The organism is Occallatibacter sp. (assembly GCF_049582745.1).
Taxonomy (GTDB): Bacteria; Acidobacteriota; Terriglobia; order Terriglobales; family Acidobacteriaceae; genus Telmatobacter.
On sequence record NZ_JBAUUO010000177.1, the window covers coordinates 57,672 to 115,342 of the forward strand.

Consider the following 57,671-nt stretch of genomic DNA (forward strand, 5'->3'; position numbering starts at 1 on the left):
TCCGAGCGAGCCTAGACACACAATCCCGGTGCATCCATTCTTCTCCAGCCAGCGGGCATGGCGGTCGACGAAAAGCCAATCAATCTTGAGGCTTTCATCAAATGGAGTAGTCATGGCCGGCATTACGCCTTTCCATTTCATAGCGGCTCCTTTGCAGAATCGGAATGACTGCTGTGACGGTCAAATCTGGACGGCAAATAGGGGTCAAGAGGCGTGGGTAAGTGCCCGCCCGAGAGTGCTGCGGCTACTAATTCGCCCGTCGCGAGCGATGTGGTGATTCCTAATCCTTCATGCCCGCTTGCCAGCCACACGGTTTCGTCATCCACTGCGGGCCCAATCAATGGAAGCTTGTCCGGGGTAGCGGCGCGAAACCCGGTCCAGACACGTATGGCATTGAGGGAACCAATGGACGGTAGGTACGCGGTCGCTCTTTGCAACATGGCACTCAGGATCTCCTGGTCCACTTTCGCTGTCTCGTCTCCGTATTGACGCGAGGATCCAATGAGGACCTGGCCGGTTTTCCGCGGCTGTACATTGAATGCTACCGAATCTGATGCGACCGAATGAGCGCTCTTCAGATATCCGAGCTCAACTAATTGATGGCATACATAACCTGGATATCGATCGGTTATTACCAGGTGCCCTTTACGTTTCTTTACCGGAATTTCGCCGGTCAGCTCGGGAGCCCAGGCGCCTGTAGCATTGATGACGAAAGGAGCAGCTAGCTCCTGCCCATCGTTCAAAAGCACACGTCCGCTTCCCAATGCTGTAACGCCGCGTTGAAGCATCAAGGTGGCGCCAAGACTTTCCGCGAGATGAGCAAAATGACGGGCGACCGCCGGCGGATAGACCACGGCATCTTCGGGAACCAGCATTCCGCCCGCGAGACCTGGCCTGACATTCGGCTCGAGTTCCTCAATTTTCCGTGCGGTCAATAGTTGCGCCGGAACGTTGCGTTCGCGATAAAAACTCGCCTTCCGCTCAGCCTCGGCCATCTCCTCTTCATCCGCGGCAAGCCATAGTGTTCCCGGCATTTCATATTCGGCGCAGGGCGGAAGCCCCCGCGCGGTCTTCGACCATAACAACTGCGAATAACGAGTCAGTTCAAATTGTGCTTCGGAGTCGTCCATCACGACAATGTGACCCATACCTGCCGCCGTTGCGCCGCCTCCGAGCACGTCGCGTTCGACGAGAGTAACCTGCATTCCAATTCTCGCGCAAGCCGCCGCAGTGGCCGCTCCGACAATTCCACCGCCAACGATCACTGCATCGAAGCTAATTGGCTTCATGCGAGGATTCCGTTGCGGAACGGATCTTCGGGATCGAAGATCAGCGTGCTCTCCGCCATCACAAACGCGGAACCGGTGATCGAAGGGAGGATGGCCCCGTTTTGAATGCGAACATGTCCCTCGAAGACTGTGCCAAGGATTCCTTCCTGACGCCATGCGTCGCCCGGCGCAAGCTTTCCCGCAGCGATCAGGCAAGCCATCTTTGCGCTGGTGCCCGTTCCGCAAGGGGACCGGTCGTATGCCTTTCCTGGGCAGAGCACAAAGTTTCGACAATGGTTTGCGGTCTCGTGCGGCGCGGTGAAGAGTTCGATATGGTCAATTTCCGCACCATCGGCGCCCGTTATCCCACGCGCGGAAAGTTCTGCGCGAATCTTCCATGCGTGCTCAGTGAGATCATCGACATTCTTTAAGTCGAGCGGCAGCCCATCATGCTCGCAAAGAAAGAACCAGTTTCCGCCCCAGGCTACATCCCCAACGACTGTTCCGTAACCGGGCACGTGAACGTTGACCCCAACTCTATAGCGGTAAGCGGAAACATTTTCAACGGTGACACGATTTGATGAGAGGAGATCAATTTTTACCTTGCCGACTGGTGTCTGCAGAAAGTGAATCCCTGGCCGGATTCGGCCCAGATGGGCAAGCGTCACAGCGACACCTATGGTTCCATGACCGCACATTCCCAGGTAACCAACATTGTTGAAGAATACGACTGCAGCTATGCAGTCGGGCGTATCCGCCTCCAAAACCCATGCGCCGACCACCACATCGGATCCACGCGGCTCGCACAGAATGGCACGACGCATTCCATCATGATCGTGACGCAGCTTTGCCATCCTCTCCGTCAAAGATCCTCCGCCAAGGTCGGGCCCTCCAGAGAGGACGCAGCGCGTCGGCTCCCCCGCAGTGTGGGAGTCAATCACTTCGATCTTTCTGAATAAGCTCTGATTAGCGGTCATAGCTCTATCGAAGGCGTCTGCACGCTTCTTGCGCAGTATACAAAATGAGTTACAATCAACGTCTCTCTCGACGATGGCGCGATCCGATTCCGCACAAACCGAAAAGCCACAGGTTGATCTAACCGTCAACGGTCGTCTTGTCTCAGTTCCATCGGGCTCGAGCGTTGCGGCCGCGCTCTTGCAGGCAGGAATTGCATTGCGCGAGTCTCTATCCGGTGAGCCGCGCAGCGCATTTTGCGCGATGGGCATTTGTATGGAATGCTGCGCCACCGTGAACGCCATCCCGCACGTCCGCACCTGCCAAGTGGTCGCACGACACGGCATGGAAGTGGTCACGGGATGATGAGTTTTGACGTGGTAGTTGTCGGCGCGGGACCTGCAGGAATGTCCGCAGCGTCCGCGGCAGCGAAACATGGCGCCGAGGTTTGCCTCATTGACGATAACGCAAACCCCGGTGGTCAGATCTGGAGAAGCAACAATAATCACAGTGACCGTCGATTCGCTGCACTACAAGAAGCTCTCGAAGATTTCCGTGTCGTGTTGTGCAGAGAATCCGCTGTCGTAGCGCATCCCGCCTCGAATGTCCTGCGAATCGAAGCTTCCGTAGGATTCGATGATGTCCGGTATCGCCGACTCATTCTGGCCACGGGCGCCCGTGAGCGTTTTCTGCCGTTCCCTGGATGGACGTTGCAGGGCGTCATGGGAGTTGGCGGTCTTCAGGCGATGGTTAAGGCCGGATTGCCCGTCGAAGGTAAGCGCGTTGTGCTTTCGGGCAGTGGCCCCCTGCTGCTGGCCGTCGCCGCAGCCCTGGCCAGAAAGGGCGCGCGCATCCTTGGCATCTTCGAACAAGCATCTGCCGCGCGCGTCGCGAAATTCGGCGTGCAGCTTCTTCGCTTTCCCGGCAAACTTCGCGACGGGGCAGCCTATCGCGCGGCATCACGTCATGCCCCCTATCGAACAGGTGCCTGGGTCGTCGAAGCGTATGGTGATCGCTCATTGCGGTCAGTCGCCGTTTCGGTAAATGGAACAGTTCGCACAATCGAATGCGACTACCTTGGATGCGGATTCCATCTCGTGCCGAATCTCGAACTCCCGCGCCTGCTTCAGTGTCAGGTTCGATCCGGATATGTGGAAGTAAATGACACACAGGAGACGTCAGTTCACGGAGTTTATTGCGCTGGTGAGTCGACCGGGATAGGGGGCCTGGAAAAGGCCCTGTGCGAGGGTGAAATCGCCGGCCTGGTATGCGCCGGCCACTCAGGCGCACATCTTTTTAAAAGACGCGATCGCCATGCGCGATTCGCCGAGCAACTCGATCGAGCGTTTGCACCGAGGCCCGAGTTGAAGGATCCTGTGGCGCCGGAGACTCTTGTATGCCGCTGCGAAGATGTACAGCGCCACGCGCTCGATTCGATGCACTCATGGCGCGAAGCCAAGCTTCATACCCGTTGCGGAATGGGGCCGTGCCAGGGACGCATCTGCGGAACAGCGACGGAGTTTTTATTTGGCTGGAATTCAGAGCATGCTCGGCCGCCAGTCTTTCCTGCCCGCGTGTCCACAATCGCTTGTCCAGCAGAAGTCTCTTCAGATGTTTCTGTCCTTGGCGCGTAGATGAGTTTGGACCGCGGACGGATGACGAGAGTCGATCAATCAATGCCCTGGAGTAGACGGATCAACGGCATACAGTTTGACGCGAAAGATTCCAATTCGATGCGGGTCCATTGAAAGCTGACGGCCTTGGTTGCTCTGGTCTCCGTTCAAACGTCGCACCACGACCCAATCATTTGCACTGCGGCTCACTTCCTCGATACGCGCAATGCCGCTGATCTTGTTGTCCGTATCGGGATCCCGCGCAAATGAAATCGTTAAACCGCTCCCGGCAACATAGAACTCGTTCCGACCCGATTCAATCGCAATCATGGCCCCGTCATTGGTTGAAAGCGTTCGGGAAGGCCACGAACGAGAGAGCGCGCACTCCAACAGATAACCGCCAAGCGCCACGGTGCGGGTTGGCCTCGGACTGTCTTTATGAAGCACGAGCGCTCGAGTAGTTCCTGCAACCTGGCTCGCCAGCAGCAGGTCGCTCATTTGGCTTAGCACACCGTAAACTTCCGCAATACTCGGCCCAGAAGTGTCCTCAATCCTCGACGGTTGCGGGCTGTCAATCCCAAATGGAGAGAAGCCGAAGGCCTTCGCCTCTCCATATGCATAAAGCGCGTTATAGGGAGCGCTGCCCATACGCGCTTCCGGCACAAAAACCGCATTTCCCTTAAACCGGTAGCGGTCAATCCAGTCCTCGAAGTTGGGCCAGTAGATATCGGGAGAATAGAAGTCGATCGACGGCGCGGTAACACGATAGACCTCAAGAAAATAAGGGTGCGGTCCGCCGCTGGGATACTCGCCTGCGCGCTCACCCGGCGCGGGTAGCTGGCAATTTACATACATCGGCAATGGATACTCGCGCTTTCCCGCCTCCACCACGGCCTCAATGTACCGCGCGTAGTTCCATGCCATGAAGACCTCGTCCGATGCATCTCCAAAGACATCGCGCCAGGTCTTTCCTGCAGGGTTAAAGTGCGCTCGCAACTCAGGAGAAAAGGAGTCGCGCTTCTCTTGGAGCTCTTGCACCAGTTTCGCTGGAGCCGGACCTTCAAACAGCTTATTGGCCGCTGCAGACCGGTCGCGACCGCGGCCGAGATAGCCAACTTCATTCTCCACCTGCACCATCAGCACGGTCTGCCGGTCTTCGTCTTTCTCTTTCAGATGCTTCATCAATGATGAAAATGCAGCGCTATCGGCGCGAAGCGACTCAGCTCCCAGGGTAGAAAGAATCTCCAACTCATCGCCGGTCGATGATTCAGATCTTGGAAAGCGCTTCGTGTCCTGCTTAACCCAGTCCGGCGCGTAACTCGACACGCCATTCTTCCAACTGCCAAACCACAAAAGCACGAGGTGCAAATGCTGTTGTCGTGCCACATCGATCCAGCGATCCAGGATGCTGAAGTCGAAGGTGCCTTCATTGGGTTCGATTTGTTCCCATGCCACCGGCATCAAGACGGTGTTCACGTGCAATGCGGTGAGCCGGGGAAGGATGCCATCCGCTTGCGCTGCAGTACCCGCGGAGGAATTGCCAAGCTCTCCACCGAGAATCAAGAATGGCTTGCCATCGACGATGAGTTGACCGCCGTCGCCCGATTTGGAAATCCTGGGCAGTTCGGCAGAACCTGCCATCAGGGCGCCAGAAAGACATCCCGAGATCACTAAGACGAGTATCGCTTTGTGCATCAAGACTCCCAGTCCGTCTATCACTATCAGTTTGCCTTGCTAAACAAGCTGAGTGGAATCGCATCACCCATCGCCTTATACCCGGCTGGAGACGGATGCAGATGATCGCCACAGTCATATGCCGGCAGCAGACGATCCGGGTGCTCCGGGTCGCGAACAATGCCATCAAAGTCGATCACCGCGTCAAAGTTTCCGGGGGAGCGAATCCAGCGGTTCACTGCCTGCCGGTCGGCCTCGCTCAGCGGTCCGGGATGATAGTAATTCGATCCCGCATACGGAGTAATTGTCGCCCCGAATACGTGCAGTCCATGAGCATGGGCGCGTTCTGTAATCTGCTGGTACGCTTCGATCACCCGCCCCACGAGCGCATGATGTTGCTCTGCGCCCACCTCGCCAACACGCGCCAGTCCGCCAAGATCGTTCACTCCCTCAAATACAATCGCCCAACGTACGCCTGTCGGCGCGAGCACATCGCGATCGAAACGCGCCAGCGCATTGGGCCCAAGACCGTCAGAGAGAAGATGGTTCCCGCCAATCCCCTGGTTCGATACGCCGATGCTTTCGGTTGCGGGCGAACTTTGCAGTCTCGCTGCGAGCACGTCGGTCCAGCGATCGTTTCCGTTCGTCGTCGCTCCGTGCCCGTCGGTGATCGAATCGCCCAGTGCGACAACTGAAGCCGAGCCCGCCCCAGACTGGACGTCGATCTCGGATACCTGGTACCAGTGATCCACATGTTTGGGCTCAGTAAGTGTGGCTGCGCTCACCAGGTCTCCATGGACGTGATACGAAGTCGCCCGCGAGCCCGGGTGCCCAGTCTCACGTGCGGGTGGCGATTGCAAATGGAAGGTCACGTCCAAGTCGGAAAGCGGTGGCACTGCGTAATCCACCGGATCGGAGATCAACTCGGCACCCGGCGGAATAGTAGCTTCTGCACTTCCGGCAAATGTCAGCGGCCGATCACTTGAAAGTTCAATTGCCGATGAAGTCGGAGAAGGCGGCCGAGCAATATGCGCAGATGTGATACGAAGTGGCTCCGTACCGAACGCGTTGGAGAAGTGCACTCGGAGCGACGGACCGCCTACGGATAGATGAAAGATCTGTCGCAGGGTAGCGTCGGTCAGGTCTTCCGGTGAAAGCGCATTCTGTGGTTCTGGAATCTGCTGCGACGCACCCCAACTCGCAACCCAGACCGCTTGCTTCGATGCATGCTGGGGTTGCGACCAGGCCGCTATGCAACTCAAAAAGATGAACGGCCCGACCAGCGGGAAGAATCTCCGTGCTTGTTGCAAGACGAGAGGTTTAATATGGACCCCCAACTAAATCGCTTTGCGAAAACGTTCAAAGCATAACACTCTGGAGCATCTCCGTGACCGTCTTCAAACACCCTGCACTTATCTGCCTTCTCTCCGCGTTTTGCGGGATCGTCGCGAACCCTGCAATCGCCCAGACCGCCGCTCCGCCGCCCGTTACGTTTACGTCCGAGCAAGACCACCAGAACATGATGGAGCAGCTCGGTATCAAGGCACTCCGCCCGGGGCCAAGCGGCGATGAAAAAGCGCCCAATCACGCTAACTACGACGAGGCCAAGGCTAACCCATACCCCGATGTGCCTGATCCGTTATCGATGAACGACGGCCAGAAGGTGACGACTCCCGCGATGTGGTGGGAAAAACGCCGTCCTGAAATTGTTGAAATGTACTCGAAGTATGTCTATGGCCGGGTACCGAACAACGTTCCGCATGTAGCGTGGACAGTCAACGCAGTGGATCACGAGATGATTGGCTTCACCCCTGTCATCGCGAGAGATGTCGAAGGCGTTGTCGACAACTCCGCATATCCGGCCATCAGTGTTCACATCCACATGATGGTGGTATTGCCGGTTCGAGCCAAGGGGCCGGTGCCTGTTTTGATGATGTTTGGGCACGCCGCGTTTCCGAATCCAAATGAACCATCCGGTGGCGACATCGACAAGATCAATAAGGCATGGGAGTCCGTGCTCATCCAACGGGATCCATCGCTGAAGCAGGTCTTCGAACAGCACCCCGCCTGGCAGCCGGTTAAAGCCACGCCGTTCCAGTTCCCACCATTGAATGAAGATGGCGGTCTGCCCAACACGTGGCAACTGGTCGCAGCCGGTTGGGGATTTGTCCTTTTCGATCCAGCCAGCGTGCAGGCTGACGATGGAGCCGGCCTTACCCGCGGAATCATAGGGCTCGTCGATAAAGGACAGCCGCGGAAACCGGAAGAATGGGGTGCTCTTCGCGCCTGGGCATGGGGAGCCGGCCGTGGCCTCGACTATCTCGAAACCGATCCCGCAGTCGACGCAAAGCATGTCGGCATCGAGGGAGTTTCACGCTATGGCAAGGCCGCACTCGTCACAATGGCATTCGACCAAAGATTCGCGATGGTGCTGGTCGGTTCCTCCGGGAAAGGGGGAGCTACGCTATTGCGCCGCAATTTTGGCGAAGCAGTGGAGAGCCTGACCGGCGGCGAGTATTACTGGATGGCGGGCAACTTCATGAAATATGGCGCATCGGAAGCGACATTTGGAACCATGACACCCGGAGATATCCCCGTCGATTCGAACCAGCTGATCGCCCTTTGCGCTCCGCGCCTGACCTTTATCAGTTATGGAATTCCAGCGAAGGGCGACGCCAAATGGCTCGATCACGAAGGCAGCTTCATGGCTACCGTCGATGCAGGCCGCGTCTTTAATCTACTCGACGCTAAAGGTCTCGAAGTGGAAGGCGACTACCACACAGCCCAAATGCCTCCCGTAAACACCGGGCTTCTCAACGGACGGCTGGCATGGCGCCAGCACGATGGAGGCCACACAGACGCACCGAATATGAAGTACTTTATTGAATGGGCCGACAAGTGGATCGGCCATTCTCCGTCACAGTAGAGGAATGCGACTCGATGCTGGTGTGCGGCTCGAAAGCTACGAGCGCGATCGCACCCAAATATCCGGCGCGACGGCCGAACAAAGTCGGGCGCCGAGTCAACGGTCGACAAAATGTCTCAACCAGTTCCACCGCTGTGTTCACGTCTCCCTTTTGCGACGACTCTTTTGCTCTCTTAGCCAAGGCGCGGAGATTCGTGTTAATCTGCGAACTTCCACGCATGGATGAGTTGGAGAAAGGAACTCCTGCGGCAAGCGCAATGCGCCCAGGAGCTGATACTGCAGTGGAACAGATTCATGGCGGCATTCGGCATATTGATCTGACGCATGTTCAGCGAGCCTCAAGTGAAATGGCTCGAAGAATCAATCGTGACATTGTGCTCGAACTCATTCGAGAAAATCAGCCGGTCTCACGTGCCGACCTATCCCGAAGTTCCGGCCTGCAGCGCAGCACCGTATCGCAGATCGTCGAGCAGCTCATTCGCGAGAAATGGGTGCGCGAAGGTCCCATCGCGGTTTCGGCGCGTGGACGCCGCCCGACCATGCTTGGGCTGAACGAAGAACTCGGCGTGTTGGCGATAGACCTTCGTCCAAGCATGGCCACCGTTGCAGTTGTCGATTTGAACGGCAGGCTCTTGTCGCGATCCCAAGTGCCGATATCGTCCGATCCTGTTGCTGCGACTCGTCTTCTCATCGAATGCGCACAACGGGTTCGTAATGCTGTGCCGCGCCATTCAATCGAAGGTATCGGAATCAGCCTACCGGGCCGTGTCGATCCAGCAACGCAAAGGCTGATCTTTGCGCCGAATCTCCGCTGGCCAGACTTCGACCTCAAGAGCGCGATTGAATCGAAGATGCATCTGCCGGTAAAGATGGAGAATGCCGCGAACGCATGTCTGATTGCCGAGCTCACCTTCGGTCGGCTTGATGGAATTCGAAATATTGTCCTGGTGACGATATCCGAAGGCGTGGGAACCGGCATCTTCGCCAATGGCCATCTTATTACCGGAGACGGCGGCCGCGCCGGTGAGTTCGGGCATGCTCCGATTGACCCCAATGGGCCCCTCTGCGCCTGCGGGCGTTGCGGATGCTGGGAGGTGTTCGCTTCTTGTCGTGCTGCTCTCCGCTATTATCGCGAACTCCAGCAAGATTCGAACGGCACCACATTTCACGATTTGCTCCTGATGGCTGAAGATGGCAATTTGAAGGCCGCAGCAGCGCTGGACCGCCAGGCGCAGCAGATTGGACGTGGCTTCGGGCTCCTGATTGCCGGGCTCGCTCCCAGCATGATTCTGGTCGCAGGCGAAATTACGGGAGCATGGTCTCGCTTCGGCCCGATCATCGAACGTGAAGCTGCCGGATTTACGGTTGCTGGTTTGCCTCCCAAAATTCTTCCTGCACACGAAGGCGAAATAGCGCGCCTCCGCGGTGCGGCGGCTCTTGTATTCCAGCGCCACTGGCCCGTTCGCGAATCCGCTGACCTCCCCGAGACCGGACTGAAGAAAAAAACCCGTAAATCTTCAAGGAAGCGCTAGCAGGAGTCATTCCACGTTCTGCCTCCGGAGCGATACAACCGGTTCAAGAGGGACCTGGTCCTGCCTGACTTGATGGTGGACAAGACCGGAACTAAATCGATTTCCAGTTCTTGACAGCTCTGCGAGGCGGCATCGAGTGGAATCATACGCAGATCAATCACTTCCAACCGCAGGGCGGAACGTACCAGGAACCGCGCGGCGCGTTTGAGTTCAATGGCTTTGTCACTTCTGCCCTGGGGTCCACCCCGACATGGTTCAATTCCTGGGCCGATTTTCTGCTCGGCCTGCCAAGCGGGACCGGCAAAGCCAGGTCGCTCTTTAATCCGAACGCCCTGCGCTGGTCCGTGTGGGCATGATACTTACAGGACCACTGGCAGGTCACTCCCAAGCTGACGGTGTCGGCGGGCGTTCGCTGGGAATATTACCCATTCGGATATAGCGACAACGGCAAAGGACTTCGCGTTCTTGATCTCGCCACCGGCAGCGTCCGGGTCGGTGGTTACGGCAGCACTCCTGTGGATGACGGTGTCGACACCGGAATCGGGCAGTTCCTGCCGCGAGTGGGCTTCGCCTATCGCCTCAGGCCGTCGACGGTAATTCGAGGCGGTTATGGGATGAGTGCCGATCCCTACACCTGGCACGTCCTCCGCAACGCCTATCCGTCCGTGCTGCTCGATACCAACAGCCCGTCCAATACCGCGGATTACGTTCCTGCGGCAAGCCTTACCGGCTTGAACGCCGCGGGCTTGGGCGCCGGAAGCTACTCTGTCCCGGCTGGTATCGTTCTGGCGCCGTTACCCGATCTCAGCAGCGGTTCGATCCCGCTGCCTACGAACATCAGCACTACAACTGTTCCCAAGTCCTTCGACCGCGGGTACATTCACTCCTACAACGCCGCGCTTGAGCAGGAGATTGGCAGCAACCTTACATACACCATCGGCTATGTCGGTACGTACGATCTTCGGCCGGTGATCAATATGAATGCGAACGCTTCGTTGCCCGGTGCCGGCTCAGCCGGCGGTATTCTGAGCCAGAGATTCGGTGCCAACTACACGGGAATGATTAACGTGCTGAATCCTTATCTCCACAGCCGCTACGATGCGTTGCAGACCCAGTTGAAATACCAGTTTGCCGGCGGATCGAATGTCACCGCTGTCTATACGCGGTCGAAGGCGTTGGACTATGCGGAGAACGAAGATCTCGGCGGGCTTGCGTACCCCTATCCGGATCCGGCAATTATAAGAAAGAACTATGGAGCGGCCGGCTTCGACCGGACAAACAACTTCGAGTTCAGCGGCGTAATCGCACTGCCCTTCGGAAAAGATGAGCCGTGGCTGAAGTCAGGCTTCGGCGGCGAGATCCTCGGCGGCTGGCTCGTCAATCCGGTGGTCAGCGCCATGAGCGGTTTCCCACTTACGGTCAGCGCGGGGGGGCAGCCTGAACGCAAACGGGTCCGGGCAAACCGCCGATCTCATCAAGCCCTTCAGAAAGCTCGGTGGCAAAGCGCCCCGCACCGGCGTGAGTTGCGCCGTGGGCACTCCCACCTGCTCTTACTTCGACCCCAGTTCTTTCGCTGCTCCTGAGATCGATCCCAAAAACCCCGCAACGGCCCATTACGGAAACACCAACCGCAATGAATTCCGCGGGCCCGGCTTCTTCAACATGAATCTGAGCGTTGTGCGTGATTTCAAAATAAGGGAATTCGCCACGCTGCAGGTGCGAGGCGACGCATTCGGTTTCACCAACACGCCTCATTTCAACAACCCGGGCGCCTCGTGTCCAGCCAGCGCAAACCCGGGCCAGCCACATTCGTGCAACACCGGTAATAACAATTTCGGTGTCATCACCGGCGTCGTCCAACCAGGAGGCTTCTTCGGACCCGATCCCGGAAACCGCGTTGTTTGGCTCGGTGCTGCCGTGACGTTTTAAAAAGGGAGAGTATCCTCTGCAATCGAATCAGGCGGTGCATTTCAGTCAGCAGCGCCTAAGTGATCGTTCCGCCTAGCACTGCCACTATTTTCCGATGCAGAAAGTCGAAAACGCGCGAATAGCCAATATCCATGAGCTCATTCGATTTGCCGGTGCTCACAGAGTCCCAATGGAGTCCCAAAGTAGGTTCGTGGTCGCTTCCTTGCCGCTAATGGAGTTGGTTCTCCACGCATTGACTGTCGGCCATCCAACTCTTCTCTTTTCCTGGGATGGGAACATCGCTAGGCTGAGCACATTTGTGGAGGGCGTCGACTAACCTTTTGTCTTTGGCGCTGAGTTTCGCTTTTTGCGCGCCGAATCTGAAGTAGAGCCTAGTGCCGCTGTTGGCATAGTCCGACAGCGCCCCGTCCACCACGGCTGTCTGCATCTCTGTGTCAGAAATCAGTGCTGCCCAGTCGCGGTCAAGTGCTTTGATGTTCTCTCCTGTCCTCGCTTTTCTTGCTTCTTCGTCCCGGTGCATATAGAAAATAGCGGCTAGGATCGCCAACACTGCGACGCAGAACAAAGTCAGTTTCCATTTCATGGAACCCTCCCGAACGCGCTGTGTACACATATCGAATGACAGTCTGTTTCGCGAAATCCGCGGTACACAAGATGTTTACACCACCTTCCAGAGAGGCTCTCGCGCGCGCGCGTACTGTTCAGCAACGCTTTTTTATAGGCTCTACTTCTTCTGGTAGATCGCCAATCCACACTGACTCGCAACGCCGTCGGGACCGTCAAGGTCGGCGAGATCGAACTGCATGACGATGCCTGTTCCCAAATACTCATCTGCCATCAGCACGAGTTTGTGAACCGGCGGCGAGGTGTTCACCTTATGGATGAGGTCATGGGAAAAAAGAATGTGATTGATGCCGAGGTTCGAAGGAAACAGCGCCATCAGGTCGGTTGATTTCGACCATAGTTCAGACTGAGGCTTTCCGTCGTCTCGGCGGTACATGACCGGCACGCCATCGACGGTGCCATTAATCGAAGCGCCAACATCAATCCACGCCTTGACCAGTCTTCCCCGCGAGTACCATCCCTTGGTGAATTTAGCTTCACCCGGAACACATTGAAGAACGAGCGCGGGAGCATCGAGCGATCCGCGCTGAGGCGGTGTCAGGAACCTACCAGTAAGGGTGTACTGAACGAGATTCGTTCCACTGAATGCGTCGGTCTTCTCCTGCTTTGCCCAGCCTTGAGCTGAAACCGAAGTCGCCAAGAGGCAAACAGCCAATGCAAGGAATGAAGCTTTCATCTGGTGGCACCTTTGAGCCAACAACTCTAGCATTCGACTTGCCAGCGATTCAAGTTACCTGCGTTTGCGGGCGGCGAAACAGAAGCAGGAACAACCCCGACCTTAGTCTGTGTCGCTCCTCTGCTCATCCTCGTCTATGCCAGATAATTTTCGAATAAGTTCTTCTCTTACAAGTGCTGCGTCTAAGTGCGGCGATTCAATCCGGTTGGTTGGGACGAAATGACCGCCTAACTTCACAATTAGTTCGGCGTAGGCTCTCCGCTGACCGTAGTCAACGAACGTCCTTTCATCCGTTATCTTCCCTTCGAATGTGGCGATCTTCGTCTCTACCGAGTCAAGGCCCTCGTTCAGCCTTTGCACCAGGCGCTCTACCGGAATTGCCTCGCGGATCACTTCGCCGAATGCTCTTTCGACAACAGGCAGAATCTCCGTGGTCGCATGATCCGCGCTCGATTCGCGGTAACCGGCCTCCAGAGCCGCTCTGCGGGCGCTCTTGCCCTCGGTCAGCCCCTCCACAAAGCGCGCCTGCTTCACCGTTGGCCTCCGGTTTACGGGGTTATTCGGGGATCTAATGGGCATAGTTTTTGACCCCCTCCTACGCTCGAGATTTCCATCTAACACAACACATAAGAATCCAACCTTAATTGAAGAACTAGGACGGGTGCGCAGAATTTGCGTAGGGTCGCGCATAATTTGCAGGCCTCTCTCGCAGAATTTGCGGGAGTCCGCCCCACAAATCGTCAACTTCAGAAGCGTTCTTTGCCGAAGATCGGCCACGGGGTTTGCGCTTCTCCCTCGGTCGCTCACTTGGGTGAATGTCTGTTTCAGGAATTGCTTTGAGTTCGTAAACGGGTCGCTGACCGGGACTCACGGAGAACTCAATAAGCCCCTTTTCGGCCAAGTGCTTTCTCAAATCAATAATGGTCCGCTCAGACAGTCCGGTATTGGCGGCAAGAGTTCTGTCGGTAACCCTGAAGCGGACAGAACTAGATCGGTTGGCTTGGTCGCAAAGAGCCACGTACAACCATCCTGCAGACGTTCCCAACGCCGCTCCGAGTCCACTGCCGAACAGACGATACGGAAACCTCGCGAATCTTCCGATTGACCACCAGTCGCGGGAGCGCGATGGCGGTCCTCCCCTGATCGCTATCATTCTCTTTGGCGACTGTTCATCCGAAGAGTTTACCGGGATTGAACTCGATCGCTCCGCAGGACGGAGCTTGGCCAGGCGCCTATCGAAGTCGTCGTCAGGGCCAAACATTACTGTGCTCCTGGGCCTTTGCTCTCCGAGTTGGCCGCGACACGCGAATCAATCCAAGTGTGAATCTCGGATTCAAGCCAAGCAACCGCGCGTGCCCCAAGGCTGTACGGGCGCGGAAACTGTCCGGCCGCGATCAGTCGATAGATCGTCGCGCGCGAATAGGGAACTCTACTTCGGACTTCAGAAAGGCGCAGGAAACGTATGCGTCCTGCTTCGCTCGAAACTGCTGCATTTTGCGCTGGAGTGTGTGGGGAGTGAGATGAATCTAGCGCGCTGGAATGCGCTCGCGAATATTCCCTCGGGTTGCCACGCATAATTCCTGCTTTCTGGTGGCACCCAGATTTGAATATCTAGTTACATAAGATATCACAAGCGCTCTTGAACACCACTTAATTCCGTTGCACGAATCGATTCGAGGCTACACTTGGCAGGGTTCAACTAATACCAGACAAAAAGAGGTGAAGCCTATGAAACGTTGGATTGATCTTCTTGCGCTTGTCTCACTGGTGTCCTTGGTAGGCTGCGGAAGTTCCGGAGGCGGATCATCCGTTGTCAACCCACCTCCAGTCCAAGCGCAGTCTGGATATTCAAATTCCAGCATCAATGGAACCTACTCGATCATGCTGAGCCGCGGCGACGCCGAATCCGATATCGGATCGTTCAAGGCTGACGGGAATGGCAAGATCACTAATGGAACGCTTACGGTCATACAAGGCATTCCCGGCCAGAACTGCCCGCTCACTTTCACCGGGAGCTACTCATTACAAAGCACGGCCGCGGGTACCGGGACGATCACGACCCAGCCTTCCACCGCTCCGGCTTGCGCTAACCTCGCATCACGCACGCTCAACTTCACGATTCAAGCAGCACAGTCTGGAGACACGATCCTGATCGCTGAGTCAGACGATGTGCTTATGTATTCAGGATCAGCGAGCAAGCAGTAGGCGAAAGGGGGCGCTCTTGAGCCCTTTTTCTGGCCGATTCTGGGAGCGCCGGTACACGAGGGTCAAGCAGACTTGAAGTTGCCGATAACCACTTTGCTTTCGTTCACCAGGCTATCGACGTAATCCGCCCACCATTGCAGCATTTTCTTCCGCTGGTCTGCATACTCGGCAATGATGTACACGGCACGGATGCCCTCATGCTCGTGGCTTAGAGCCTTCTCAATCACGTCTTTGTTGAAGCCGTGCTCCGTTAGCAGCGTTGCGCCCGTTCTCCGCAGATCGTGGATAGTGAGCGGGTCCATGTCCTCAAAGGTCAGACCCTCTAGTGCTTTATTGAGAGCGTTCTTTGCAAACGGCCTGGTGGTCCTGCCACGGCCCGGAAGTACAAAGTCGGAATCGCCGGCAAGCTTCTTCAACTCTCTGAACATCTCTGCGACTTGCGTTGACATGTAGACGATGTGAGGCTTGCCCGTCTTAGCGTTCTCTGCGGGGATGGTCCATTCGCCGTTATCGAAGTTGACGTGCTCCCAGGTGGCAAACAGGAGTTCCGACTTACGCACCAGCGTCAGAAGGATGATGTGCAGGGCAAGCTTGAATTGCTTCCGGATGTTCGAGTCATAGATGGTCCGGAGATAGGTGCGAATCTCGCTTGCCGTGAGGACCCGTGACCGCTTGCGCGCTTTGCCGATGTAGCGCGTCGCGACCATTGCGGCAGGGTTTACGGTCACCAGCCGCGTCTCTATGCCGTAGTCATACATTCTCTTGATGACGCCCCGCAACTGAATCGCCGCTGCCACTTGCCCGTTATCACGCTTGCGGTAGACCAGCTTTTGCACGTCCAGCGTGGTCACGTCTTTAAGCTGCATTGTGCGGAAGGCGGGAAGGATCTCGTTATCGAGATAGCGCCGGATGTGCTTTGGCTCTTTCCAGTTCTTTAGAACCTGCTCGGTGTAGTAGCGCTCTGCAAATTCCTTGACGGTCGGATTTGCCGTGAAGCCTTCACGAGCAAGCTTTTTTTCCATGAACGGGGATTTGCCCTGTCTGACCGTGGCCGCATACTTGTCACGCTCGGCGCGCGCTTCTTTGAGGCTGACTTCGGGATACCGCCCAATGACCAGCTTTTCCCGCTTGCCGTTCAGCCGATAGCGAAACACCCAAGATTTGACTCCTGCGGGGGTTACATCGAGCAACAGGCCGTTACCATCCGCCTTGCTATACCGGAGCCCGCCTTGAGCCTTCAGGGCCTTTACAAGTGCATCTGTGAGCGCCATCCCATCCCCCTTTGGGACTCCAGACCCATTTTTCGCTAATCTTCGGCCTGTGGAGCCCCACTGGAGTCCCGTTTATCTTGTGCTCTCTTGGGACTCTGAGAGACAGTATGCGCCTATGCACGCTAAAAATAAAGGGGAATATGTAGGAATTCGATCTTCCGTAAGACCGTCTGAGAACCTAGTCTATTTTCCGATGCAGAAGGTGGAGAAGATTAGATTGAGAATGTCGTCGGGCGTGGTTTGGCCGGTGAGAGAATCGAGGGCCCACAGGGCTCGATAGAGATCCAGCAGAATCATCTCGTGGGGGATGCTTGTCGCATTGGCGCGAGTGGCGTCTTCCATTGCCGTCCGCGCGGTGGCGACTGCCTGCTGGTGGCGGAGGTTGGTCAGCAGGCCGGGTTCGGCGGCCGCTCCGCCCGTAGCCAGCGCTACTATTCTGTTGCGCAATGCGGCGATCCCATTACCAGTCAGCGCCGATGTGGCGATAGCCTGAAGCTCCAACTCCTCGGCGGCGGACTGATCTGCGCGCAATGCATCGCTGACGTTGTCAGCCAGGTCGCTCTTGTTGATGGCGACGAGCGCAGGACGGTCGTGGAGAGCTGCCAGCAGGCTGCGTTCTTCGTGGTTTAGCGGCTGGGTTGCGTCCAGAACGACCAGCACGATTGCTGCGTCTGCCAACGCCTCGCGACTGCGCGCGATGCCAAGCTGCTCCACTTCTTCAAAGGTCTCGCGGAGGCCGGCGGTGTCAACCAGTTCCAGCGGAATTCCTTCAAGCGATATGCGTTCGGTTACCAGGTCGCGCGTCGTTCCGGGAGTGGCCGTCACGATGGCGCGATCGCGTTCCACGAGGCGATTGAACAGAGAGCTCTTTCCGGCGTTGGGTCGGCCGACAATGGCCATTGTCAGTCCATCGTGCACAATGCGGCCGCGCGCGAACGAGGCCTCAAGCGCAGCCAGCGGCGGAACAAGCTGGGCAATGCGGCGAGCGATTTCGGACTGTGGCGTAACGTCCACGTCGTCATCGGCGAAGTCGATGCCGGCTTCGAGCAGAGCAATCAGTTCAACCAGGGCTTGCTTGGTTGGATAGACGCGGCGGCTGAGGGCGCCGCCCATCTGGCTGGCGGCCTGGCGCGCCTGGGTGAGCGTCTGGGCGTCGATCAAGTCACGGATGGCTTCGGCCTGCGTGAGGTCGAGCTTGCCGGCGAGGAAGGCGCGCTCGGTGAATTCGCCGGGATTTGCGAGACGGGCGCCGAGCGAGAGCGCACGCCGCAGCAGCAGATCGAGAACCACAGGCGAGCCATGCGCTGCGATCTCCACGAGTTCGTCGCCGGTGTATGAGTTCGGCGCAGAGAACCAGGTGACCATCGCCTCGTCGATGCGCTCGCTGTTTGCATCGTTTTCATCGAGCACCTCGGCGAGACGAGCATGAGCGTGTTCCAGCGGTTGGCGCAAACGGATGAGTTGCGCGGCAATCGAAGCGGCTTGCGGACCGCTGAGACGCACGATGCCGATTCCGCCTCGGCCGGGGGGCGTGGAGATGGCGGCGATGGTATCGACGATCGCGGCGGTGATTTCAGGCACTTTCGATTCCATGGCCATAGCTTGTTCCAATTGTAGGGAACCGAAGTGCCTGCACTTCCATTTACGTTCGCTCGAGCCGGCGCACGTAGCGCAAGCAGATCAGGAGAGGCACGACGCCGACGATGCCGAAGCTGCAATCGATGAGTCGCCAGTAAAGCGGGATGCCGCGGATCGGCCCAGCGATGAGTGCCAACGGCAACACGCCCGCGCAGGCGATGACTCCAAAAACGAGAACCCATTTGTTGCGCACCGGGTTAACGAACGGACCGATGAAGGTCACGGCAATGACGAGGTGCCCGAAGGCCAGCCAATCGGTGCCGTAGGCCATGAATGGGTAGTCGCGATTTGTATTCACGATGCCCTCGTGCACGCGGCGCAGCCAGACGTGCAGCGCGGGTTCGACCCTTGGGGGAGGCATGGGGGGAACACCGAAGATCCGGTTCAGCGCGGCAGTTTCATGCTCAAGGGGAAAGGCTGTCACGCCGCTGAGGATGAGGCCAGCGATGAAAAAGGCGAGCCAGATTCGGATTCTTCTGATCAGCCGGACGGTATCGGTATCGAGCACCAGTGCCTCTGCTGAGGAGTGTATTCCAGCCGGGACCCCCACCCGATCTCCGGGCATAGATTATCTTCTTTCAATGATTCCTATCGATGGCGGTCAGCGTAAGGCTTCATGGAATAGTCTGAACTGAGAAGAAGATGATGCGCATCGCGATTTTCGGTACCGGCCTGCTGGGCACCTCGGTGGGCCTCGCTCTGCGCGCCGCCGGATTTAAAGGTTCGATCGTCGGCTGGAATCGAAGCCGTGGTCAGGCCGAAACGGCATTGGCGATGGGCGCAATCGATTCCATCGGCGCGGACGCAATCGCAACTGCTAAAGCAAGCCAGGTCGTGTTGCTGGCGGTTCCCATCTTCGCAACCCTCGACCTGATGGAGCAGCTCGCCCTCGTGCTTGGTCCCGAACACCTCCTCACCGATGTGGGCAGCACCAAGGCACAGATTACCGAATCCGCCGGCCGCCTCTTCAACACTCCCGATCGCGCTGCATTTCTCCCCGGTCATCCCATGGCCGGCAAGGAGCGCGGCGGCGCTAACCTTGGCGACGCTAACCTCTTCCGCGGCGCGGTCTGGCTCTTTACTGACAATCCGCTCTGGGAGCGGTCTCCGCAGTCCGCCGACCTTGCAAAGATCTGGCGCGAGTGGGTGATCGGCATGGGCGCTCGCACCATCGATCTCGGCCCTCAACGTCACGATGAATTGGTCGCCTGGGTCAGCCACCTTCCCCAGTTCACCGCAACTGCGCTCAGTGCCCTGCTCGAAAGCGAAGTTGGCGATGCGCCGGAATTAAAACACGTCGGCGGCCGCGCCCTTCGCGAAATGACGCGTCTCGGCGCCAGCCCCTGGTCCGTGTGGCGCGACATCGCCCACACCAACACCGACGCCATCGCGGCGGCGCTCCAGGCTCTCGAACAGAGCCTCGCCCACATCCGCGAGAATCTGCGCACGCCCGAATTGCGCGATGAATTCGAAAAGGCCAATCGCTTCCGGCGCGAATAGCGCACCGGCCAGCGCGCCCCGTTCTTCTCATCCCCTATAATCCTTTGCCATGCGGCTTCTCCTTCGCGACATGCGTTTCGGCGTGCGCACCCTCGCCAGGACCCCCCTCTTCACCCTCGCGGTTGTTCTCACCCTCGCGCTCGCCATCGGCGCGAATACGGCGATCTTCACCGTCACCAACGCGCTTCTCCTCCGCCCTTTCCCGTATCACGATCCCGAACTGATCGTCGGCATCACCTCGCGAGACGCCACGAAAGACTACGGCGGCACGCTATTGCGTTATGAACTGGTTCGCGATTACAACCGGTCATTCCAATCCGTTGCCGTGTGGACCAGTGACAACCTGAATCTCACCGGAAATGGCGAACCCGTGCAGGTTCCGGTCGCACGCGTCTCTCCCGGATTTCTCGAAATGCTCGACATACATCCTCAACTGGGCCGCACCTTCACCAGAGAGGAAGGCACGCCTGCCGGCCGTCCGGTCGTCATCCTCACCGCTGCCATCTGGCGTGCGCGCTATCATGCCGACCCCAACATCGTCGGCTCCGTCGTCAACATCGACTCGGTTTCCAGCACGGTCATCGGCGTACTCCCCGCGGATGCGCATTTTCCCTTCATGCCCAAGTCGGACATCTTCTCTCCGCGATACTTCGAGCTTTCCCTCATGACGCCCCAGCGTTTGCGTCTCGGCGTCGGCTATCTCAACATGATTGCGCGCATCGGCACCGGCACTTCGCTCGCCGATGCCAACAACGAGCTGGCCGTCCTCAATCAGCGCTATCACGAACAGAACCCAACCGCCCCCGATGCTTCCCCTGGGACAACAATGACGGCATCGAGCCTGCGCGACGAGGTCGTCGGTGATGTGCGGCCCAAGATACTCATCCTCTCTGGCGCCGTGGCCGTGGTTCTGCTGATTGCATGCGCCAATGTCGCCAGCCTTCTGCTCTCGCGCGCCCTCGCACGCAGGCAGGAGATCGCCACACGCGCCGCCATCGGTGCGAGCCGCAGTGTGATCGTTCGCCAACTCCTCACTGAGAGCATGCTTCTCGCTGTCACCGCCGGCGCTCTTGGTGTCGGCATCGGATGGGCCGCAACACGCGCGCTCGCGACGTGGGGCGCGTCTCAGGTGCCGCAGGGTTTTTCCGTCGCCCTCGATCTGCGCGTCCTGCTGTTCACCCTTGCAATCTCGCTCCTCGCGGGCATCGCATTCGGCATCTTCCCCGTCGCGCAGCTTGCCCGCGTCGACTTGAATGCCACCCTGTGCGCCGAAGGCCGATCCGCATCCCCCGGCCGCTCCGGCTCCGTGACCAGATCGTTCCTGGTCATCGGTCAGATTGCTCTCTCCCTCGTGCTGCTCATTGCCGCCGGAACCCTCCTGCGCAGCTTCAACCAACTCATCCATGTCGATCCGGGGTTCGATGCGCAGAATCTGCTCACCATGAATCTCTCGCTCTCCACGACAAAATACGCCAGGCCCGATCAGCAGGTCGCTTTCTTCGACGACGTGCTTGGGCGCGTATCGGCCCAGCCCGGCATTCGCTCCGCCGCCATCAGTGCGGCCCTGCCGCTGACCTTCAAGCGCATCACGCCCGTGCTTCCTGAGGGTCAGCCCGATGTTCCTCTCGCACAGCGGCCCTTTATCGATATTGAAGCCATCAGTCCGCACTGGTTTGAGATCATGCGCGTTCCCCTGCGCACCGGACGCACATTCACGAGCGCCGACAACGCCACTGCACCCCCGGTCGTCATCGTCAATGAAACCTTCGCTCGCCAGTTCTGGCCCGGTCGGTCCGTAGTCGGAAAAAAGATCGTCATCGGCCGCAGGCCACAGGCGGCGCTGGTTGTCGCCGTTGCTGCCGACGTCAAGAATCAGGGCCTCGAAAAACAATCGCAGCCCCAGCTCTATCTGCCCTTCCCACAACTCCCCTGGAGTGACATGAACCTGCTGGTGCGGACCGAGGTTCCCCCGGAGACAGCCATCTCCACGATCCGCGCCCAGATCGCCGCCGTCGACAGCAATCAGCCTGTAGATGAGATCCGGACCGCTGATGACCTGATCGGCACCTCGCGCGCGCAACCCCGTTTCACCATGTTGCTCGTAGGCGGATTTTCAGCAACAGCCTTCCTGCTGGCCATTGTCGGCGTGTATGGAGTTCTGTCCTATTCTGTCGGCCAGCGCCGCCAGGAGTTCGGCATCCGCCTCGCTCTCGGCGCTCATCGTTCCGACATCCTGCGCATCGTCATGCGGCAGGGAATGTTTCTGGCAGCAGGTGGCATCGTCGCAGGACTTTGCGCCGCCCTTGCGCTCACCCGGTTTCTTGAGCATGTTCTCTATAAGACCGGATCCCACGACCTGGCGACCTTCTTTCTGGCGCCAATCGTATTTCTACTTGTGGCAGCTCTTGCCAGCTATCTTCCTGCCCGGCGTGCCATGAAGCTCGAACCGGTCGACATTCTCAAGTAATTCGCCGGTCGAATTCAAGCCGTTCGTTCAACGACATCGATGCTGTCCTTCTCGGGATCAAGAACCTGGAAGCCCTCTGCTCGTGCGGTTTCCATCAACACCGGCGACGCCGAAACAAAGATGATCTCGGTCCCCCTGAACATATCGCGCGCCACCAGCGCGGCTCCCAACTGCAGCGCCTCCGTCCAGCGCAGCTTGGAGCGGTCCAGAAGTTGCCGTGCAGATTCCAACACAGCGGGATTCAATGGCTCTTGCACCATGCGTGCTGCCTCAATGCGGAGAATCTCGAATGCCGCCGCGGCATCCGTTTGACTGATGTCCCCGGCCCGCTCCCGACGCCGAATCGCCGCATACACCTCCAACGGCGCGCAGGCGGCAATCAGCTTGCGGTTATCTTCAACCGACTCCATCAGCCGTATCAAAGCATCGGTGCCCGATTCCTGCACAAATAGCTTCGCGAAGGCCGTGGATTCCAGGAAATAGCAATTCACAACTTTCCTCGTTCTTCCTGGATCACGTCGCCAATTGATTCGCCCTGGATCGCTACCGGATGAAAGCGTTGGGCTTCTTCAGGCACGCCGGCCTCGGCCCGATTCAATCGAATCGTCGTCGTCGGGTACGCAGGAGTCTTCGGATTCGCAATCTTGCTGGTAAGCACCACGCCGCGCTGTATCGCCTCCGCCAGCACCGCTTGTCTTGATTCCGGATGCTGGTTCCAGCGAAATGCCTTGCGCGGCAAAAACGAATCCCGGAACCACTTCAGCGCAATGAACGCATGCCCGCCCCGCTCCGCTTCCGCCAGCGTCGCGCACAGTTCCTTTACCCGCGCGTCCAGATCGGCCGGTACCACCACTTCATCGCCGGCCTCCTCTTCAAAACTCGCCTCGATCGCGGCTCGTGACCCGCGGCTTTGCCTTGCCGGCGCCGTACCGTCATCCAGGCGTTCAAAGTAGATGCGAACCTCGTCCTCTTCCGGCGACCAGCTGTCTGCCGGTGCATTCCGGCGCTTGCTGCGTCCGTTTTCGCTGCACAATTCGACGATCGCCTGGTACCCCGGAGGCGCCAGAAAGCGCAGCGCGCGCACCAGCCCGGGGTCCTGGGAAAATGCCAGTTCGCTCAAGGCCTCTTCAATAATCTCTTCCGCGTCCGGAACACTCAAATTGCTGATGTCTACGCTGCTTTGCGCAGCCCGGTTCGACTTCATGACATTCTCCATATAAAGCTTCTTTAGCCTGCCCTCATCGCGCTGCGCTTCGCTGGAATCGAAACCCGCGAGTGGCATGTCTTGCGCGGCGGGTGACAGGTTTCCGATCTGGATGGTACTGAGCCATCGGCTTTTCCGAACGCTTGTAACGTAATCAGGGCCGATTTAGTCTTGCCGAGGCAGCTTGGTCGCCACCTCTGCTTCTGTCTTGATACCCCACAGGGCCGAGTAAAAACTTTAACTTAAAAGCACTTGCAGCCTAACCACGCACCAGTGTAAACGATTGTGCAGCCGAACCCCATACCCGTGCAAGAGACGCCTCGGAGCCCCCATCCGCCCGGCAACCCCGATTCCCTTCAAAAGTCTCGGTACAGTTGTCATATTCTTCACACCCTCATCTTCGTACAATAGGAGGATGCGGCGTTGTCTCCTTTTACTGTTACTTGTTTCGCTGGTTTGGGAAAGTAGACCCCTACACGGTCAGGTAGCGGCACCATCATTCGACCTGATCGGACCTAAAGTCGACGTGCACGTGAAACGCGGAGATCTCACTCTGCCGATTGGCCAGGTTCCCAACCTTCTTCCCGGCGACCGTATCTGGATTCATCCCGATTTCCCCGAAAGCCAGTCCGAGCGATACGTGCTGATTGTCGCTTTTCTGCGTGGCGCCACCAATCCTCCACCCGCTGATTGGTTTACCCGCGTGGATACCTGGTCGAAACACGCTCGCGAGGAAGGCGTTTTCGTCACCGTGCCAAAGGAAGCGCAGCAGGCTGTCGTCTTTCTTGCGCCCGCAACAGGCGGCGACTTCAGCACCTTGCGCAATGCCGTCCGGGGCCGCCCCGGCGTCTTCGTGCGAGCCACCCAGGACCTGCAGGCCGCGAGCCTCGACAGGATGCGCCTCGACGCCTATCTCGCCGAGGTCAAAGTCACCTCGCAGACTGACCCCAAATCGCTCAAAGACCGGGCGCAGAAGTCAGCTTCCGTTCTCGGTATCCGGCTTGAACAGCAGTGTTTCGACAAGCCGACCGATCAGCAGGCTCCGTGCCTGACACAGCACACTGAAGGCATGGTGCTCGACGAGGCCAACGTCTCCAATCGCGTGTCGCAACTCACCAGCGGCAGTAGCGCCGATTTGATGAATCAGCTCAGTTACTCCGCGCTCGGCGGAGCCGGAGTCTACAGCCCCTACATCGGCGCGATCGTGGATACCGCCCGAATTCTTGCCTCCCTCCACACCGCGCATTTCCAGTACATCCCCGCGCTCGCTTTGCCCACCGAGGATACGCTGAACCTGCGCTTGAGCGTTCCGCCCTCATTCCGCGACCCGAAATCCGTAGTCGTCGTCGCCCTGCCGCCCGTGGCGCCCTCCAAGTTGCCCCCATTGCACCCGGTGAACACCGCGGAGCAGTTCTGCGCACAGAAGACCGGCCTTGTGCTCCCGGCTGAAGGCGCACCGATGGTGTATGCCTCTCCTGAAGCGCACGACCTCAAGCTGCACATTGATGCCAAGACCGGTCCGATGGACGTGCCGCTCAAAGCGGATGCTGCCGAGGGCGGCCTCGTGCCGTTGCATTCCATTCCCTTGCTGCCCCCCGGCGAACTCAGCGGAGTGGTGCAAGGCAAGTGGGGATTCGATGACTGGATCGGGCCGAAATTTCACCTCGTCAGTGCCGAAGCCGGCAAGTGGACCGTTTCGCCCGGCGACCAGTCCGCCCTGGTGGTCGGACGCGAAGATACCATCCATATCAACGGCCAAAATACCTTGTGCGTTGAGAACGTGGAAGCACAGTCAACCGGAGCGAGCCCGGTAAAAATCCAATGGAAGTCTCCCAAGCCCGACACACTCGAAATGGGAGTGCCCCTCAAGGACGCTGCGCCTGGTCCGGTTGCGATCAATATCCAACAGTACGGCCTGGGCAAGCCCGACAAGATCACCCTCATGGCCTACTCCGAGGCGGCGTCTCTCGACAGGTTGAAGCTTAGCGCCGGTGACGACGATGCAGCGCTCACCGGAAACCGGCTCGATGAAGTGGCCAAGGTCTCGCTCAACGGTATCGACTGGACACCCGTTGGCCTGAAGCGCGTGCAGGACCAGGACCAGTTGCAGATGAAGGCGGACAGGGCCACCGACCATCTTGAACCGGGAAAGCACTACTCCGCCAAGGTTGAACTGCGCGACGGACGCGAATTAAAAGTCCCCGTCAGCGTCGACCCGCCCCGGCCGGAAGTGACCTTGTTAAGCAAGGGTACGCAGGATGAAGCATCGGCCGATCCCTCACCTGTTCACCTGGGAAGCCCCAACGACCTTCCCGTGGACGGCAGACTGGTGTTCTTCTTGAAATCGAAAACACCGGCAAATTTTCCGCGCAACGAAAAAGTGGAGGTCGCGGCTGCAGACAACAGCTTCCACACCACTCTCTCCGTGAGCGATGGAACGCTGATGCTGGAAGATGCGAATACGGCGCTTGGCGTCGTCGAACCCTTTTCCAAGTTCGGTTCATCGGCATTCGGGCCACTGCAGGCGCGTGCCGTCTCCGCAGACGGCGTGGCTGGAGAATGGCTCTCGCTCGGAACACTGGTTCGTCTTCCCGGCTTCAAGGAACTGCACTGCCCGCATAGTGTCTCGCGGCCCTGCACGTTGACGGGTACCAATCTGTTTCTGGCCGACTCAATTGCAGCATCACCTGATTTCGACAACGCCGTGAACGTGCCGGCAGACTTCACCGGCACCCAGCTCATTGTGCCGCACCCGGCAGGTGGAGTGTTGTACCTGAAGTTGCGCGACGATCCGGATACGGTGCAGACGCTGGCGCTTACCGTGATGCCAATAACCCCCGGCACGTCTGCTCCCGCAGCAATCAAGACCCCTGCCCCAGCGCAGCCTGCGGAGCAACAGAACGCACAAACCCCACCGCCTTCGAAGACTGAGCCCTAACCAGAGCACACAAACGCCGGCTCCGCGCCTTTCAAGACAGATCCGCAACGGCGCGTGGACAGATTTGAGCTTATGGGGAGACATCCCCCGCGCTCGGTGACTTGAATCACACCAAGGCCGTGCGTTCCGAAGCTCCAATCCAGACCTGTTTGCAGAAGGAAGTTCGAAAGTGCATGACTGTTCAGCCCTGCCGGCCTATGCAGCCAGTTCCGGGCGTTTAACAAACTGTTGATGATGCCTATGCCGGAGAGTCCGTTTATGCTGAAAGCATGCTACCGGCCTTCCCCATTCGACCCCTGCTCGCGTTATTTGCCGTCGCCGCCGCATCCGCCGTCGCCCAGACAAGCGACGCAACCTGGAGTTTCGCTGTCTCGGGAGACAGCCGCAACTGCGGTGACTTCGTGATCCCGGCCATTGCCTCCAGTGTGAGAGCACAGCACGATGCGTTCTATTGGCACCTGGGCGATTTCCGTTGGATGTCGAACCCGGACCAGGATCTGCTCGCAATGCAGCCAGCGGGCAAGGAACTCGCGATGGACGAGTATCACCGCATCGCGTGGGACGATTTCCTTACCCATCAGATGGCGTCCTTCGGCACGTTCCCTGTCTTCCTCGGCCGCGGCAATCACGAGACGGTTGCCCCGATGACTCGCGAGGGCTACATCGAGAAGTTCTCAGCCTTTCTCGATCGGCCTGAAATTGCCGCCCAGCGTCAGGCCGATGGCCCCGGCGCCGCACCAATCGGCCCCTGGTATCACTGGACACACAATGGCGTGGATTTCATCACGCTCGACAATGCAAGCAAGAACGAATTTTCAGATGAACAATTGAAATGGCTGCGTGGGGTTCTCGATCGCGACCTTGAGCCGGGCTCGGGAATTCACACCATCGTCGCCGGAATGCACGAGGCGCTGCCCCACTCGAAGGGCGCCGAACACGCCATGGACGACTGGGAACTGGGCGAGCGAACCGGAGATCTTGCGTACAACTGGTTCTACGACGCACAGGCCGCCGGGAAGCACGTTTACCTCATTGCGAGCCATTCGCATTACTACTCTCCCAACATATTCAGTACACCGTACTGGAAGCAGCACTCCAACCGCGTGGTGCCGGGACTCATCATTGGTTCGGCAGGTGCACGGCGGTACGCTTTGCCCCGCCATGCCGACAAGTCTGCGAAGACGCACATCTACGGGTATGTGCAGGGACTGGTGCAGCCAGACGGCCAAATTGATTTCAAGCTCCACGAGCTTTCTGAGCAGGATCTGGTCAAAAGCCGCTGGCCCAACGCGCCCCTCGCCGCCATCCACGAGTGCTACGTCAACAACGCCGACTAGAGCGGTTTCGGTTCAAGTGCATACAGAACCGATGCGGCCCAGTGGCTTTTTCCTTGAGAAAAAGCCTTCTTGCACCCCAGTGGCTTTTCCCATAAGAAAAGGCCTTCTTGCACCCCAGCGGCTTCTTCCTTGAGAAAAAGCCGTCTTGCACATCGTCCCGATGCCAACATGTGAAGCCAAACCGCTCTAGCAGGCTGCGGAAAAACTCGTTGCTTTGAAAGGGCATGGCTTCATGCCTTGCCGTAAACTCGTTGCTTTGAAAGGGCATGGCTTCAGCCATGCCATAAGCAGCACAATATCATCGTCGGCATTAGCCGCTGCGGGACGTTCTTTCGACGATTCGCCATTTCTTTCCCATTTTTCTGCAGCCTGCTAGGGAACGGAATTGGCGAATAAGCAATCCATCCTGGCAGGATCATTCTTAAGTGAACGGAGCCCCAAACGTCGTTCAGTTTGGGTGTGGTGAGCGAGGAACCTGCTTTTCAGGGTTGCCTGGCTCCCATCAAGGTCACAGGGCCAGTCCCCCGGAGACGTCCGAGAATATCCCAGGGTGCCGTCCCGTAGGGCCGCCAGAAACAGCCCTGGTCCATTCGATTTCCATGGCTGTCAAGCCCCTCAGCCCGTCATCGCCGCCCAACCCCCTCAAAACAAACGGCAAAAAGATTTCGCAAATTTGCAGGTCATTTCGCCGGTTCCGCTAAGCTGAATCTATGCGGCTGACCTCCATCTTTCGATTGCTGTGCTCCCAAAGTTTCCAGAGGTCTCGAAGGCCGTTAAACATGGCCATAGCGGGCCAAAATGCGCCAAAAAAGCGTCGGAAAACCGGTGCCAAAATGAGTTAACCATCGTCCTCACAGTAAGTTAGTTCTTCGCGTCGTCCTTCTTAACAACGGGCCTGTGGAACCGCGAAACTGTAAGACTGCGAAGCTGGCACGTAAGTCCTTTACTGAGAATTATTTGCGGCTAACTCAAATCATAGGAAATATTTGCCGCCGCACGGCGCGCATAACCCGTTTGCAATCAGGTCGTACTGTCCAAATATGGGGTGGGGAGTGGGGGGGGGCAACGAGCAACCGGAAGGTTGCATCTCGAGAGGCGTTCACTTTTCTACCATCGCCGGCGGCTGCTCGCGGTCCGTCCGCAACGTCGGCACGGCCCGCAGCGGGCTTTGCGCGTAGGCGTGTTCCGGCTGGGTGAGCAGCTTTGCGCACCGCCCCGTCTCCACCACCTGCCCTGACCGCAACCTTCGCGGGCAACGCCCTTCGCGTGGTTCTCATCTCTACGCCTTGAACCAGGAGGTTCTCACTCTATGAATACAATTAAATGGCTGGCGCCATCCCTGCTTGCTCTCTGCGTAGCATCGGCAGGCGCGCTCAAGGCGCGTGCTGTTGAAGCACAACCTGCCCCCAACGCATCCTTTGCCCAGGACCACGATCACGATCAGGACCGGTGGGACCAGCCGCCGGCGGAATACCGCGATGCGCAGCGCCGCGGCTTCCACGAAGGCGTTGAAGCTGCCCGGCACGATATGAGCGAAAACCACCGCCGGGATGCCGATGACCACGAAATGTACAAACGTCCTCCTGTCGACAGAGACGACCGCAGGGCATTCCGCGAAGGTTTCCGCGAAGGTTACAGGCGCGCGATGGAACACATGAGGCACGATCGCGACGATCACCCGCATTTCTAACCCACCACCGCAGAATCATAATGCCCGGTGTCATCGCCGGGCATTTCCATGTCGGCGTACACGCGCCACATTACAGCAACTGTTAACCACACAGGGTGTTCACAGAAACATGCAATACTCCCATTGGCAGATCGAGGGTCCCGGCAGTACGATTGCGGCCTGAAGTCTCGCGGGCGATGTCGCCACTCACGAAAGGAGCCTTCGCAAGATGAACATGAATAAGCTTCAATTCGCAGCACTGATCGGATGTGCTGCTTTTATGCTGCTCTCTGCGCCGCGCATATACGCGGCAACTCCCGCACCTCAACCTCCGGGTTTCGGCCAGGACCGCGACGACTGGCAAAGACCGCCGGATGCCTGGAACGATGTTCAACGGCGCGGATTCCACGACGGAATGGAAGGAGCTCGCAAAGACTTCGATAACCACCGGCGCCCGGACGTCAATAATCGTGACGAATATCGCAATCCCGATGTGCCCGGCGGGTTGCGCAAAGCCTATCGCGAGGGCTTTCGGCGTGGGTACAACGTGGCCATGTCGCACATCATGAACGGACCGCCCATGCAACCGCCCATGCAAATGCGCGCACCGGTTCGCGCCTGGGATGCTCCTCCTGATGAATTCGACGCTCTGCGCCGCCAGGGATTCCAGGATGGCATTACTGGCGCCAATAGGGATTTCGAGAACCATCGTCGGCCGGACGTGAACAATCGCGATGAATATCGTCATCCTCACCTCCCGCCGGACCAGCGAGAAACTTACCGAGAGGGATTCCGACGCGGATATCAGGTTGGCATGGATCACCTGATGGGCGGTCACGATCATGACCGCGATCACCGTTGATGAGCACCTGCCTTGAATAAAAATGCCCGGCGCATTCAAACGCCGGGCATTTCACTTTTCCGCGACGAATCAGAGATGAATCCAGCCCGCGCGAATCAAAGCAAGCGAGCCGGTCGCAACCACCACCCACAACATGATTCCTTGCAGCAGCGGCCGGGCGCCCACTTCGCGCAGAGTCCGCTTCGAGATTCCTGTGCCGATCAGAAACAGCGTGACCGTCAGCCCAAGAATCCCGAGATGCCGCAGAACCGGATAGGCATTCTGGAACACGGGCACGTAGGTGTTCGCGACGGAAGCCAGGCAAAAGAAGAGAATGAACCACGGCCATTGAATCTTCGCCTTCTTCTTCTCAATCAGCGCCGTTCCCACCGACATCGGCACGATCCATAAAGCCCGAGCCAGCTTCACCGTCGTGCCGACCGCAAGCGCGACGACGCCATATTTTGCCGCGGCGCCAACCACTGAACTCGTGTCGTGGATCGCGAGCGCCGACCAAAGTCCGAACTGTGTCTGCGTCAGATGCAGCGCTGCGCCGATTGCCGGAAACGCAAGAAGAGCGACCGAGTTCAGCGCAAATACAGTTCCAAGCGAAACCGCGATCTCTTCGTCAGTGGCATGAGTTACAGGCGCAACGGCCGCAATCGCGCTTCCACCGCAGATCGCTGTACCAGCCGAAATGAGGAACGAAACCCTGCTCTTCACCGCAAGCAGCTTGCCCAACCCCCATCCCAGCAGCATCGCGAACGTGATACCAGCTGCGGTGTAGATCAGCCCGCTCCGTCCAACGCGCAGCACCTGCTGCAGATTCATTCCGAATCCGAGTCCTACCACCGACACCTGCAGCAGCAACCTTGAAAGCTTCCTTGCATCGAGATGATACGGATGCTCAAACGTGAAACCGTACGTTAGGCCGGCAACCAGAGCCAAAGGCGGCGACAAAAGGCCGCTCGCCGCAACAATCAATCCACCAAAAAAGAGATTCTTCGACACACATCAAGCTTCACGGATGCAAGACCCCGTGTCCAAGCAGAACTTCTCATCTCTCATTTGCGCTGCTTATTGAGTCACGCGCCGCGCATCATCGCCGCACGATCGATGACAAAACGCCGGAACTCCTGCACCAGACCCTGGGGCTCGGGACCGGCCGCGTAGATCATCAGGAAATCGCGTTGAACACGCAATCCCTCGACGGCGACAATTCTGAAGCTTACGCCGGCTCGCAAATCCTTGGCGATCGCCCACTTCGAAATGAACCCCGCACCAAGGCCAGCTTCCACGGCAGACTTGATAGCCTCGGTCGAGTCAAGTTCCATCGCAAATGTCAGCGAAGCCGGCTTCAGGCGGTGACGTTCCAAGGCCATCTCCAGTACATGCCGCGTACCCGAACCGCGCTCCCGCATGAGCAGAGGAACTTTCTTCAATTCCTCCACCGGAATCCGCGCTTGCTCAGCCCATTCATGAGCGGCCGGCACGATCAATACCAATTCGTCCACGAGAAACGGCTCAGATTTCACATCCCGGCTTCGCGATGGCCCCTCGATGAAACCGAGGCCGATCTCGTGCTGCGCGACTGCCTCGACAATGCGCTCGGTATTTCCGCTGATGAGGGAAGGCTGCACGCGCGGATGCCCCGCGAGAAACTCGCCCAGCATGCGCGGCAAAACATATTGTGCAATTGTGGTAGAAGCGCCGAGTGCCAGTTGCCCCGCAAGCTCTCCGCCCATAGCGGCGATTGCATGCTCGGCCTGTTGCAGAAGCACACTCACCCGCTCGGCATGATCCAACAGAACCTTACCTGCAGCCGTAAGCGCAACCCGCGAGCCGGTCCGATCGAAGAGCTGCACGCCAAGGTCTTCTTCGAGCGCCTTGATCTGGAGGCTCACCGCAGGCTGTGTCAAATACAACTCTTCCGCCGCCTTGCGAAAGCTCAACTGCTGCGCGACAGCTCGGAACACAACTATCCGCGCATTCTCAAGATGGGCCATGGCGGTATTAGAACACCGCAACCGCGCTCTGCATCGCCAAGCCGGCTTACGGCAGGGAAGGCTCGCCGACCGCCAACTCGATTTCGACGCTCGGCGCGGACAACAGCGTGTTGTGAATCAGACAATGGTGCACCGAGCACCGCAATCCTTCTGTCTGCTCCGCGCTCAGCTCGGCTGGGCATGTGACATGAATGCGAAAATTTCCTAGCCGCGCCGGCTGCATCAGCTTTTCTGCTGTCACAGTGACTTCCACGCCGCGATCTTCCAGCTTGCGTGTGCGCAGATATTGCACCGCATAGAACTCCGCGCACGAACCGAGCGAAGCCAGCATCAACTCCGGCGGAGTCATTCCTGCATCTTCGCCGCCGTTTTCTGTCGGCTGATCGCTGATCACCGAGTGTGAACGTGCCTCAATACTGAACTTGAATTTATCGATCTGTTTGACTTTGACTTCCATAGAAACCCTCGCCCTTCACTGGATGAAAGACACGAACACAGCGGTTCGTTACAGAGTTTCTATGCCTATTTCGCGACCGGCGCAGTGATCAACCGCACGTACTCGCGCGTAAGCACTGTCCGAAGCCGTTTCGCCACTGCCGGATCGCATTGCACATCCACCCTCCGGCAGCGATCGATTGCACCGCGTAAGTCATGTAGAAATGCCACGCAGGCTGGACAGCCTTCAATGTGCCGTTCCATCTCCTCGCATGTCGTCGGCTCAACGCGACCATCCAAATACTCTGAGAGCCGCGCAAACAGGTCACGGCACGCCGCAGGCCGTTTCCCGGCAGTCTTGGTGTGCCCTCCGTTCTTCCCAATCGCTTTCAGCGGAGCACTCCGCTCGGCGACAACGCTTCTCATTTCCTTGCGCGCTGCCAGGCGCGCCCGATGCAGCCTGACACGCACTGTCCCCGGCTGCAACCCTAGAACCTGCGCGACCTCTTCGGTCGTCAGCTCCTCCATGTCGTGCAGGACCAGCACCAGGCGAAGTGCAACGGGAATTCGCAAGACGGCCTGTTGCAGCATTCCCTCCTGCTCGGCTTGGACTGCGCTTCCTTCGGGGGATAGCGACGTATCCTTCAGGAGCATGGCAAGCTCGGCATCGTCTGGCATCAGTTCATCGAGCGACACGTGCCGCCCCCCACCATTGGCAGGCTTGCGCCGCATGCGCCAGCACCGGTTGCGCGTCACGGTGTAGAGCCACACGGAAAGCGCCCGCGGATCCTGAATTTTGGCAAGGTGCTTCAACGACCGAAACAGCACCTCCTGCATGGTGTCTTCGGCGTCTTCCTGGTGGCCGCAGACTTTCATGCTGAACGAATACACAGTGTTCTGCAGCAGGCCGATCGCCTCATCCACGGCTTCTGGGGAGTCGCGGCGCAGCAGGTCGATTGCCTTCGTCAGTTCAGGTCGCATCGCACGTCAGATTGTCTCTGTAGTCAGTATATTGGTGCGCGCCACATTCACTCGCTGCCCACGAGAATGTGGGCCGACGTTGGGAATTCATCACCGGTCTTTGCGATAGAGCAAGTCCCGGATCACTTTGCGCCGCTCCGCGTTCACTTCACTCAGCGCTTTGCGCTCCTCGGCGCTCAGGTGCCGATTGTCCGCTTGCTCTTCGGCTTCCGGCGCGCTGCACTCGGGACAGCGATTCGCAAATCCCGGTTTATCAGGCCGCAACTCGAACTCTTCCCCGCAGACCACGCAGGTTTTGATCGGGAAACTCATCGGCTTTATTTTATCGAAGGCGGGATTTGAAATGCCGCGTCCGATTTCGCATTTTCGACGTTAAAAGAGTGACGATCTCTACACGCAGCGCCTGAAGGCGGCTGGTTGAGGCGGCTTGATTTCTCTCTAATTCCTTTGACCGGACTTCCTTTCGTGGTTATCCTGAGTGCTCACCTCGACCTCTGGAGGGTCTAATGCAGGCGAGTCATCCAAAAGTGTTGATTCTGGACGATGACCCGATGCACCTTGAAATCTATAGCTTACTGATGAAACAGGCTGGCTATGATACTCTGCCTACCCTGGTTCGGTTTGTTGGAACCAAGATTCCGCGCGGAGAGTGGATCGGGCTCGTTCTGCTCGACTACCGCCTCAACTCCACGAAAACCTCGCCGGAATTTGCCACCGAGATTCGAACCCTCTACCCCACGGTTCCGATCATCGTTCTCTCCGATCTTTGGTCGCTGCCTACCGATATTGCCCCGCTCGTCAACGGCTTCGTGCGGAAAGGCGAACCTGCCAAATTGCTTGAGACTGTTTCGCAATTCTTTGCTGCGCCTCCCGATAGCACGACGGTGGCCGCGAGGCCCGCTGGCCCGCCAACACTTGAATAATCTGTAGCTTCCTGCCGGCGCAGCCTGAACATCGGGGCAACCAATTTGCGGTCGTTCACCTCTAAATCAAAATCTTCTGCTTCCCCTCATCGGAAGACTTGTGTAAGCCTCATGTTTTCTGCGCGCCTTTCATTGCTGCTTTTTCTGCTGCATGCGGGCCTGACGCTACCCGCATCGCCGCAAACCCAGCCTCGCGCCGAGAAGCTTAAATCGCTGACTTTGCAGCAACTTGGCGAAGTGACGAATATCCCCGACGCCCTTCGCTTCGTCCCGGGAGTCAACGTCGTCCGCGTCAACGGCTCACGAAACTGGGCGGTCGGCATCCCTGGTTTCGGCGATCCGTTCTCGTCGTCGTCAACGGCAAGAAGATGAAGCAGACCCCGCCAACCGAGCGATCACCACGACGGCGCCTCAACTGTGCGCGTGTCATCCGAGGGTTTGCAACCCCGCTGTTCGTCGCTGGCGTAGTGATCACAACGTCGATCGGCCAGACATCCAAGCCCAACGAATACGACGTCAAGGCAGCTTATCTTCTTAATTTCGGGAAATTCGTCCGCAAGGCCGGCGGACAAACACGGCGCACGTCTTTCGACATCTGCCTGCTGGGGCATGACCCAATGGGCCAGACCATCGACGACCTCGCTGCGAACCAAGCCATCGACAATCAACCCGTACATGTTCGCCGCATTCCCGATGCTACCCAGACCAAAGGCTGCACAATTCTCTTCATAAGTGCCGACGAAAACGACCATCTGCGCGAAGACCTGGCTATCCTGTCCTCATCCGACGTACTCACCGTAAGCGACGCTTCGGATTTTCTTGACCGCGGCGGCATGATCCAGTTCCTTCTCATCCAAAATCAAGTGCGTTTCGCAGTGAATCTCAACGCGGTCAATCGTGCTCATCTCGTTCTGAGTTCGGAACTGTTGCGAGTTGCATCATCGGTAATCGGCAAGCCGCCTGCGGATGACCTGCCATGAGGATCTGGAGCAGCCAGTCCATCTCAGACAAGTTCATGCGTATGACGATGCTGGTAAGCGGAGTCGCGCTGCTGCTGGCTTACGTCTCATTCCTTGTCTACGACCTCTACAGTCTTCGGCAGGAGCTGATAAGCTCCATGGCAACTGAAGCGAACATTGTGGGCGCCAACAGTGTTACGGCACTGTTGTTCGATGACAAGCAGGCCGCTGAAAGCACTCTCTTGGCGCTACGCAACGCACCACAGGTCCGCTCCGCCTTGATTCTTCGTCCCGATGGCAGCGAGTTTGCGCGCTATCTGCGCAGCGCTTCGATCCCGTTCGAACTGACAAACCGTCTTGCGCCTGATGAAACGCAGCGTTACTGGACAAAAGGGCGCTACATTCTACTGGGAAGCAGAATCCGGTTTCAGGGTGGACAGGTGGGAACAGTCTATCTGGTCGCCGAAACCGGCGACGTGGCACGGCGCGCTGAACGCTTCGGACTGATCTCGGCCGGCATGCTGATCATATGCTTTGCCATTGCCCTATTCGCGACGTCGGCATTTCGGCATCTGGTAACCGACCCTCTCACGGGGCTGGCAGAGACCGCACAAATCGTCACGCGCAAACGGGACTACTCCGTACGTGCCAAGATTCCTCCCAACAGCGACGATCTTTCATTCCTCGTTCAATCCTTCAACGAAATGCTTGAACAGATCCAGGCGCGCGATCGTGCCCTTGAAGCAACTCGAAGCGATCTTGAACGACGAGTGGAAGAACGCACGGCGGAGCTTTCCGCAACCAACAAGGAGCTCGAGGCGTTCTCCTACTCCGTTGCCCATGATCTGCGTGGCCCGCTGCAGCATATCAACAACATTGGATTTCTGCTGCAGAATTCTTCTGAAGGACTGAATGAGGAAGGACGAATGCTGGTCGACCGGCTGCATGAAGGCGCGCGGCGTATGTCCGGCCTCATTGAAGATCTGCTCAATCTGTCGCGCGCGTCGAGCCACCCGCTCCATCGCACACTTATCGACCTCAGCCATATCGCCGAGGTAACTGCCGGCCGCCTGCAGGCTGACAACTGTGGCCGCCAGGTTTGCTTCATCGCCGCCAAAGGGGCGCACATCTTTGCAGACGACGGCCTCATGCAGGTCGTTCTCGACAACCTGCTTGGAAATGCGTGGAAATACACTTCGAAAATGGAATCTGCGGAGATTGAGTTCGGCTACACCGAGGAAGAGTTTGGAACCGTCTACTTTGTGCGCGACAACGGAGCGGGCTACAACCCCCGCTATGCCGACCGGCTCTTCCGGCCGTTCCAACGACTCCACTCGCAGAGCGAATTCACCGGTACCGGCGTAGGACTTGCAACTGCCTACCGGATCATTTCCCGCCACGGCGGAAAGATCTGGGCCCAGGGAAACGTAGATCAGGGAGCGACATTCTTCTTCACCGTGCCGGATACCGAAACATGACACCGGAGATTTAACGGCTCCAGTATTGGCGGTTCAGCCCCAGGTGATACTTCAGGCGCGGCGCGATCCTGCTCTCGCGCCGGCCAATCTTATACCCAAGATACTTGGCAGCGGTACGCATAAGTGCCGACGGCACCTGGTGAGGGGCGCGCTTCAGCAGGTGCTTCAACTCGGAGGCAACAAAGCGTCGACCTTCGCCGGAAGCACTGCCAAACTGTTCGATAAGCCAACTCGCGCGCGCGTGCAGAACGCCGATATCGAAGTACCTCCGGAATTCCTCGGCGATGGAATAGGCGTGGGAGTGGCGCACCATCGCATCGGCCACATAGGCGGTCTTCCACCCGGCGCGATGCAGGCACGCCACGACCAACGTATCTTCGCCAAAGACGACGTCCGGCGAAAATCCGCCGACGCTCATGAGCGCGCTACGCCGGTACGCTCCGAATGCATTCGAGAAGAAGATTGACTTGAATCCATGCGTCCGGCGGCTCTCCCATGTGCGCACGCCGGAGGCCGGCGGATAGCTGAAGTGCCGTGCATGTGCTTCAATCGGCCCAGCCATCTCTCGTGGAAGCTGCCGTCCATACGCCGCGCCAATCTCCGCATCCTCAAAGGAACGGACGAGGTTTGCAAATGCATCCGCGCCAAAGGGCGCGGCATCCTGGGTCAGGTAGATAAGGATATCTGCGTCTTCAGCAAGTTCGGCGCCAAACTGCCTTGTCCCGCCATGATTGAAATCCCTGGATGGAATCTCGACAACTGTAAATCCATCGCGCCTCGCCAGGTCCTGCGTACCGTCGGAAGAAGCCGAGTCAATCACGATGACCTGGTTCGGCACCAGACTTTGCGCTCGGACTCCCGCAGACAATGCCGGCCAGTAACGTGCCGCATTGAACGTGGGAATGATGAGCGCGAAGTCGCCGCGCACGGCAACCTCACTTGATTGGTTCACGAAGTGACTCTTTCTTGCAGCGTTCGAAATCAGGAATTCACGCTGGATTGCTGCGGATAAGTGCTTGCCATTCCTAACGGGCGTTAGCGTTCTGGCTGTTTGCCGAGCAAAGGTCGCGACGGCATCGGTAATGAGCGGAAGGAGTAACCAAGGTGCGCGAGAATCAGCTCGATCCGCGTGCGGACCATTTGCAGCCGGGATTTCGCGTGGCTCGCATTGTTGCCGTGACGCCTGTAGAACAGAAGGTCTTCATCGATGAACACGAAGTTTCCGCCCAACAGATCGTTCCGCGTTCCGATCCACGCATCGTGCAAAAACGACTTGCGCGCCGGGAATGGCACCACCCGCCCCAGGAGTGACGCGCGCAGCGCCATCGCAGAGCCCTGGTAGTGATTGGTGAGGAGATTCCGCCAAAATCCATGGGAAAACCGGCCATGCCGGTTAATCCGGGAATCGGGCATTGGCCGATCGCTTTCGTCCATCATCCGCACCCGGCTCTGCACGATCCCCACATCCTGCCGGTTCTCAAACGCGTCGAGAAAACGTCGCACCTTCGTCGGGGCCCACACGTCGTCGTCATCGCTCAGGAACAGAATGTCACCGGATGCCAGGCGCAGTGCATCTTCGAAAGTCGCGACTACTCCGGCATTGCGCTCGTGTTTGAAAAGTCGAATACGCGGGTCGCCGATCTGCGCAATTCGCGCGAGTGTGTCGTCCGTCGACCGATCGTCGACAATGACGACCTCATCCGCCGGCCCCAGCTGCGCAAGGATCGATCGCAGTTGCGGCTCGACGAAAGCGCCGCCATTGTAGGCCGCCATGCACGCTGACACTTTCAGCTCAGAGTTAGGTGCCCTTTTCGTTTGCTCGTTGGCCGCAAACTTATCGGTGGACAACATCCATTCAGCGATGCGCTTCTGCCGCGATGTGAATAGGCGGCGGACCAATGCCTGCACCGTGATCCGCCGCAGTTCCGCGGAATCCTTCCGCCACCACTGCTTCACGAGGCGAAGCGCCAGCCGCAATGTTCGTTCCCATCCCGCACCGCGGTTCATGCGCAGATCCCAGAACGCTGTTTCGGCAAGCAGGGCATTGCGGTAACGCTCCGGGCTCATTCTTCGCTGCATATCTTTCATCGAAAACTCATGCTCGACCTGGATGTCACCCGCCACGTAAACGCGTTTGCCATGCTCCTGTAGCTTGCTGAAGATCATCGCATCGCTGTTGTCGAGCCAGAAGCGTGGATCATATCCGCCAACTTGTTTGAGAGCTGCAGTGCTCAGCATCGCACCCGAGTTAAAGGCAAACACCGGCTCGCCGGGCACTCCGACAAAGCCCGGCCGGTACCACCGCGGGATTACGCCAAACTGAAAATGATTTGGAGAAAGCTGTCTTCCGCCTGCCGCGATCTGCGGCACAATCGCGCCAACTCCCGCATAGCGCGAACTCTCGCGAGCCGCCGCCGCCATTTTTACCCAAAAATCTCGCGGCACCGCAGTATCTTGATCAAGTGTCAGCAGCCAGGCCGAACCCTGCTCCTCCGCCCATGCGAGCGCACGGTTATAGGCCGTTGCCAATCCAGAATTGCTTTCATCCGCGAAGTAATACACGCCTTCCGGCAGATTGGGAGCTGCATCGGGCGCCGGACTGTTGTCCCAAAGCACCACGCCCACATCGCCCCTGGCGCTGCCTATCTCCTCGCGTGCGGCCAACACGCTTTGAAACGCCGGCGACTCCGCGGCATTCATGCGATAGAGCACAATCACTGCCGTGACCTTGAGTCGACTCGACTCCGGCCCGAATGCTGGATGCACTCTTCTCACTTGGGCACCATGCCTTTTTGCTGCGTGTCGTCCCAGTGGAAGCACTCGCGCTGCACCACGCTCTGAATTGCAAACTCCAGAATCGTTGAAAGGGGCGTAAACATGTCGCTGAAGAAGATGAACGAAAGGCAGCCAAGGAAGACGCCGGCCACGAGAATGTTCTTCGGAAGGGAGCGCTCCATCAGCCAACCGCATCCAACGCCCAGCAAAAGGTTCGCGAGATAAATACCGAGGTATGAAAAATCGAGAGCGTACGCAGCGAGATAGGTGCTGGCGCCATCGATGATGCTCAGATCATTGTGAATATATGCGTGCGGATTGGCAGGCGTCAGAAACGAGGGCAACAGCGGATAGAGGAAAGAGAGCGTCGGTCCGTGAAAACTGCCCTTCGCAAACAGCCAGCACAGGTTTGAAAGCGGAATTGAAATGTAGGACGTGAGCCACAGATATGCCATCGGCCAGTCAAAATACTTGTGCCGGATCTGGAGATACTCCAGAAATACGCCTTGCGCAGTGCGCGCATTCCCAATCAGCGTGATCGCGACGATCGCGAGGGCGAGACAGCCGGCCGCGATCGAATAGAGTTTTTTTCTGTTCATCCGGGTTTTCAGAGCGAAGACGAAGAGCATTTGCAGGAGCGCGACCATGAGAAGTCCGCGCGTAATGTACAGCGCCATGCCTGCAATGCCGAACATGGCAAACAGTACTTTGCGCCAGCGTGAGGCGTCGAGCATGGAGTTGACGGTGATCACGACCAGAAGCGGGAACAGGACCTGCTTGAATCGGCCATATGAGAGATACGAGGCAGGGTCGCCGAGCGCGGGCGGAGGACCAGACAATATCCAGTTGCCCCCAATCAGCAAGAGCGAAGCCACGCAGAACAGCAGATTTATCTGCCAAAGTCGCGTCACATTGAGCGTGTAAGCTAGCGTCTGCGAACGCGTCGGCCAGTGGTGCAGCAGGGTTCGCGCCACGAGGTATCCAAGCAGAAACGAGCCCAGCGAAAGCGCAAAGAGCAAAACCGGCATTCCCATTGACGGATACGAAACATAGGTGATCTGAAAGCTGAGCGACACCAGCATAAGCACCCAGTTCAGCAGGAAGATGACGAGCGGATTGCAGAAAAGCGGAAGCTCGCTCCGGCCCATCAGGAGGCCGTGCACAAATCTGTGCTTGGTCAATCTCTCCGTCAGTTTCGGCCACAGTGCAGCAGGCGAAAGTGAGACTTCGGCAGGCTGCACCGCGCTGAGATTTGTACCGCGGAGAGGGGCGTTCATGACAACTCCCGGCCCAGACGAAAATCGGCGCACATAGATCCGAGACCCCGAGCGTAATGTGCGTAGCCTGGCAACTGACCGACCATCTGTATCGTTCGGAGACCAAGGCTGGGCGAAAGGTTCGATTGCGTTCTCAGGAACGCAATCTTTTCGCGTATCTTTCCGATCAAAACATCATGTTCATTCCAACCCTCCGTCAGCACACGGTGCAGCAGGTCTTCAAACTGGCGGGCAACACGGCTGTAGAATTGTCGCCGGGTCTCAGGCCGGGTCCTCATGGCTTGCGCGCTCGGCGTGTCGTTGACGCCGAGTTGCTGGCCGCTGTGAATGCGGTAATCGGTGAGTGGCTCGGGAATTAAGGTCAAACGGGAGTGCAGCGCAATCATCCATGCCAGCCATCCGTCGTGCACCCAGGTGGCGGGGATCGGTGAGCAATAACGCCGGATGGACGCGCGAAACATCAGGGTGGCTCCAGTCACGATATCGTGCTTCAGAAGTGTTGCCGTGGGGCAGCCGATAAAGCTTCGCTGTTTTGCTGCGGTGAACTTGTGCCTTGCGAAGAGCCGCATTCCGATAGGCCGCCCATCGCCATCGATCAGGTTGGCGTCAGAGAATGCTCCGCCAAGAAATGGATCCGCAGTCATCGCATCCAAAAGCCGTTTCAGCTTGGTCGGCGCCCAGCGGTCATCCTGATCGCACAACGCAATAAAGTCGCCGCGCGCCAGGCCGATTGCCTGATCGAAATTGCGTGTGGATCCCAGCCGTTGACGGTTCAAAATGAGCTTGACCGCAAACGGAGCAGATGCCTGGAACCGCTTCAGAATTGAGAGCGTATCGTCGGTCGATTGATCGTCACAAACTATGAGTTCAGACGGCAACTCCGACTGCAATGCAATGCTCTCGAGTTGTTCCCCGAGATATCGTGCGCCGTTGAATGTGCACATTGCCACCGAGATGCGCGACGCGGATGTGGCTTGGGCCTTTGGGATCACAGATTAAGTCTCCATGTGCGCCCATTGGCGTCGTTTTGTCTTGAAGATTGCCGTCGCTGAAATCACTCCGGCCAAGCCAAGCACCACGAAATAGGCAAGCGAAACACCCAGCGCTCCCGAGGTCTTCGCGAATATAACAACACTCCCCGCAGTGCAAAGTGCAGTCACTATGGACTGCACCAGAAATGGCTCGCATTTGTGCGCTCTCAGATAAATCGCCTCGCTCTGCACCACATGGCTACTTAACGCCGTCAGCAGAAGCAGGAGGAAGATTGGCCAGTCCTCAATGCGTTGACTGATCTTCGGCATGATGTTCGGCGCTGCCACTACACCCAACAGCACGAGCACAGCGCCGCCTGCAAAGAGCGAGATCGACTGCCGCAACGACCGAAAGAACATGCGGTCCAGCTCAGGAGTTTCCTTTTTCGCGATCAGGCTGCCGAACGGCGCGGCTTTTGTGGTCATCCATGCCAGCATCATGGCGCTCATCTGCACCACGATACTCATGGAGAGGCCCATCTTGCCCGCCTCCACCGGCCCGCGAAACGCGAACAGCACAGGCGTGAACAACTGAAAGATGAAGTAGTCGCAGAGCCAGCTCACGGCAATCTTCCACTGGAAGGGCCACACCTCGCGCCGCCAGTTGATTCCCATGTGGGCGACCTGCATGCGCAGCAACGGGACGAGCAGCCTGCGGCGCGAATACAGCATAAAGCTTGCCACGGTTCCCTGTCCCAGCAGAACCATCGCCGGTGAAAAGAGCCCGTGGTGGCTCAGCAACGCGGTCCACGCAGCGGTCACGCTGATCAGTGACTGAAAGAAGCGCATGCGGGCCACTTGCGCCACTTGGCCGCATCCCTCGAGAAACGAGAGCACTGGGCCGATGGAGAATGTGATGGCGCAGGCAAGCACTGTAATCCGCAGCGGAACAACCCACATCTGTGGCGCCTGCGACTCCTGGTGCAGAGAAAAGAAGCGCATCCCACCCACCAGCAACACAATGCCCATGACGACCGCCGCGCTTGTGTACCAGCGCACCGCGCGTTGCAGCAGAGACGCAAGCCGGAAGTGGGCAGCTTCGTTTCCTGTGATGCGGCCATCGGCGTGAAACTCCAGGAGCGCCCTTTCATGCGCAGCCACCTGCAGAATCACAAATGAGAATCCCAGCTCGAACACGCTCTGCAGCGCCACCAGGCTCCACAAGGCATAGTAATAACCCTGCTGAGCAGCGGAGAGAAAATGCACAATCAGCAGCACGCTTCCTACGCTTCCCAGGCCCTGCACCACACGCCCGAGCACTGTAAATGCTATCGCCCGGTCGAGGCCGATGGAGTGTGGCAACTTGTAGCGTAGAAAGTCACGCATCGCCAGCCAGACACTTCCTGTGGGCCGCGGCGATTTCGTTGTCTCAGTCAGCATAAGTTTCGGATCGGGATCGGATGGTTGATGATGCGAAGAGTGAAGCGCAACAGTGGACAGGCAAACTGCGTCAGCTGGTTGCCTCGGGCCGTGCATGTTGCAGCCTGGTCACTTCCTCCTTGGCTTGCAGAGTCGTCACTTCCTCCTTGGCCTGCTTTGGCCTGGCGGTGCGCCCGGTCCACAGAGATCGTTTCAGGAGGTCCAGCTTGTCCTTGGTGACAGGATTTTGCTGCATTCTTAGCAGGCCTCCCCGCAGCAGAGCCAGCATAATTCCGAAGGTGAAGCCCGCGGCAACGCCGGCGATCCCAAACAAACCGCGCTTTGGAAACGACTTTTCTTCTGGAGGCACCGCAGGATCCACAACCTGGATGAATGCGCCCTCTCTTGCTTCGTCCAGCTTGGCAAGTTCGAGCTGGCGCGCCAGGACCTGAAAGATTGCTTCGTAGTACTTCACATCGCGCAGCCGGCGAATGTACTCCAGCCCGGCCTCAGGAACCGCGCCCTTGGGAACAAATACATCGTCTGCGGAGCCGCCTTTCGATCCAACTAGTTTGTCGAATTGCGTACGCAGGCCGTCAAGTTCTGTCTGTGCCTGGGTCAACGCGGGATTTTCATCGCCGGCGTAGGACCGCATGGCTTCGATCTGCACTTCCTTGGCAACGATCTGGGCACGTAAGCGAGCTGCAGAATCGATCATTGCCCGGGCCTGGCCATCCACCTGCACCATCCCTGTAGAGAGCTGTGTCCGCTTCAGGGCCTCATCGGCGTTGTCGAGATCGGTTTTTGTTTTATCGAGCTGAGTCTGGAAGATAACCCTGCGCTGCGATGCTTCGGTAATGGCGAGATGTTGCGACAGATCTCTGAACTGGTTGAGATATCCGTTCGCAATTTCCGCAGCCCGATTTGGATTTCGATCCCAGAAGTTGAGCCGGATCAAGCCATCCTTGGTCGTTCCATCGATCTTGGTGTGCTTCTCAAGAGCTTTTCTCGTTTCGGCCAGGTTGGTCTTTCGATACTCCGACTGCAGTCCGTAGCGCTGAATCACCGCATCTTCAACCGAGCGGCTCTTCAACATCGAGACGTACATGTCGTTGACGTTTTTCATGCCGAGCATGCTGCCGGCCATCCCGCTCACTGCGCCACCCATGCCCTCCAACTGGCTGGCCAGCATGGAGCTCATCGACGAATTCCCCTGCGGGGGAAGAATCGTCACCGTCGCCGTGTACTCCTGCGGCAGTGTGAATGCCAGAAGAAGTGCGACCCCTGCACACATCCCGGTTACGATTCCGACCAGCTTCTTGCGCTGCGTAACGATGAGCAGAACATCCAGGAATGTGAGGTCTTCCGGCTCGCCTGGATGTGTCGACGGGAAGACAATGTCTTCAAGCTGTTCATTTGCCGTGCCGCCGTTTCGCATATTCACCATGGTTCCTGTACTCCGATTGGTGTTCTCGCAACACTCGTTGTCTTTGACGCATGCCTTACTGCACAATCACATCCGATCGAATGCGCGACTAGCGAATCACATTGATCGCCGCCGCTCCAAGGGCGAACTGTGAAAAGACGGCCGACCAATCGGTCAGGCCGCGCAGAATTGTCGTCTTGTTCAGTTGTTCCGGAACGATGATCGTATCGCCCGGATAGATCACCTGGCGGTCGAACTTGTCGTCCGCCCAAAGCGTGCGATCAAGATACTGCTTGCTTACTACCGATCCATCTGCGCGGATGATGAAGATCTGACGCCGATCGGCATTCCGGTTCGGACCGCCGGCGGTGCGCAGATAATCGCCTGCGTGCTTGTGCACCTGGTAGACAAACGAGTTCGGATCGTAAACGGCGCCGACGATTCCCACAGTCGAGGGAACCGGAGGCACGACAAATCGATCCCCATCCTCCAATGGAAGATCAGGAAGCGAATCGATGTCCGACTTGAATGGATCGATGTGAAGAACGACGCGCCCGGTGGCGCGAATCTCCCGCAACCGATTCACCAACTGGCGCTGGCTCGACAAGGAAGCGCCAACCGTAGCTGCCTCCGTCGGACTAACAACCGACGCAGCTTTATTCGACGCGGAGATTTCGATTTGATACGACAGCGCAGAGACGTATTCGTCAAGCCGCTGCTGCTGCTCGCGCCTTGTGCTTTCGCGGCTGAATTGCGACCCGTAGAGATAGGCCTGCGGGGTCAGCCCTCCAGCACGAATCACAAGCTGACGCAACGTTTCGCCGGGCAAAGCGCTGTAGACGCCGGAGTGAACGAACTCTCCCTCCAGGCGAATGTACTTCGTCTGTTGCGCACGCGGAACCCGGATGTCCGCGTCAGAAAAAATCGTGATCACGTCGCCAGGTTCGAGTGCGATGTTGGCGCCATCATCGTCCTGCAGCACTGCTGCGCCCAGGTCGAAGGGAAGCAGACGCGTGGTCAGCGTCTTTGGGTCAACGCGCTCGACGACCGCATAGCTCCAATCAATATCCGGTGAGGTTCTTACCACCTGCGTCTCGATTGGAAAATGCGGCGCTGTCACTAGGTGTGGGCCTGAGCCGAGGGTTTCATGAGCTGACCCTGAGACCTTCGCCACGTTACCGGGCTGCCCGTTCTTTGTCTCGGTCCCCTCTTCGCTTGAAGCTGCCAGCGACTGGAATTGTGCCGTATTGCCCTGCGGTACAGCGGTATCCGTGGGCACGCCCGCTGTCAATCCTGGAAACAACCCGCTATTGATAGTCTGTGCATCCGCTGGGGTTACGGGCTGAGTGATCGTTTGGCCAGACTGGACCGACGGCGCCTCCATCTTGACTGGCGGGAGCATGGGTTGAAAGTCCGCTACCGGCAGTCCGAGTTGCTCACGGCGCAGCCAATAGTCCGGCGTCAGCAATGACTCTTTGTTCGGGATCAGATCGCGGACGCGCATTCCTTGGTGCCACGCAAACCGTCCCGGCGTGGCCACGTTCCCACGCAGGGTCACGGTCTTGGCGAAGCGCGGCGCTTTCGCTCGAACGCGAAGAATATCCGCATTGCGCAGCGGAGCAGCCAGCGAAGTTGAATTCATTCGAACGTCGATGGCGACGCGCGCGCTGGCTCCTGCTGATTCATTCTGCGTGCGCTCAACTTCCAGCGTCGACGTCTCTGCGGCTGCTGAAACGCCACCCGCCAAAGCTAGCGCCTCAGCGATACTTTCATGACCGCGCAGCTCATAGATGGCGGGCACATTGACGCTGCCAACTACCGCGACCTGGGCCCCTACGGCCGGAAAGTAAAGGACGTCGCCCGTCTCCAGGTTTACATCCTTCGATTTGTCCCCTTTCAAGAGGAGATCGTAGAGATCGAAGTCCGCGATAAACTCGCCGTTGCGCTTCAGCAGGATGTGGCGAAGTGATCCTTGCGGCCCCGGTCCTCCGCAGGCAAACACTGCGTTCACAAGCGTGCTCAGAGAGCTAATGGTGTAACTTCCCGGCCGGCGCGCCTCTCCCGTAACAAACAACTGGATCGAACGCAACTGCCCAAGGTTTACATTCATGTCGTAGTTGCGATATACGCGGTCGAGCCGCGCCTTAAGAAAGCTCTGCAACTGGCGAAACTGCAGCCCGGCCAAGCGAAACTCACCTACCTGCGGAATGTATACGGAGCCTGAGCGGTCGACAGTCAGATGCAGATTTTGGGTGACCTGTCCCCAGGTACGAATCAGGAGTTCGTCGCCGGGTCCGATTACATAATCAGGCGTGACAGGGAGCCGTTGTACGGGGGCGAAAGTGTTCGGCACGTTCGCAAACAAATCGGTCCCGTAGACGGGCACAATTCGGCCGATGGAACCGGCGACCAACATCTGAAATTCAGTTAATGGTTGCGGCTTGACGGGTCCCGACGGGTGCTGCCGAAGCCCGGCGGTGCGGTCGATCCCGTCCGCGTCATCCCGATAAACCGACATCGGCGCAGTGGGCGCACCGGGGTTCATTGTGGGAAAGGACCAAGATGTTCCAACGCCTCCATCGGCGGAGGGGGTCGACTCGACAGACGGCGACATCGACACGCACGCCGACAGGTCGCCGTTGGCGCAGTTCGAACTCGTCGAGCCTTGCTGAGTGCTCCCGGGATTCACAGCGGGTGGCTCGGTTTGCGCTCTTGTTGCGGCAGAGGATAGGGCAACTGAAAAAGCGATCAATATCCGCAAGCACTTACGTACGCACGCTCTCATGCTTTTGTCTTCCGGTCGCAAATCTCCGGAGCTCTGCGTCGCATGTCCTTCGACAAGCGATCCGCCCAGCTCCGGTCTAATCCCAGCTCAATACGCTCCGCGCATCGTAACGACAGCGGGAATCGTCTGGGTAAGGATTTTGAAGTCGAGCAAGCAACTCCACTTGCTCGCGTAGTCTCGATCGAAGAGCACGCGCCGTTCAAAGCCGACGTCGCTGCGCCCCGAAACCTGCCACAACCCCGTGATGCCCGGCCGGAAGAGGTCGTAGTAGGCGAAGTGTTGGCCGTAGAGCGAAACCTCGGCCTCGACGATGGGCCGCGGTCCCACGAGCGACATATCCCCCAGCAACACGTTGAACAACTGCGGCAACTCATCGAGGCTTAGCTTGCGGATAATGCGTCCCACCGGAGTGATGCGAGGATCCGGCGCGTCCTTGTTCAGCGGATACGCCGCTTCATTTCTACGGTCCTCGTCACTTCTGCGATGTCCATTGATCTCGAAGACGTTGTCTTTATGCTTCCGCGTGTACATGGAGCGGAACTTGATGATGCGGAAAGGCGCTCCGAATCGTCCCAGCCTTTCCTGGGAAAAGAAGATCGGCCCTGGCGAGGTCAATGCCACCGCCAGCGCCACCACCAGCATCACGGGGAAGAACAGGACGATGAGGATGCTCGCCAGAAGAATATCCATGGTTCGTTTCAATACTGCGTAGCGCCACGAAAACGCCCTTCGCACTGCAGCCGAAAGATAAGGTGTGGGGCGCCTGGAGACGGTCGCCGTGATTGCTTCATGTAAGAAGCCGACGGCTGCGATCGCGCTCACTCCGGGTGTGTCGGCTTCATAAATATTTAAGGCGGTGCTTTTTCCTTGCATTCGCGATACCCTCGCTTTTTGTGTTTCCATGCCCTCGCGAATTCTTTAAAGGCTGAGTTCGCAGCGGCGTGCGCATGGGCGTGCAATATAGTTTTCCTCCGATGTGCCCTCGATGCTGCCGAAGATGAGCCGCACAAGGAACCGGAGAACGTTCAGGGTAGGGATCAAGGCATTTCAATTCGTACAAGAGTCTTCGATGCGTTTTTTCTATGTGTTTATATGTATTGCAGGCGCCGGCGGAATTACGTGCCGGCTAACTCCACATCATCGCCACTTACTTCGATGGCGATACTTTGCATCAGCAGGCTGAGAGTCAACACAACCTGGAGCCCGCTTTTCTTGCGAACGACAATTCCTTCCACACCGGAGAGCGCGCCTCGCGTGATGCGCACTCGCTGTCCGACCGCGAGCAGTGGGTGCGGTTCTGCCTTCGTCGCGTCGAGGCCAGTGCGCAGTGCTTCTACTTCCAGGTCCGGCAATGGCGCCGGTTGCTTCGCCGTTCCGATCATCGAAACCACGCCGGGCACCTCAAGCACTCCAATCCGATCGTGCAAATCGATATGAACAAATACGTACCCAGGAAACAGCGGCAGATCTACCATCGCCCTGGTTCCGTCTTTCCACGTGTGCTGCGTGCGGTAGATCGGCAGAAAGTGCTCGATCTGCCTCTGTTCCAGATTTCGAGCCACGCGCTTCTCGTGCCGGCAGGTCGTGTACACCGCAAACCAGTGCCTTGCCAGGCTCAGAGACGAGGCCTGCGAAGGGATACTGCTGTTTTTGAGCAAGGCTTCGCCATCCTCGCTTGGTGGAGCGTTTTCCACAGCCGCCCCAGCGGCACTTTCCTCATCTTGCAGGAAGCCCTTGAAACTCTTAACCGGCAGTCACCAGCATGCGCACTGACTTGCAGACACAAATGCGGTGACGGACGCTTCAACGCTCGTTGGTACGTTCCACTAGTTGTCCTGCGGGCAACAAATCGAGCAGATACTTGCAGTTAGGCGAGCCCTGTTGCGATATGATTTGCTTTCTTCTATTCGGCTAAACGTCCTTGTTAAGGAGCCTTTATGCAGCTGACCCCGCCTTGAGCCCTGAAACTTCGCGTTTCCAGCTACAACAGAAGAGACGCAAAAACCGGCCGAAGAGTTATCTGGCCTTTGCCATTGCGCCAACATCTTCTTCCCTCTGCCTCATTCGCTCTGCTCGACTTCGGACAAAGTGATAATGAATTTACGATGCTGCTTGACTGGACAAAGGGACCGCTCGCCGAGGGACTGCGCTGCTACCAGAAGCAGGAATTCTTCGATGCCCATGAACATTGGGAAGGCATTTGGCTGAGGTGCGATGAGCCTGAGAAGACGTTCCTGCAGGCCCTGATCCAGGTCACGGCGGCCTTCCATCATCTGAAGCGTGGGAATCGCGCGGGGGCAGGATCTTTGCTGCGCCGGGCTTTGGTGCGACTGGACAGCTTTCCGGCAGAGTATGAAGGAGTTGCGGTAGAAGCGGTGCGCGCGAGCATTCGCCGATGGCTCGAAGCGCTCGAACTGGAAGACGGCATGCTCCAGCTTCCGTTCCCGCTCATCCGATGATGCCGGACCCGGACCCCAAACAGGAATGGCGGGAATGCCCAACCATCTCTGTAAAGAAAATCTCTCTTTTCAATGATTTACGAAGGAGTGCGACCGCAAGCTCCTCTATTGGTTGAATCTAGCTGAAGAGTCCATCATGGGAGTCTACGCGATTCGTTATCCGTGACCCGTTACGGATGGGTGTCCCGGGGGCAGGAGGGCCGCTCGTTTTTGGTCATCTTTACCCTATGATGGGCTGGAAACCTCATGATTCAGGTCGAGAGAAGGGCCGGTTCGCGACTGGCGACGGTAGTTTGCGCAGCTGTTCTGGCGATCGCCGTGTACCCTTGCGCCGCCCAGACCTCCACGCACAAGAAGAAGACGCCACCCCACGAGCCAACCTCGGCTGAACTCTTTGAATACATCCACGGGACGATGCTTGCGTACAGCGCGGAAGACGGGGCGAACGACAATCTGGAGATTTCGATCGATCCCACGGCGACGATCTTAACCGTCAAACAGCCCGATGGACACTGCGATATTTTTCTCGATGCGCTCGATGCCAACACGATCGTGTGGGACGTGTACGATGCGAGCGACTCAATGCAGACGCGGGCGCCGCTGGCGCGGCTGACGGTGGATGCAATCGCGGGCAAGAAGGCCCGCACCTGCTACGACACCGACAACAATCTCGATCCGTCGATTCCCTCGACGCGGGCGCGGATCTTGTTTTCGTGGGACATGATTCCGGATGGATCGGGATTCCAGGCGAAGTTCACGAAGGCCGTGAAAAAGCTGATCAAGCTGAGCGGCGGGATGCCGGAGAAGAATATCTTCAGGTAGCTGTGGATCGGCCTGGATGGCATCGGTTTCATGTAGGATCCGCTGGAGTACGGCTCGCGAACACGGACATTTGGACGGGCCGTTTTCGCCGCGACGGATTTGACGGAGAGGTTGTGCTCCATCGAACCTCCTATCGTCCGGACCCGGGGCGGGGAGGCTGTTTCTCTGGTGGCTCTAAGTCTTGATGGTGGGGCGACTGGTCTCTGTGACGAATCTCGGGCTGAGCTGAATTGCGCACCAAGGGTCGCCGGTGCAGTCAGCTTTTGTGACGGGAGGGGAAGTGGCCGGAGACACTACCGCCCCCCGTTTGCGGCGGGAGGCGGCTGGTCAGAAGAGCTGTGCTGTCAATCAGCGACAGCGGTTGCGGCGACCGGCTCGTGCACTTCCTGAGACGCATCGGCCGCTACCGTGACCCGCAGGTGCGCGGTGACCTCGCGGTGCAGCTTGACGGAGATGGTGAAATCGCCCAGGCTCTTGATCGGTTCGTTGAGCTGAATCTTGCGGCGGTCCACTTCAAAGCCCTTGGCAGCAAGCTCACCGGCAATATCGGCGGAGGTGACGGAGCCGAAGAGCTGGCCGTTCTCGCCGGATTTGCGGGTGAAGCTGAGCACAACAGGTTCGAGCTTGGCGACCAGTTCCTGCGCCTGCACCTTTTCGGTGGCAGAGCGGCGCGCGGCAGCTTCTTTCATTTGTTCAATGACGGCCTTGTTGGCCAGTGTGGCCTGCAGCGCCAGCTTGCGGGGGAGCAGGAAATTGCGGCCGTAGCCGTCCGCCACCTTCACGACATCGCCGCGGTGGCCGAGGTTGGCTACGTCTTCTTTCAGTATGACTTCCATGTGAAACTCTCCAGATTTACGGGCAGCCAGACATCGTGCCGTCCGTCCGTTGTGTTAGACACAGGCGGCTGACTTTCAGTTGCGCCGCGCCAGATTCTATCGCGATTCTTGCGCGGACGTCGCCTGCGAAATTATTCAATCACTACAACTAAAGCGTCATAGGTAACAGAGGTGCCTCAGAGCGTGCAAGTTAGTGCCTTGTTGCAAAGGGCAGCAGGGCGATATTGCGTGCCTGCTTGATGGCCCGCGTCAGGCGGCGCTGGTGCGTGGTGCACACTCCGGTGAGCCGTCGGGGCACGATTTTGCCACGCTCGGCCACAAATCCCTGCAACAGGCGGACATCCCGATAAGGAATGGCGTCAATCTTCTCGGTGCAGAACTTGCAGACCTTCTTGCGGCGGAAGAACTTGCCACGTCCACCGGGGCCGCCGGATCCACCGGGACGTCCGCCGGGTCGACCACCGGGTCCACCGGACGGGCGTTCGCTTTGTGGTGCTGGTGCGCTCGCTTCGGGCGCTTTTACCGTTTCATCAGACATTTTGTTTCCTCTTTATTCTGTTGGCTTTCTGGCGCCTGATCCCAGGCACAGAAAGGCAGTGTCGAACCGCCGCGAGCGTACCTTTACCGGGACGCGAAGGCGGCGAAATCCATGGAACGCTAAGCGCTGGCCGGGACACTTTCAGGAGCGGCCTCGGCAACCGGCGCTGCGGCAACCGGCGCATGAGCGGCCGGTGCAGCGGCCGCAGGCGCTTCCGCGCTGACCTTGCGGCGCGTGCCTCGGAGTGCCTTGACCTTCGCCAGACGCTTTTCTTCCTCGTCAATGCGCACGGTGATGAACTTGATGATCGGCTCTGAAACGCGGAGACGGCGTTCCAATTCCAGCACCACGGCGCCGCCGGCCTCGATCGTCATCAAGATGTAATTGCCGTCGTTGAACTTGCGGACGAGATAAGCGAGCTTGCGGCGGCCCATCTTCTCCAGGTTCTTGACCACGCCGCCACCGTTGGTGACGTTGGTGGTGAAGCCCGCGATCAGCTTGTCGACTTCTTCTTCGGCCACATCGGGCCGAACGATGAACATAACCTCATACAAACGAGACATCTGTATTCCTTTTCCGCCGGAACCCGTTGGCCCCGGCCGTGCAATCTCAGTGAACAGTGGACAGTGATCAGTGGACAGTGATTCTTCGAAGCTGTTTGCCTTGCTAATCCCTGTTCCCTGATCCCTGTTCCCTGCCTTCATCCCTTCCGCCGGGTTGTTTTACTCGCGGCGGTTAAATTCGTTCATTGCGGAGCCCGGTCCTTCCTGGATGATGCGCCCGGTGGCGGTTGCCACTTTGTCGAGCACCTCATCGAGTTTCGCCAGGTCCACCTTGCGCATGGGCGAAAGAAGGTAATCCCTGCCCGGTCGTTTGCTGCCGGCCACGATGGCTTCTGGCGGCAAATCCGGTCCTACGCCGATACGCAAGCGCAGCCACTCCTGGCTGCGCAGGGCCGAAGTTACACTGCGGGCTCCGTTGTGTCCCGCGGGCGAACCGCGCTCCCTGATCTTGAATGTCCCCAGCACCAGGTCGAGCTCGTCGTAAATCACGAGCAGATCTCGTGCCGGGTCCACCTCGAACTCCTGAACCAGAGCGGCGAGTGCGAGCCCGCTGAGATTCATAAATGTTTCCGGCTTGGCCAGGATCGTTTCGCGCCCTGCGATACGGCAGGTTGCGGTAACGGCCCGGCAGCGCCGGTTCTGCACCACAACGCCAGCTTGCTCGGCGATGCGGTCAATTGCCATGAACCCCGCGTTATGCGGCGTCCACAAATACTCGAGTCCGGGATTGCCGAGCCCCACAACCAAAAATGGCTTAGTGGGGCCGGGCCGAATTCCGTGCTCGTTCTGATCTTCCACCGTTGCTTACTTCTTCCCTCCGGCAGCGGGTGGCTTGGCAGCAGCGCCTTCTGCCGCGGCAGGTTCGGTCTTGCCCTTCTTGGCCACTTCTGGTTCGGTGGGCGTTGCACCGGGTTCGCCGACTGCAACCACTTCGCCCTCGGCAGGAGCTTCGACAACTTCTTCGCGGATCGAAACGACGTGGGCCACTGTCGCGTCTTCGTTGTTCAGGTACTCGATCTTGTCGGAGTGCGGTAGATCGCTGATACGTAGAACGCCGTGCATCGCGAGTTCGCTGACATCGACATCGATGTGGTTCGGGATGTCGGCGGGCAGGCACTCGATTTCAACTTCGCGCAGAACCTGGTCGAGAATTCCGCCTTCGGTTCTCACACCGACTGGAATACCGAGCAGCTTGACGCGGACGCTGACACGGAGAAGCTTGTCGAGCGCGATACGCTTCATGTCGATGTGGATCAGCTTGTCCTGGATGGGCTCGCGCTGCGTGTCGACAATCATGGCCTTGGCTGCCGGAGAGCCGGCGACCTCGACATCGAAGATGGTGTTCTGGCCGGTCTCAGAGAAAAGTATCCGCGAGATCTGCTTGGGGTCGACTTCGACCGCGACGGCATCATGACCCGCACCATAAAGGACAGCAGGAATCTTTCCGGCGACACGCACGCGGCGCGCGGCATTTTTATTGAACTTGCCCTCACGGGGCTTGGTTACGACAACTTCAGGCATTCGATTCTCTTTTCTGTATTCGGGCACGGGCGTTTTGAAGCGCCGCTCCCTTTGTTGGGCAAGTTCACAGTTCTTAGTTCGAAGTTCAGAGTTGAAAAACCATTCGAACCGTTCTGTGAATTGAGTGTTGATCTCTGTCGTTGCGTGCTGTGAACTCAGAACTACGAACTCTGAACTCAGCTAAACAACGTACTGACGCTGGTCTCCATGTGGATGCTCTCAATGGCCGCGCCTAACAGGCCGGCGATGGAGAGCACTTTGATCTTGGGCAACTTCTGGGCCGCCTCGCGCAAAGGAATGGTGTTGGTGACAACCACCTGTTCCAGGCGCGAGTTGGCAATTCTGTCGATGGCCGGGCCGGAAAGCACGGCGTGACTGGCGCAGGCGTACACCGCCGAGGCGCCGCTGGCATAGAGCGCGTCGACGGTTTTGACGAGCGTGCCGGCGGTATCGATAATGTCGTCGATGATAAGGGCGGTCTTGCCGGCGACGTCGCCGACTACGTTCATGACTTCGGCAACATTGATGTCGGTGCGGCGCTTGTCGACGATGGCCAGCGGTGCGCCCATCTTCTGCGCAAAGTGGCGGGCACGCTCCACACCGCCCGCGTCCGGCGAAACCACGGTGAGGTTGGGCAGTGCGAGCGAGCGGAAGTGGCTGACCAGCACCGGGCTGGCGAACATGTGATCGACGGGGATGTTGAAGAACCCCTGAATCTGGGCCGCGTGCAGGTCGACGAAGAGGGCGCGGTGGGCGCCGGCGGTGGTGAGCAGATCGGCAATAAGCTTGGCGCTGATGGCGACGCGCGGTCGGTCTTTGCGATCCTGGCGCGCGTACCCGTAATAGGGGACCACGGCGGTGATGCGGGCGGCGGAGGCGCGCTTGAGGGCGTCGATCATGACGAGAAGTTCCATCAGGTTCTGATCGACGGGATAGCAGGTGGGTTGTACTACGAAGACGTCCACACCACGGACATTCTCAAGCAACTGGAAGTAGACTTCGCCATCGGCGAAGCGCTGGAGCTTGACCTCACCGACGGGAACGCCGATGTGGCGTCCGATCTCCTCTGACAAGGGACGGTTGGCTGTCCCGCTGAAGAGCTTGAAGCGCCGGTCCTCGCTGAGATTGCGGGTCCGCTTGCGCTCCGGTGCCGGTTTGGCATCCTTCGCTCTCTGGTCCGGGTTTTGGCCAGGGTTCTGGCCTGGATTGGGCTGCTTGTTGGCGTCGCCCGCACCGGGTGTCTGCTTGTCTTCCAACGTTTCTGTCACCGTTCCTACTTCCATCATTTCCGAGGTACCTCCAAGCTGGTTGGCTTTGGCTGCATTCCGGTCGTACACAAAAAACTGGCTGGGCGACTAGGATTCGAACCTAGACAAATGCCTCCAAAGGGCATTGTCCTACCATTAGACGATCGCCCAACTTCCGCGAAAAATTCGAGGTTATCCCGAATATCCTGATTGGCAGCCGTTCGCGAGTCTCTCTCCCGCCCAGCCCGGCTGTCAACCTTGTTGCTGCACAAGCATGTTGGCCCAATATTCCGAGCGCGGCAGGGTACGCGTGATCTGGCTCTCGACGCCTGCCGCAGTCAGCCGTTCCTGAGCTGCCTGTGCATCTCTCTGGGTCAGGTACAACCCGAAGAGCGCCGAACCGGACCCGGACAGCGATGCATGAAGGGCTGCCTCCGGAGTGTCGGTAGCCGCAAGAAGACGCTTGATTTCTGCAAGGGAGGGATGCTGGGAAAAGACGACGCGTTCAAAGTCGTTTTGGATCCAGCTACTGATCCCGGTGCGGACAAGCGCGGACTCTTGAGGTCCGGCGAGGTCTCCACCCAAAGTAGAGACACCGGAGGAGCCTGATCCATGCTGACCCTGCCGGATTGCTCCTGCGAAGGCGCTGGCATAGGCGCGGCTCAACTCATTTAGTTTATCGGTACTTGCCTCGGGGGTCAAACCTTCGGCGGCGCAGAGGGCGTCCCAGTCGCGGAAGGCCTGGGGGGTGGAGACGCCGATCGAGGGGGTGGCGATGACGCACCAGACGGGTTCGAAGTCGGGTAGGGGATAGACTTCCTGGCCTCGGTCCAAGCCCAGAACGGCGCCACCTATCAGAAACAAAGGGACATCGGAGCCGACCTGGGCGGCGAGATTCAGTCGTTGACCAGGCCAGTTGCGGACCTCAGAATCGAAACCCTTCTCCAAGTTCTTCCATGACTTGAGTTCCTTTTCGAGGCCGATGAGAGCGGCTACAGCATTAGCGGAGCCCGCCCCGAGTCCGCCTTGGACAGGAAGACGCTTTTCAATGAATATTCTCACCTCGGCGGAGATGCCTAACTCTCCTAGTGCGAGATCAACCATCTTCCAAGCCGTGTTGCGTTCGTCGAGCGGAACCCGATCGTCATTCGAGACCATCCGCACCGTTGTTTTGGAAGCAGGTTGCGCGCTTACCCGGACGAGGTCATGCAACTGAAGGGTCTGGTAGACGGTGACGAGTGCGTGGAAGCCGTCCGGGCGAGGCGCGCCTATTCCGAGTCCGAGGTTGATCTTGGCGTGCGAGCGGACGGTGGTGGGCATACCGGTCCATTGTAGAGCGGGGCCGTCCTGCGGCTTGGAGGTCCAATCCTGCAACTTAGGTGAACTGCAGAGCCGAAATGCTCGTAGAATCATGGTGCGATTCGGATCCAGATCGCGTTGAGCACGCGCGCGAAAGGAGAACGCCATGCCTGTCCCGGGCAAGGTCGCTTTGAGCGCCGCGCTGGGATGTGCGTGCGTGCTCTGGATCGGATCGGCGGCTTCGCGGGCCCAGGATCTTCGGCCCACAACAGAAGTGGCTGCGTCCTACTCTGCTTCGATCGAGTTGCTCTACGACAAGCCGTATGTTTCTGTGATGGTGAATGAGCGGGGTCCCTTCCGCTTCCTGATCGACACAGGCACGGGCACACAGGCGCTGGTGTCGCCGGAGCTGGCCGAGCAACTCGCGCTGCCGGTCGTGGGACATGCGCGGCTCACGGACCCGAGCGGTCTGGGAGAACAGCGGTCCGAAATTGTCTTGATGCGTGCGGTCACGATTGCGGGCGTGGAATTTGCGCAGGTGAAAGCGGTCCGCCACAAGCTGTACGGCGAGGGAGAGAATTGCCAGGGCGTGCTGGGGTTTACGCTCTTCAAGGATTATCTGCTGACGCTGAATTTTCCGGAGCGGCGCCTCGTGCTCGCTCGAGGAGAGATTGCGCAGGACGGC

At 58.3% G+C, this 57,671-nt stretch carries 54 protein-coding genes, 1 tRNA gene and 1 pseudogene (2 of these 56 cut by a window edge); 20 read left to right on the forward strand and 36 right to left on the reverse strand.

The window, feature by feature from the left end; translation table 11 throughout:
• The 3 genes in view from WCA10_RS25675 to WCA10_RS25685 are tightly spaced (each overlapping or abutting the next) and all read right to left on the reverse strand, a layout consistent with a single transcriptional unit that may run on beyond the window.
• Positions 1–141: the beginning of a dihydrodipicolinate synthase family protein gene (locus tag WCA10_RS25675; protein ID WP_472825404.1), read on the reverse strand. Its footprint begins 777 nt before the window's first position; the window shows 141 of its 918 coding nt (coding positions 1–141); it begins with the start codon at positions 139–141; the stop codon falls past the left edge of the window.
• Positions 138–1,289, reverse strand: coding sequence for an NAD(P)/FAD-dependent oxidoreductase (locus WCA10_RS25680; protein WP_472825405.1), 1,152 nt, complete (start codon positions 1,287–1,289; stop codon positions 138–140). The genes WCA10_RS25675 and WCA10_RS25680 overlap by 4 nt, the downstream gene beginning before the upstream one ends.
• A complete protein-coding gene (locus tag WCA10_RS25685; RefSeq protein ID WP_472825406.1) occupies positions 1,286–2,245 on the reverse strand; it encodes a proline racemase family protein in 960 nt (319 codons plus the stop codon). The genes WCA10_RS25680 and WCA10_RS25685 overlap by 4 nt, the downstream gene beginning before the upstream one ends.
• 73 nt (positions 2,246–2,318) lie before the next feature.
• Between WCA10_RS25685 and WCA10_RS25690 the strand changes: the two genes are divergently transcribed.
• A complete protein-coding gene (locus tag WCA10_RS25690) occupies positions 2,319–2,588 on the forward strand; it encodes a (2Fe-2S)-binding protein (protein WP_472825505.1) in 270 nt (89 codons plus the stop codon).
• On the forward strand, positions 2,585–3,856 hold the full coding sequence (locus tag WCA10_RS25695) for an FAD-dependent oxidoreductase (protein WP_472825407.1): 1,272 nt from the start codon (positions 2,585–2,587) through the stop codon (positions 3,854–3,856). Before WCA10_RS25690 ends, WCA10_RS25695 begins: the two co-directional genes overlap by 4 nt.
• A 39-nt stretch (positions 3,857–3,895) precedes the next feature.
• Here the strand turns inward: WCA10_RS25695 and WCA10_RS25700 are convergent, their stop codons facing one another.
• Positions 3,896–5,530 (reverse strand): GH35 family beta-galactosidase, encoded by a 1,635-nt coding sequence (locus WCA10_RS25700; RefSeq protein WP_472825408.1) that lies wholly within the window; start codon positions 5,528–5,530, stop codon positions 3,896–3,898.
• Positions 5,531–5,556: 26 nt separating this feature from the next.
• On the reverse strand, positions 5,557–6,294 hold the full coding sequence (locus WCA10_RS25705) for an SGNH/GDSL hydrolase family protein (RefSeq protein WP_472825409.1): 738 nt from the start codon (positions 6,292–6,294) through the stop codon (positions 5,557–5,559).
• Positions 6,295–6,896: 602 nt separating this feature from the next.
• On the opposite strand from WCA10_RS25705, the gene WCA10_RS25710 reads away from it, so the two are divergent.
• The 4 genes and pseudogenes from WCA10_RS25710 (at position 6,897) to WCA10_RS25725 (ending at position 11,896) form a co-directional block, all read left to right on the forward strand.
• Positions 6,897–8,435: a glucuronyl esterase domain-containing protein gene (locus WCA10_RS25710; protein ID WP_472825410.1), complete on the forward strand. Its 1,539-nt coding sequence runs from the start codon at positions 6,897–6,899 to the stop codon at positions 8,433–8,435.
• 347 nt (positions 8,436–8,782) lie between these two features.
• Positions 8,783–9,967, forward strand: coding sequence for an ROK family transcriptional regulator (locus tag WCA10_RS25715; protein ID WP_472825411.1), 1,185 nt, complete (start codon positions 8,783–8,785; stop codon positions 9,965–9,967).
• Positions 9,968–10,077: 110 nt separating this feature from the next.
• A pseudogene (locus WCA10_RS25720) lies at positions 10,078–11,550 on the forward strand (TonB-dependent receptor domain-containing protein).
• On the forward strand, positions 11,441–11,896 hold the full coding sequence (locus WCA10_RS25725; protein WP_472825506.1) for an outer membrane beta-barrel protein: 456 nt from the start codon (positions 11,441–11,443) through the stop codon (positions 11,894–11,896). The pseudogene WCA10_RS25720 and the gene WCA10_RS25725 overlap by 110 nt, the downstream one beginning before the upstream one ends.
• 208 nt (positions 11,897–12,104) lie before the next feature.
• Here WCA10_RS25725 and WCA10_RS25730 read toward each other — a convergent pair whose 3' ends face one another.
• The 4 genes from WCA10_RS25730 to WCA10_RS25745 form a co-directional block, all read right to left on the reverse strand.
• Complete coding sequence (locus tag WCA10_RS25730; RefSeq protein WP_472825412.1) at positions 12,105–12,479, reverse strand: hypothetical protein; 375 nt, start codon at positions 12,477–12,479, stop codon at positions 12,105–12,107.
• Between the two features lie 141 nt (positions 12,480–12,620).
• A complete protein-coding gene (locus tag WCA10_RS25735) occupies positions 12,621–13,196 on the reverse strand; it encodes a hypothetical protein (protein ID WP_472825413.1) in 576 nt (191 codons plus the stop codon).
• A gap of 102 nt (positions 13,197–13,298) precedes the next feature.
• The gene (locus WCA10_RS25740) at positions 13,299–13,730 is read right to left on the reverse strand and encodes a terminase small subunit (protein ID WP_472825414.1); all 432 of its coding nucleotides are present in this window, start codon (positions 13,728–13,730) and stop codon (positions 13,299–13,301) included.
• Positions 13,731–14,456: 726 nt separating this feature from the next.
• Positions 14,457–14,771 (reverse strand): helix-turn-helix transcriptional regulator, encoded by a 315-nt coding sequence (locus WCA10_RS25745; protein ID WP_472825415.1) that lies wholly within the window; start codon positions 14,769–14,771, stop codon positions 14,457–14,459.
• Between the two features lie 153 nt (positions 14,772–14,924).
• On the opposite strand from WCA10_RS25745, the gene WCA10_RS25750 reads away from it, so the two are divergent.
• Positions 14,925–15,401 (forward strand): hypothetical protein, encoded by a 477-nt coding sequence (locus tag WCA10_RS25750; protein WP_472825416.1) that lies wholly within the window; start codon positions 14,925–14,927, stop codon positions 15,399–15,401.
• Positions 15,402–15,463: 62 nt separating this feature from the next.
• Here WCA10_RS25750 and WCA10_RS25755 read toward each other — a convergent pair whose 3' ends face one another.
• From WCA10_RS25755 to WCA10_RS25765, 3 genes are all read right to left on the reverse strand, one after another.
• On the reverse strand, positions 15,464–16,672 hold the full coding sequence (locus tag WCA10_RS25755) for a tyrosine-type recombinase/integrase (protein ID WP_472825417.1): 1,209 nt from the start codon (positions 16,670–16,672) through the stop codon (positions 15,464–15,466).
• A gap of 183 nt (positions 16,673–16,855) precedes the next feature.
• Complete coding sequence (gene mnmE, locus WCA10_RS25760; RefSeq protein WP_472825418.1) at positions 16,856–18,271, reverse strand: tRNA uridine-5-carboxymethylaminomethyl(34) synthesis GTPase MnmE; 1,416 nt, start codon at positions 18,269–18,271, stop codon at positions 16,856–16,858.
• A gap of 43 nt (positions 18,272–18,314) precedes the next feature.
• Positions 18,315–18,818, reverse strand: a complete 504-nt coding sequence (locus tag WCA10_RS25765) for a hypothetical protein (RefSeq protein WP_472825419.1) — start codon at positions 18,816–18,818, stop codon at positions 18,315–18,317.
• 134 nt (positions 18,819–18,952) lie between these two features.
• On the opposite strand from WCA10_RS25765, the gene WCA10_RS25770 reads away from it, so the two are divergent.
• Together WCA10_RS25770 and WCA10_RS25775 are read left to right on the forward strand one after the other, a co-directional pair.
• The gene (locus WCA10_RS25770; protein WP_472825420.1) at positions 18,953–19,810 is read left to right on the forward strand and encodes a prephenate dehydrogenase; all 858 of its coding nucleotides are present in this window, start codon (positions 18,953–18,955) and stop codon (positions 19,808–19,810) included.
• A gap of 49 nt (positions 19,811–19,859) precedes the next feature.
• The gene (locus WCA10_RS25775; RefSeq protein ID WP_472825421.1) at positions 19,860–22,277 is read left to right on the forward strand and encodes an ABC transporter permease; all 2,418 of its coding nucleotides are present in this window, start codon (positions 19,860–19,862) and stop codon (positions 22,275–22,277) included.
• Between the two features lie 14 nt (positions 22,278–22,291).
• Here WCA10_RS25775 and WCA10_RS25780 read toward each other — a convergent pair whose 3' ends face one another.
• On the reverse strand, positions 22,292–22,768 hold the full coding sequence (locus tag WCA10_RS25780; protein ID WP_472825422.1) for a type II toxin-antitoxin system VapC family toxin: 477 nt from the start codon (positions 22,766–22,768) through the stop codon (positions 22,292–22,294).
• Positions 22,765–23,481, reverse strand: a complete 717-nt coding sequence (locus tag WCA10_RS25785; RefSeq protein ID WP_472825423.1) for a hypothetical protein — start codon at positions 23,479–23,481, stop codon at positions 22,765–22,767. The genes WCA10_RS25780 and WCA10_RS25785 overlap by 4 nt, the downstream gene beginning before the upstream one ends.
• A gap of 526 nt (positions 23,482–24,007) precedes the next feature.
• On the opposite strand from WCA10_RS25785, the gene WCA10_RS25790 reads away from it, so the two are divergent.
• From WCA10_RS25790 to WCA10_RS25805, 4 genes are all read left to right on the forward strand, one after another.
• Entirely contained in the window at positions 24,008–26,419 is a 2,412-nt protein-coding gene (locus WCA10_RS25790) for a hypothetical protein (RefSeq protein WP_472825424.1), read from the forward strand.
• Between the two features lie 269 nt (positions 26,420–26,688).
• On the forward strand, positions 26,689–27,756 hold the full coding sequence (locus WCA10_RS25795; RefSeq protein WP_472825425.1) for a hypothetical protein: 1,068 nt from the start codon (positions 26,689–26,691) through the stop codon (positions 27,754–27,756).
• Between the two features lie 1,309 nt (positions 27,757–29,065).
• Positions 29,066–29,446, forward strand: a complete 381-nt coding sequence (locus WCA10_RS25800; RefSeq protein ID WP_472825426.1) for a hypothetical protein — start codon at positions 29,066–29,068, stop codon at positions 29,444–29,446.
• Positions 29,447–29,660: 214 nt separating this feature from the next.
• Positions 29,661–30,287 (forward strand): hypothetical protein, encoded by a 627-nt coding sequence (locus tag WCA10_RS25805; protein WP_472825427.1) that lies wholly within the window; start codon positions 29,661–29,663, stop codon positions 30,285–30,287.
• A gap of 69 nt (positions 30,288–30,356) precedes the next feature.
• On the opposite strand, the gene WCA10_RS25810 is transcribed toward WCA10_RS25805, so the two are convergent.
• The 5 genes from WCA10_RS25810 to WCA10_RS25830 form a co-directional block, all read right to left on the reverse strand.
• A complete protein-coding gene (locus WCA10_RS25810; RefSeq protein WP_472825428.1) occupies positions 30,357–31,277 on the reverse strand; it encodes a YeiH family protein in 921 nt (306 codons plus the stop codon).
• A gap of 74 nt (positions 31,278–31,351) precedes the next feature.
• Positions 31,352–32,272 (reverse strand): selenium metabolism-associated LysR family transcriptional regulator, encoded by a 921-nt coding sequence (locus WCA10_RS25815; RefSeq protein ID WP_472825429.1) that lies wholly within the window; start codon positions 32,270–32,272, stop codon positions 31,352–31,354.
• Positions 32,273–32,318: 46 nt separating this feature from the next.
• The gene (locus WCA10_RS25820; RefSeq protein WP_472825430.1) at positions 32,319–32,729 is read right to left on the reverse strand and encodes an OsmC family protein; all 411 of its coding nucleotides are present in this window, start codon (positions 32,727–32,729) and stop codon (positions 32,319–32,321) included.
• A 65-nt stretch (positions 32,730–32,794) separates the two neighbouring features.
• Positions 32,795–33,688 (reverse strand): sigma-70 family RNA polymerase sigma factor, encoded by an 894-nt coding sequence (locus WCA10_RS25825; protein WP_472825431.1) that lies wholly within the window; start codon positions 33,686–33,688, stop codon positions 32,795–32,797.
• 90 nt (positions 33,689–33,778) lie between these two features.
• Entirely contained in the window at positions 33,779–34,000 is a 222-nt protein-coding gene (locus tag WCA10_RS25830; RefSeq protein ID WP_472825432.1) for a hypothetical protein, read from the reverse strand.
• Between the two features lie 194 nt (positions 34,001–34,194).
• On the opposite strand from WCA10_RS25830, the gene WCA10_RS25835 reads away from it, so the two are divergent.
• The 4 genes from WCA10_RS25835 to WCA10_RS25850 all read left to right on the forward strand — a co-directional run bounded on the left by WCA10_RS25835 (position 34,195) and on the right by WCA10_RS25850 (position 37,048).
• Positions 34,195–34,611 (forward strand): hypothetical protein, encoded by a 417-nt coding sequence (locus tag WCA10_RS25835; RefSeq protein ID WP_472825433.1) that lies wholly within the window; start codon positions 34,195–34,197, stop codon positions 34,609–34,611.
• Between the two features lie 111 nt (positions 34,612–34,722).
• On the forward strand, positions 34,723–34,983 hold the full coding sequence (locus tag WCA10_RS25840; RefSeq protein ID WP_472825434.1) for a hypothetical protein: 261 nt from the start codon (positions 34,723–34,725) through the stop codon (positions 34,981–34,983).
• Positions 34,980–35,591, forward strand: coding sequence for a YfiR family protein (locus tag WCA10_RS25845; RefSeq protein ID WP_472825435.1), 612 nt, complete (start codon positions 34,980–34,982; stop codon positions 35,589–35,591). The genes WCA10_RS25840 and WCA10_RS25845 overlap by 4 nt, the downstream gene beginning before the upstream one ends.
• Entirely contained in the window at positions 35,588–37,048 is a 1,461-nt protein-coding gene (locus WCA10_RS25850) for a sensor histidine kinase (protein ID WP_472825436.1), read from the forward strand. Before WCA10_RS25845 ends, WCA10_RS25850 begins: the two co-directional genes overlap by 4 nt.
• Before the next feature lie 10 nt (positions 37,049–37,058).
• Here the strand turns inward: WCA10_RS25850 and WCA10_RS25855 are convergent, their stop codons facing one another.
• The 9 genes from WCA10_RS25855 to nusG all read right to left on the reverse strand — a co-directional run bounded on the left by WCA10_RS25855 (position 37,059) and on the right by nusG (position 49,359).
• Entirely contained in the window at positions 37,059–38,000 is a 942-nt protein-coding gene (locus WCA10_RS25855) for a glycosyltransferase family 2 protein (RefSeq protein ID WP_472825437.1), read from the reverse strand.
• 83 nt (positions 38,001–38,083) lie between these two features.
• Entirely contained in the window at positions 38,084–39,814 is a 1,731-nt protein-coding gene (locus WCA10_RS25860; protein WP_472825438.1) for a glycosyltransferase, read from the reverse strand.
• Positions 39,815–39,819: 5 nt separating this feature from the next.
• Positions 39,820–41,100, reverse strand: a complete 1,281-nt coding sequence (locus WCA10_RS25865) for an O-antigen polymerase (protein ID WP_472825439.1) — start codon at positions 41,098–41,100, stop codon at positions 39,820–39,822.
• Entirely contained in the window at positions 41,097–42,092 is a 996-nt protein-coding gene (locus tag WCA10_RS25870; RefSeq protein ID WP_472825440.1) for a glycosyltransferase family 2 protein, read from the reverse strand. The genes WCA10_RS25865 and WCA10_RS25870 overlap by 4 nt, the downstream gene beginning before the upstream one ends.
• Before the next feature lie 3 nt (positions 42,093–42,095).
• Positions 42,096–43,457 (reverse strand): hypothetical protein, encoded by a 1,362-nt coding sequence (locus WCA10_RS25875; RefSeq protein WP_472825441.1) that lies wholly within the window; start codon positions 43,455–43,457, stop codon positions 42,096–42,098.
• A gap of 124 nt (positions 43,458–43,581) precedes the next feature.
• A complete protein-coding gene (locus tag WCA10_RS25880) occupies positions 43,582–44,937 on the reverse strand; it encodes a GumC family protein (RefSeq protein WP_472825442.1) in 1,356 nt (451 codons plus the stop codon).
• A gap of 88 nt (positions 44,938–45,025) precedes the next feature.
• Positions 45,026–47,605, reverse strand: coding sequence for an SLBB domain-containing protein (locus tag WCA10_RS25885; RefSeq protein WP_472825443.1), 2,580 nt, complete (start codon positions 47,603–47,605; stop codon positions 45,026–45,028).
• Between the two features lie 183 nt (positions 47,606–47,788).
• A complete protein-coding gene (locus WCA10_RS25890; RefSeq protein WP_472825444.1) occupies positions 47,789–48,574 on the reverse strand; it encodes a sugar transferase in 786 nt (261 codons plus the stop codon).
• Between the two features lie 242 nt (positions 48,575–48,816).
• Positions 48,817–49,359, reverse strand: a complete 543-nt coding sequence (gene nusG, locus WCA10_RS25895) for a transcription termination/antitermination protein NusG (protein WP_472825445.1) — start codon at positions 49,357–49,359, stop codon at positions 48,817–48,819.
• 447 nt (positions 49,360–49,806) lie between these two features.
• Here nusG and WCA10_RS25900 point away from each other — a divergent pair, with 447 nt between their 5' ends.
• Together WCA10_RS25900 and WCA10_RS25905 are read left to right on the forward strand one after the other, a co-directional pair.
• Positions 49,807–50,160: a DUF309 domain-containing protein gene (locus WCA10_RS25900; RefSeq protein ID WP_472825446.1), complete on the forward strand. Its 354-nt coding sequence runs from the start codon at positions 49,807–49,809 to the stop codon at positions 50,158–50,160.
• A 246-nt stretch (positions 50,161–50,406) separates the two neighbouring features.
• Positions 50,407–50,982, forward strand: a complete 576-nt coding sequence (locus WCA10_RS25905; RefSeq protein WP_472825447.1) for a hypothetical protein — start codon at positions 50,407–50,409, stop codon at positions 50,980–50,982.
• Between the two features lie 344 nt (positions 50,983–51,326).
• Here WCA10_RS25905 and rplI read toward each other — a convergent pair whose 3' ends face one another.
• From rplI to WCA10_RS25945, 8 genes are all read right to left on the reverse strand, one after another.
• Positions 51,327–51,818 (reverse strand): 50S ribosomal protein L9, encoded by a 492-nt coding sequence (rplI, locus tag WCA10_RS25910; protein ID WP_472825448.1) that lies wholly within the window; start codon positions 51,816–51,818, stop codon positions 51,327–51,329.
• A gap of 190 nt (positions 51,819–52,008) precedes the next feature.
• Positions 52,009–52,356: a 30S ribosomal protein S18 gene (gene rpsR / locus WCA10_RS25915; protein ID WP_472825449.1), complete on the reverse strand. Its 348-nt coding sequence runs from the start codon at positions 52,354–52,356 to the stop codon at positions 52,009–52,011.
• A gap of 119 nt (positions 52,357–52,475) precedes the next feature.
• On the reverse strand, positions 52,476–52,919 hold the full coding sequence (rpsF, locus tag WCA10_RS25920) for a 30S ribosomal protein S6 (protein WP_472825450.1): 444 nt from the start codon (positions 52,917–52,919) through the stop codon (positions 52,476–52,478).
• 159 nt (positions 52,920–53,078) lie between these two features.
• Entirely contained in the window at positions 53,079–53,717 is a 639-nt protein-coding gene (pth, locus tag WCA10_RS25925) for an aminoacyl-tRNA hydrolase (protein ID WP_472825451.1), read from the reverse strand.
• A gap of 6 nt (positions 53,718–53,723) precedes the next feature.
• Positions 53,724–54,440: a 50S ribosomal protein L25 gene (locus WCA10_RS25930; protein WP_472825452.1), complete on the reverse strand. Its 717-nt coding sequence runs from the start codon at positions 54,438–54,440 to the stop codon at positions 53,724–53,726.
• A 176-nt stretch (positions 54,441–54,616) separates the two neighbouring features.
• Entirely contained in the window at positions 54,617–55,726 is a 1,110-nt protein-coding gene (locus WCA10_RS25935) for a ribose-phosphate diphosphokinase (protein ID WP_472825453.1), read from the reverse strand.
• A 58-nt stretch (positions 55,727–55,784) separates the two neighbouring features.
• Positions 55,785–55,858 (reverse strand) — tRNA-Gln (locus WCA10_RS25940).
• Positions 55,859–55,939: 81 nt separating this feature from the next.
• Positions 55,940–57,007, reverse strand: a complete 1,068-nt coding sequence (locus WCA10_RS25945; RefSeq protein WP_472825454.1) for a 4-(cytidine 5'-diphospho)-2-C-methyl-D-erythritol kinase — start codon at positions 57,005–57,007, stop codon at positions 55,940–55,942.
• A gap of 145 nt (positions 57,008–57,152) precedes the next feature.
• Between WCA10_RS25945 and WCA10_RS25950 the strand changes: the two genes are divergently transcribed.
• Positions 57,153–57,671, forward strand: partial view of an aspartyl protease family protein gene (locus WCA10_RS25950; protein ID WP_472825455.1) — the 5' portion only. 468 nt of this gene lie beyond the right edge of the window; the window shows 519 of its 987 coding nt (coding positions 1–519); the start codon lies at positions 57,153–57,155; the stop codon falls past the right edge of the window.

Excerpts from the sequence above, each read along its gene's own strand:
- WCA10_RS25830 (WP_472825432.1), bottom strand. The coding sequence starts at position 34,000 with ATGAGTTTCCCGATCAAAACCTGCGTGGTCTGCGGGGAAGAGTTCGAG.
- WCA10_RS25835 (WP_472825433.1), top strand. The coding sequence starts at position 34,195 with ATGCAGGCGAGTCATCCAAAAGTGTTGATTCTGGACGATGACCCGATG.
- WCA10_RS25880 (WP_472825442.1), bottom strand. The coding sequence starts at position 44,937 with ATGGTGAATATGCGAAACGGCGGCACGGCAAATGAACAGCTTGAAGAC.
- WCA10_RS25815 (WP_472825429.1), bottom strand. The coding sequence starts at position 32,272 with ATGGCCCATCTTGAGAATGCGCGGATAGTTGTGTTCCGAGCTGTCGCG.
- WCA10_RS25890 (WP_472825444.1), bottom strand. The coding sequence starts at position 48,574 with ATGCAAGGAAAAAGCACCGCCTTAAATATTTATGAAGCCGACACACCC.
- WCA10_RS25680 (WP_472825405.1), bottom strand. The coding sequence starts at position 1,289 with ATGAAGCCAATTAGCTTCGATGCAGTGATCGTTGGCGGTGGAATTGTC.
- WCA10_RS25800 (WP_472825426.1), top strand. The coding sequence starts at position 29,066 with ATGAATACAATTAAATGGCTGGCGCCATCCCTGCTTGCTCTCTGCGTA.
- WCA10_RS25775 (WP_472825421.1), top strand. The coding sequence starts at position 19,860 with ATGCGGCTTCTCCTTCGCGACATGCGTTTCGGCGTGCGCACCCTCGCC.
- WCA10_RS25930 (WP_472825452.1), bottom strand. The coding sequence starts at position 54,440 with ATGCCTGAAGTTGTCGTAACCAAGCCCCGTGAGGGCAAGTTCAATAAA.
- WCA10_RS25735 (WP_472825413.1), bottom strand. The coding sequence starts at position 13,196 with ATGAAAGCTTCATTCCTTGCATTGGCTGTTTGCCTCTTGGCGACTTCG.
- WCA10_RS25770 (WP_472825420.1), top strand. The coding sequence starts at position 18,953 with ATGATGCGCATCGCGATTTTCGGTACCGGCCTGCTGGGCACCTCGGTG.
- WCA10_RS25695 (WP_472825407.1), top strand. The coding sequence starts at position 2,585 with ATGATGAGTTTTGACGTGGTAGTTGTCGGCGCGGGACCTGCAGGAATG.
- WCA10_RS25825 (WP_472825431.1), bottom strand. The coding sequence starts at position 33,688 with ATGCGACCTGAACTGACGAAGGCAATCGACCTGCTGCGCCGCGACTCC.
- WCA10_RS25755 (WP_472825417.1), bottom strand. The coding sequence starts at position 16,672 with ATGGCGCTCACAGATGCACTTGTAAAGGCCCTGAAGGCTCAAGGCGGG.
- rpsF (WP_472825450.1), bottom strand. The coding sequence starts at position 52,919 with ATGTCTCGTTTGTATGAGGTTATGTTCATCGTTCGGCCCGATGTGGCC.
- mnmE (WP_472825418.1), bottom strand. The coding sequence starts at position 18,271 with ATGGCCATGGAATCGAAAGTGCCTGAAATCACCGCCGCGATCGTCGAT.
- WCA10_RS25875 (WP_472825441.1), bottom strand. The coding sequence starts at position 43,457 with ATGCGTGACTTTCTACGCTACAAGTTGCCACACTCCATCGGCCTCGAC.
- WCA10_RS25785 (WP_472825423.1), bottom strand. The coding sequence starts at position 23,481 with ATGAAGTCGAACCGGGCTGCGCAAAGCAGCGTAGACATCAGCAATTTG.
- rplI (WP_472825448.1), bottom strand. The coding sequence starts at position 51,818 with ATGGAAGTCATACTGAAAGAAGACGTAGCCAACCTCGGCCACCGCGGC.
- WCA10_RS25820 (WP_472825430.1), bottom strand. The coding sequence starts at position 32,729 with ATGGAAGTCAAAGTCAAACAGATCGATAAATTCAAGTTCAGTATTGAG.
- WCA10_RS25750 (WP_472825416.1), top strand. The coding sequence starts at position 14,925 with ATGAAACGTTGGATTGATCTTCTTGCGCTTGTCTCACTGGTGTCCTTG.
- WCA10_RS25850 (WP_472825436.1), top strand. The coding sequence starts at position 35,588 with ATGAGGATCTGGAGCAGCCAGTCCATCTCAGACAAGTTCATGCGTATG.
- WCA10_RS25745 (WP_472825415.1), bottom strand. The coding sequence starts at position 14,771 with ATGCGTGGCAACCCGAGGGAATATTCGCGAGCGCATTCCAGCGCGCTA.
- WCA10_RS25840 (WP_472825434.1), top strand. The coding sequence starts at position 34,723 with ATGTTTTCTGCGCGCCTTTCATTGCTGCTTTTTCTGCTGCATGCGGGC.
- WCA10_RS25845 (WP_472825435.1), top strand. The coding sequence starts at position 34,980 with ATGAAGCAGACCCCGCCAACCGAGCGATCACCACGACGGCGCCTCAAC.
- WCA10_RS25685 (WP_472825406.1), bottom strand. The coding sequence starts at position 2,245 with ATGACCGCTAATCAGAGCTTATTCAGAAAGATCGAAGTGATTGACTCC.
- WCA10_RS25935 (WP_472825453.1), bottom strand. The coding sequence starts at position 55,726 with ATGATGGAAGTAGGAACGGTGACAGAAACGTTGGAAGACAAGCAGACA.
- WCA10_RS25730 (WP_472825412.1), bottom strand. The coding sequence starts at position 12,479 with ATGAAATGGAAACTGACTTTGTTCTGCGTCGCAGTGTTGGCGATCCTA.
- WCA10_RS25690 (WP_472825505.1), top strand. The coding sequence starts at position 2,319 with ATGGCGCGATCCGATTCCGCACAAACCGAAAAGCCACAGGTTGATCTA.
- WCA10_RS25945 (WP_472825454.1), bottom strand. The coding sequence starts at position 57,007 with ATGCCCACCACCGTCCGCTCGCACGCCAAGATCAACCTCGGACTCGGA.
- WCA10_RS25795 (WP_472825425.1), top strand. The coding sequence starts at position 26,689 with ATGCTACCGGCCTTCCCCATTCGACCCCTGCTCGCGTTATTTGCCGTC.
- WCA10_RS25700 (WP_472825408.1), bottom strand. The coding sequence starts at position 5,530 with ATGCACAAAGCGATACTCGTCTTAGTGATCTCGGGATGTCTTTCTGGC.
- WCA10_RS25865 (WP_472825439.1), bottom strand. The coding sequence starts at position 41,100 with ATGAACGCCCCTCTCCGCGGTACAAATCTCAGCGCGGTGCAGCCTGCC.
- WCA10_RS25900 (WP_472825446.1), top strand. The coding sequence starts at position 49,807 with ATGCTGCTTGACTGGACAAAGGGACCGCTCGCCGAGGGACTGCGCTGC.
- WCA10_RS25805 (WP_472825427.1), top strand. The coding sequence starts at position 29,661 with ATGAATAAGCTTCAATTCGCAGCACTGATCGGATGTGCTGCTTTTATG.
- WCA10_RS25715 (WP_472825411.1), top strand. The coding sequence starts at position 8,783 with ATGGCTCGAAGAATCAATCGTGACATTGTGCTCGAACTCATTCGAGAA.
- rpsR (WP_472825449.1), bottom strand. The coding sequence starts at position 52,356 with ATGTCTGATGAAACGGTAAAAGCGCCCGAAGCGAGCGCACCAGCACCA.
- WCA10_RS25905 (WP_472825447.1), top strand. The coding sequence starts at position 50,407 with ATGATTCAGGTCGAGAGAAGGGCCGGTTCGCGACTGGCGACGGTAGTT.